This is a genomic window from Silvania confinis (genome assembly GCF_025564085.1).
In the GTDB taxonomy this organism is placed as follows: domain Bacteria; phylum Pseudomonadota; class Gammaproteobacteria; order Enterobacterales; family Enterobacteriaceae; genus Enterobacter; species Enterobacter confinis.
Window position 1 is genome coordinate 514,076 of record NZ_JAMGZJ010000078.1, and the last position, 57,209, is coordinate 571,284.

The 57,209-nt window shown below is 55.9% G+C and carries 58 protein-coding genes (2 of these 58 running past the window's edge); 40 read left to right on the forward strand and 18 right to left on the reverse strand.

Translation table 11 applies throughout. The annotated features are described in order from the left end of the window. The 7 genes from solA to mdtH form a co-directional block, all read right to left on the reverse strand. Positions 1-302, reverse strand: partial view of an N-methyl-L-tryptophan oxidase gene (gene solA / locus M8013_RS20200; protein ID WP_271269555.1) — the 5' end (the start) only. The gene continues 817 nt to the left of window position 1, outside the view; 302 of the gene's 1,119 nt are visible here — the first part of the coding sequence; its start codon is at positions 300-302; its stop codon lies beyond the left edge, outside the window. A gap of 115 nt (positions 303-417) precedes the next feature. After that, entirely contained in the window at positions 418-672 is a 255-nt protein-coding gene (gene bssS / locus M8013_RS20205) for a biofilm formation regulator BssS (RefSeq protein ID WP_271270167.1), read from the reverse strand. 267 nt (positions 673-939) lie between these two features. Next, a complete protein-coding gene (dinI, locus tag M8013_RS20210; RefSeq protein ID WP_271269556.1) occupies positions 940-1,185 on the reverse strand; it encodes a DNA damage-inducible protein I in 246 nt (81 codons plus the stop codon). A gap of 73 nt (positions 1,186-1,258) precedes the next feature. After that, a complete protein-coding gene (gene pyrC / locus M8013_RS20215; protein ID WP_271269557.1) occupies positions 1,259-2,305 on the reverse strand; it encodes a dihydroorotase in 1,047 nt (348 codons plus the stop codon). A gap of 109 nt (positions 2,306-2,414) precedes the next feature. Continuing rightward, entirely contained in the window at positions 2,415-2,975 is a 561-nt protein-coding gene (locus M8013_RS20220; protein ID WP_271269558.1) for a lipoprotein, read from the reverse strand. Between the two features lie 126 nt (positions 2,976-3,101). After that, positions 3,102-3,749, reverse strand: coding sequence for a glutaredoxin 2 (gene grxB, locus M8013_RS20225; protein WP_271269559.1), 648 nt, complete (start codon positions 3,747-3,749; stop codon positions 3,102-3,104). 62 nt (positions 3,750-3,811) lie between these two features. Further along, on the reverse strand, positions 3,812-5,020 hold the full coding sequence (gene mdtH / locus M8013_RS20230; protein WP_271269560.1) for a multidrug efflux MFS transporter MdtH: 1,209 nt from the start codon (positions 5,018-5,020) through the stop codon (positions 3,812-3,814). Between the two features lie 234 nt (positions 5,021-5,254). Between mdtH and rimJ the strand changes: the two genes are divergently transcribed. From rimJ to murJ, 4 genes are all read left to right on the forward strand, one after another. Beyond that, the gene (gene rimJ, locus M8013_RS20235; protein ID WP_271269561.1) at positions 5,255-5,839 is read left to right on the forward strand and encodes a ribosomal protein S5-alanine N-acetyltransferase; all 585 of its coding nucleotides are present in this window, start codon (positions 5,255-5,257) and stop codon (positions 5,837-5,839) included. Positions 5,840-5,848: 9 nt separating this feature from the next. After that, positions 5,849-6,499, forward strand: coding sequence for a YceH family protein (locus tag M8013_RS20240; protein ID WP_271269562.1), 651 nt, complete (start codon positions 5,849-5,851; stop codon positions 6,497-6,499). A gap of 2 nt (positions 6,500-6,501) precedes the next feature. Then, positions 6,502-7,425, forward strand: a complete 924-nt coding sequence (locus tag M8013_RS20245) for a Gfo/Idh/MocA family protein (protein ID WP_271269563.1) — start codon at positions 6,502-6,504, stop codon at positions 7,423-7,425. A gap of 147 nt (positions 7,426-7,572) precedes the next feature. After that, on the forward strand, positions 7,573-9,108 hold the full coding sequence (gene murJ, locus M8013_RS20250) for a murein biosynthesis integral membrane protein MurJ (protein WP_271269564.1): 1,536 nt from the start codon (positions 7,573-7,575) through the stop codon (positions 9,106-9,108). A 51-nt stretch (positions 9,109-9,159) separates the two neighbouring features. On the opposite strand, the gene flgN is transcribed toward murJ, so the two are convergent. From flgN to flgA, 3 genes are all read right to left on the reverse strand, one after another. Continuing rightward, complete coding sequence (gene flgN, locus M8013_RS20255) at positions 9,160-9,582, reverse strand: flagella biosynthesis chaperone FlgN (RefSeq protein ID WP_271269565.1); 423 nt, start codon at positions 9,580-9,582, stop codon at positions 9,160-9,162. Between the two features lie 7 nt (positions 9,583-9,589). Beyond that, a complete protein-coding gene (gene flgM, locus M8013_RS20260; RefSeq protein WP_271269566.1) occupies positions 9,590-9,883 on the reverse strand; it encodes a flagellar biosynthesis anti-sigma factor FlgM in 294 nt (97 codons plus the stop codon). Between the two features lie 93 nt (positions 9,884-9,976). Further along, positions 9,977-10,633 (reverse strand): flagellar basal body P-ring formation chaperone FlgA, encoded by a 657-nt coding sequence (gene flgA / locus M8013_RS20265; protein WP_271269567.1) that lies wholly within the window; start codon positions 10,631-10,633, stop codon positions 9,977-9,979. 160 nt (positions 10,634-10,793) lie between these two features. Here flgA and flgB point away from each other — a divergent pair, with 160 nt between their 5' ends. The 11 genes from flgB (at position 10,794) to flgL (ending at position 20,707) form a co-directional block, all read left to right on the forward strand. After that, positions 10,794-11,210 carry a flagellar basal body rod protein FlgB gene (gene flgB, locus M8013_RS20270; RefSeq protein ID WP_271269568.1) on the forward strand — a complete coding sequence of 139 codons (417 nt, stop codon included), beginning with the start codon at positions 10,794-10,796 and terminating at the stop codon, positions 11,208-11,210. A gap of 2 nt (positions 11,211-11,212) precedes the next feature. Next, entirely contained in the window at positions 11,213-11,617 is a 405-nt protein-coding gene (flgC, locus tag M8013_RS20275) for a flagellar basal body rod protein FlgC (protein WP_032617532.1), read from the forward strand. A gap of 11 nt (positions 11,618-11,628) precedes the next feature. After that, positions 11,629-12,339 carry a flagellar hook assembly protein FlgD gene (gene flgD, locus M8013_RS20280; RefSeq protein ID WP_271269569.1) on the forward strand — a complete coding sequence of 237 codons (711 nt, stop codon included), beginning with the start codon at positions 11,629-11,631 and terminating at the stop codon, positions 12,337-12,339. 26 nt (positions 12,340-12,365) lie between these two features. Next, positions 12,366-13,628: a flagellar hook protein FlgE gene (gene flgE / locus M8013_RS20285; protein ID WP_271269570.1), complete on the forward strand. Its 1,263-nt coding sequence runs from the start codon at positions 12,366-12,368 to the stop codon at positions 13,626-13,628. Positions 13,629-13,648: 20 nt separating this feature from the next. After that, complete coding sequence (locus tag M8013_RS20290) at positions 13,649-14,404, forward strand: flagellar basal body rod protein FlgF (protein WP_271269571.1); 756 nt, start codon at positions 13,649-13,651, stop codon at positions 14,402-14,404. Positions 14,405-14,415: 11 nt separating this feature from the next. Beyond that, a complete protein-coding gene (flgG, locus tag M8013_RS20295; protein WP_271269572.1) occupies positions 14,416-15,198 on the forward strand; it encodes a flagellar basal-body rod protein FlgG in 783 nt (260 codons plus the stop codon). A gap of 57 nt (positions 15,199-15,255) precedes the next feature. Next, positions 15,256-15,954 (forward strand): flagellar basal body L-ring protein FlgH, encoded by a 699-nt coding sequence (gene flgH, locus M8013_RS20300; protein WP_271269573.1) that lies wholly within the window; start codon positions 15,256-15,258, stop codon positions 15,952-15,954. A gap of 12 nt (positions 15,955-15,966) precedes the next feature. Continuing rightward, complete coding sequence (locus tag M8013_RS20305; protein ID WP_271269574.1) at positions 15,967-17,064, forward strand: flagellar basal body P-ring protein FlgI; 1,098 nt, start codon at positions 15,967-15,969, stop codon at positions 17,062-17,064. Then, positions 17,064-18,017, forward strand: a complete 954-nt coding sequence (gene flgJ, locus M8013_RS20310; protein WP_271269575.1) for a flagellar assembly peptidoglycan hydrolase FlgJ — start codon at positions 17,064-17,066, stop codon at positions 18,015-18,017. The genes M8013_RS20305 and flgJ overlap by 1 nt, the downstream gene beginning before the upstream one ends. Positions 18,018-18,092: 75 nt before the next feature. Continuing rightward, entirely contained in the window at positions 18,093-19,739 is a 1,647-nt protein-coding gene (gene flgK, locus M8013_RS20315) for a flagellar hook-associated protein FlgK (RefSeq protein WP_271269576.1), read from the forward strand. A gap of 14 nt (positions 19,740-19,753) precedes the next feature. Next, positions 19,754-20,707 carry a flagellar hook-associated protein FlgL gene (gene flgL, locus M8013_RS20320; RefSeq protein WP_271269577.1) on the forward strand — a complete coding sequence of 318 codons (954 nt, stop codon included), beginning with the start codon at positions 19,754-19,756 and terminating at the stop codon, positions 20,705-20,707. Positions 20,708-20,788: 81 nt separating this feature from the next. Here flgL and M8013_RS20325 read toward each other — a convergent pair whose 3' ends face one another. Beyond that, on the reverse strand, positions 20,789-22,000 hold the full coding sequence (locus M8013_RS20325) for an MFS transporter (RefSeq protein ID WP_271269578.1): 1,212 nt from the start codon (positions 21,998-22,000) through the stop codon (positions 20,789-20,791). A 109-nt stretch (positions 22,001-22,109) separates the two neighbouring features. On the opposite strand from M8013_RS20325, the gene M8013_RS20330 reads away from it, so the two are divergent. After that, positions 22,110-23,048 (forward strand): LysR family transcriptional regulator, encoded by a 939-nt coding sequence (locus tag M8013_RS20330; RefSeq protein ID WP_271269579.1) that lies wholly within the window; start codon positions 22,110-22,112, stop codon positions 23,046-23,048. A gap of 40 nt (positions 23,049-23,088) precedes the next feature. Here M8013_RS20330 and rne read toward each other — a convergent pair whose 3' ends face one another. Then, complete coding sequence (rne, locus tag M8013_RS20335; RefSeq protein ID WP_271269580.1) at positions 23,089-26,310, reverse strand: ribonuclease E; 3,222 nt, start codon at positions 26,308-26,310, stop codon at positions 23,089-23,091. Positions 26,311-26,880: 570 nt separating this feature from the next. On the opposite strand from rne, the gene rluC reads away from it, so the two are divergent. Beyond that, a complete protein-coding gene (gene rluC / locus M8013_RS20340; protein WP_271269581.1) occupies positions 26,881-27,831 on the forward strand; it encodes a 23S rRNA pseudouridine(955/2504/2580) synthase RluC in 951 nt (316 codons plus the stop codon). A 71-nt stretch (positions 27,832-27,902) separates the two neighbouring features. Here rluC and M8013_RS20345 read toward each other — a convergent pair whose 3' ends face one another. Then, the gene (locus tag M8013_RS20345) at positions 27,903-28,487 is read right to left on the reverse strand and encodes a Maf family protein (protein WP_271269582.1); all 585 of its coding nucleotides are present in this window, start codon (positions 28,485-28,487) and stop codon (positions 27,903-27,905) included. Between the two features lie 141 nt (positions 28,488-28,628). Between M8013_RS20345 and yceD the strand changes: the two genes are divergently transcribed. From yceD to ptsG, 14 genes are all read left to right on the forward strand, one after another. Beyond that, positions 28,629-29,150 carry a 23S rRNA accumulation protein YceD gene (gene yceD / locus M8013_RS20350; protein ID WP_271269583.1) on the forward strand — a complete coding sequence of 174 codons (522 nt, stop codon included), beginning with the start codon at positions 28,629-28,631 and terminating at the stop codon, positions 29,148-29,150. Between the two features lie 16 nt (positions 29,151-29,166). After that, complete coding sequence (gene rpmF, locus M8013_RS20355) at positions 29,167-29,337, forward strand: 50S ribosomal protein L32 (protein ID WP_271269584.1); 171 nt, start codon at positions 29,167-29,169, stop codon at positions 29,335-29,337. 79 nt (positions 29,338-29,416) lie between these two features. Beyond that, positions 29,417-30,451, forward strand: coding sequence for a phosphate acyltransferase PlsX (gene plsX, locus M8013_RS20360; protein ID WP_271269585.1), 1,035 nt, complete (start codon positions 29,417-29,419; stop codon positions 30,449-30,451). Between the two features lie 6 nt (positions 30,452-30,457). Beyond that, positions 30,458-31,411, forward strand: coding sequence for a beta-ketoacyl-ACP synthase III (locus tag M8013_RS20365; protein ID WP_271269586.1), 954 nt, complete (start codon positions 30,458-30,460; stop codon positions 31,409-31,411). Positions 31,412-31,426: 15 nt separating this feature from the next. Further along, positions 31,427-32,356 carry an ACP S-malonyltransferase gene (gene fabD / locus M8013_RS20370; RefSeq protein WP_271269587.1) on the forward strand — a complete coding sequence of 310 codons (930 nt, stop codon included), beginning with the start codon at positions 31,427-31,429 and terminating at the stop codon, positions 32,354-32,356. A 13-nt stretch (positions 32,357-32,369) separates the two neighbouring features. Then, positions 32,370-33,104, forward strand: coding sequence for a 3-oxoacyl-ACP reductase FabG (gene fabG / locus M8013_RS20375; protein WP_271269588.1), 735 nt, complete (start codon positions 32,370-32,372; stop codon positions 33,102-33,104). Between the two features lie 154 nt (positions 33,105-33,258). Further along, entirely contained in the window at positions 33,259-33,495 is a 237-nt protein-coding gene (acpP, locus tag M8013_RS20380; protein ID WP_003857954.1) for an acyl carrier protein, read from the forward strand. A gap of 89 nt (positions 33,496-33,584) precedes the next feature. Further along, a complete protein-coding gene (gene fabF, locus M8013_RS20385; protein WP_271269589.1) occupies positions 33,585-34,826 on the forward strand; it encodes a beta-ketoacyl-ACP synthase II in 1,242 nt (413 codons plus the stop codon). Between the two features lie 142 nt (positions 34,827-34,968). After that, positions 34,969-35,778: an aminodeoxychorismate lyase gene (gene pabC / locus M8013_RS20390; RefSeq protein WP_271269590.1), complete on the forward strand. Its 810-nt coding sequence runs from the start codon at positions 34,969-34,971 to the stop codon at positions 35,776-35,778. 2 nt (positions 35,779-35,780) lie between these two features. Then, entirely contained in the window at positions 35,781-36,803 is a 1,023-nt protein-coding gene (gene yceG, locus M8013_RS20395) for a cell division protein YceG (protein WP_271269591.1), read from the forward strand. Then, positions 36,793-37,434, forward strand: a complete 642-nt coding sequence (gene tmk / locus M8013_RS20400; protein WP_271269592.1) for a dTMP kinase — start codon at positions 36,793-36,795, stop codon at positions 37,432-37,434. The genes yceG and tmk overlap by 11 nt, the downstream gene beginning before the upstream one ends. Further along, the gene (gene holB / locus M8013_RS20405) at positions 37,431-38,435 is read left to right on the forward strand and encodes a DNA polymerase III subunit delta' (RefSeq protein ID WP_271269593.1); all 1,005 of its coding nucleotides are present in this window, start codon (positions 37,431-37,433) and stop codon (positions 38,433-38,435) included. The genes tmk and holB overlap by 4 nt, the downstream gene beginning before the upstream one ends. Positions 38,436-38,445: 10 nt before the next feature. Then, positions 38,446-39,240, forward strand: coding sequence for a metal-dependent hydrolase (locus tag M8013_RS20410; RefSeq protein ID WP_271269594.1), 795 nt, complete (start codon positions 38,446-38,448; stop codon positions 39,238-39,240). Between the two features lie 297 nt (positions 39,241-39,537). After that, positions 39,538-40,971 (forward strand): PTS glucose transporter subunit IIBC, encoded by a 1,434-nt coding sequence (ptsG, locus tag M8013_RS20415; RefSeq protein WP_271269595.1) that lies wholly within the window; start codon positions 39,538-39,540, stop codon positions 40,969-40,971. A 165-nt stretch (positions 40,972-41,136) separates the two neighbouring features. Here the strand turns inward: ptsG and fhuE are convergent, their stop codons facing one another. Beyond that, on the reverse strand, positions 41,137-43,326 hold the full coding sequence (fhuE, locus tag M8013_RS20420; RefSeq protein WP_271269596.1) for a ferric-rhodotorulic acid/ferric-coprogen receptor FhuE: 2,190 nt from the start codon (positions 43,324-43,326) through the stop codon (positions 41,137-41,139). A gap of 356 nt (positions 43,327-43,682) precedes the next feature. Here fhuE and hinT point away from each other — a divergent pair, with 356 nt between their 5' ends. From hinT to M8013_RS20460, 8 genes are all read left to right on the forward strand, one after another. Next, positions 43,683-44,042, forward strand: coding sequence for a purine nucleoside phosphoramidase (gene hinT, locus M8013_RS20425; protein ID WP_271269597.1), 360 nt, complete (start codon positions 43,683-43,685; stop codon positions 44,040-44,042). Between the two features lies 1 nt (position 44,043). Then, a complete protein-coding gene (locus M8013_RS20430; RefSeq protein ID WP_271269598.1) occupies positions 44,044-44,418 on the forward strand; it encodes a YcfL family putative periplasmic lipoprotein in 375 nt (124 codons plus the stop codon). A 10-nt stretch (positions 44,419-44,428) separates the two neighbouring features. After that, entirely contained in the window at positions 44,429-45,079 is a 651-nt protein-coding gene (gene lpoB / locus M8013_RS20435; RefSeq protein ID WP_271269599.1) for a penicillin-binding protein activator LpoB, read from the forward strand. Positions 45,080-45,098: 19 nt separating this feature from the next. Next, the gene (thiK, locus tag M8013_RS20440) at positions 45,099-45,884 is read left to right on the forward strand and encodes a thiamine kinase (RefSeq protein ID WP_272501704.1); all 786 of its coding nucleotides are present in this window, start codon (positions 45,099-45,101) and stop codon (positions 45,882-45,884) included. 11 nt (positions 45,885-45,895) lie between these two features. After that, on the forward strand, positions 45,896-46,921 hold the full coding sequence (nagZ, locus tag M8013_RS20445) for a beta-N-acetylhexosaminidase (RefSeq protein WP_271269600.1): 1,026 nt from the start codon (positions 45,896-45,898) through the stop codon (positions 46,919-46,921). 34 nt (positions 46,922-46,955) lie between these two features. Then, a complete protein-coding gene (ycfP, locus tag M8013_RS20450) occupies positions 46,956-47,498 on the forward strand; it encodes an alpha/beta hydrolase YcfP (RefSeq protein ID WP_271269601.1) in 543 nt (180 codons plus the stop codon). Positions 47,499-47,735: 237 nt separating this feature from the next. After that, positions 47,736-49,040 carry an NAD(P)/FAD-dependent oxidoreductase gene (locus M8013_RS20455; protein ID WP_271269602.1) on the forward strand — a complete coding sequence of 435 codons (1,305 nt, stop codon included), beginning with the start codon at positions 47,736-47,738 and terminating at the stop codon, positions 49,038-49,040. Positions 49,041-49,244: 204 nt separating this feature from the next. Then, positions 49,245-49,784, forward strand: coding sequence for a glycine zipper 2TM domain-containing protein (locus M8013_RS20460; RefSeq protein WP_271269603.1), 540 nt, complete (start codon positions 49,245-49,247; stop codon positions 49,782-49,784). 481 nt (positions 49,785-50,265) lie between these two features. Here the strand turns inward: M8013_RS20460 and M8013_RS20465 are convergent, their stop codons facing one another. Further along, entirely contained in the window at positions 50,266-50,901 is a 636-nt protein-coding gene (locus M8013_RS20465; RefSeq protein WP_271269604.1) for a TetR/AcrR family transcriptional regulator, read from the reverse strand. Between the two features lie 243 nt (positions 50,902-51,144). On the opposite strand from M8013_RS20465, the gene bhsA reads away from it, so the two are divergent. After that, positions 51,145-51,402 (forward strand): multiple stress resistance protein BhsA, encoded by a 258-nt coding sequence (gene bhsA, locus M8013_RS20470; RefSeq protein ID WP_271269605.1) that lies wholly within the window; start codon positions 51,145-51,147, stop codon positions 51,400-51,402. Positions 51,403-51,479: 77 nt separating this feature from the next. Here the strand turns inward: bhsA and ldtC are convergent, their stop codons facing one another. From ldtC to M8013_RS20485, 3 genes are all read right to left on the reverse strand, one after another. Then, a complete protein-coding gene (ldtC, locus tag M8013_RS20475; protein ID WP_271269606.1) occupies positions 51,480-52,433 on the reverse strand; it encodes a L,D-transpeptidase LdtC in 954 nt (317 codons plus the stop codon). Positions 52,434-52,590: 157 nt separating this feature from the next. Beyond that, a complete protein-coding gene (gene mfd / locus M8013_RS20480; RefSeq protein ID WP_271269607.1) occupies positions 52,591-56,037 on the reverse strand; it encodes a transcription-repair coupling factor in 3,447 nt (1,148 codons plus the stop codon). Positions 56,038-56,145: 108 nt separating this feature from the next. Next, a protein-coding gene (locus M8013_RS20485; RefSeq protein ID WP_271269608.1) for an acyltransferase family protein crosses the window boundary here: on the reverse strand, positions 56,146-57,209 show its 3' portion. The gene runs 13 nt beyond the window's last position; the window shows 1,064 of its 1,077 coding nt (coding positions 14-1,077); the start codon falls outside the window, past its right edge; it ends in the stop codon at positions 56,146-56,148.

Consider the following 57,209-nt stretch of genomic DNA (forward strand, 5'->3'; position numbering starts at 1 on the left):
GTTGCCAGAAAAGTCGAATCGGAGGGCCCCAGGTTAACGACGCCAGTGCGTTCAAAAACCGGCTCTTTACTGATGTCGACCAGCTCATCCCACAGCGCCTGCGCGCGTAACACCAGTGGCACATAGCGCTCGCCTTCGCCGTACGCATGGCGCATCAGACGGGTGTCGCCGTGGTGGCTGCCTTCGGTGTGCGGCGGCATATGGGCATCAATCATCAGAACGTTCAGCCCGGCCCGGGTGGCGTAATATCCGGCAGCAGCACCAACGGACCCACTGCCAATAATGATAAGGTCGTATTTCATCAGGATCTCTTAACGCGTTTCGTGGTTAGCAGAGTAATTAACATGGCGGGGTTATACAAGGGTGAAATAATTGAGGCACCGTCAGGTGCCTGTTGGGTGAAAATGTGGCATCAACTTAATGCCGCTTATACTCATTTTCCTGGTAGTCACTGGATTCTATTTTTGCAATACCGGCTTCTAAAATAGAAATAAACTGACGTGCGACATCTGTGGTAAGCCACAGTGTCTGCCCAACTTCCGCTTCTACACGGTCGGGGTGGTTCGGGGTCTGGTAGTGCAAACGCAGCATCAGTGCGTCATAGCTGTCCACGGTGCTGATATCCCAGCCAACGAGAGGATGGGTCTGGATTACTTCATTATTCTTTTCCATCATAACCCCCTGAATACGTGTTTAAAGACAACGACTGTGAGGTTCAATGCGTGTTTTTCTGAAGCAATTTCAGTATATCAAGTAATAAGGGTTCTGAAGGGAAAAATAAACAGGCAGCAACACATTTTTCTAACATTTAGGATTGTTTGAACAATAAAACACCATGGGAAGGGTGATTTTTAAGACTTTTTCGAAATATTTTGCGGGGGAATGAAGGGCGAAAAAAAGCCGGGGCGACCCGGCAAAAAACACAATGAGGGAGCAGAATTAATCGGTAATAAACCAGTCGTCAGCGCTTTCCCAGGTTTCCTGTAAAATTTCGCTGATGCGTTCTTTATCTTCTTTTGCGCCGCCAATGACGGACAGGTTGTTGGCCCCGGCATAGCGGACGGTGACTGCACCGTTGCTCTCGGGAAATGAATCGTTTATACGGCGGGATAGTTCACCGGCCAGTGCATCCAGCGCCCCGGCAGGCAAAGCAGTGGTTCTGGCAACAGTTACTTCAATACGCATAGTAGCCCCCTGTGTTTATACTGTGTATTTATACAGTCATGCGAGCAAGCTTGCAACAGGGGGCGACGATTTTTTAGCGTTTAACTGTCCACTGCACGGTTTCACCCGCGAGGAATGGGATCAGTGTGTCATCGGTCAGGGCGATCGATTCGACCACGCTGCTCTCTTCGCGCACCAGTTCAACAAAGCTCTCGTTAACCGGCAAACCGTAGAAACGCGGGCCGTTCAGGGAACAGAAGGCTTCGAAGTGCTGCAGGGCATTCATCTCGTCAAAGACCTGCGCATAGCTGGCCAGCGCAGTCGGCGCGTTAAAGCAGCCTGCACAGCCGCAGCTGGCCTCTTTGCGGTGACGGGCATGTGGGGCTGAGTCGGTTCCGAGGAATACACGATCGCAGCCGCTGGCGACCAGCTCACGCAGCGCCTGCTGGTGGATATTGCGCTTGAGAATGGGCAGGCAGTACAGGTGCGGGCGCACGCCGCCCACCAGCATGTGGTTGCGGTTAAACATCAGGTGCTGTGGGGTAATGGTGGCGGCGAGGCGATCATTGCCGTCACGCACGTAGTCGGCCGCCTCTTTGGTGGTGATGTGTTCAAACACCACTTTCAGCCCCGGCAGACGCTGGCGCAGTGGCTCCATCACGCTGTCGATAAAACGCGCCTCGCGATCGAAAATATCGATCTCCGCGTGGGTGACTTCGCCATGCACCAGCAGCGGCATCCCCAGTTTTTCCATACGCTCCAGCACCGGCATAATGGCATCGATACTGGTCACGCCGTGGCTGGAGTTGGTGGTCGCGTTGGCCGGATAAAGCTTGGCGGCAGTAAACACGCCTTCGTTAAAGCCGCGCTCAACCTCATTCGGATCGAGGGTGTCGGTCAGGTAGCAGGTCATCAGCGGGGTAAAGTCGTGACCGGCAGGCACCGCATCAAGAATGCGCTGGCGATAGGCAATGGCCGCATCGACCGTGGTGACGGGCGGTACCAGGTTTGGCATCACAATCGCGCGGCCATAAATTTCACTGGTATACGGCACGACGATGTTGAGCATATCGCCATCGCGAAGATGGATATGCCAGTCGTCTGGGCGGCGGATTTTCAAAACCTGGGAAGATGCAGTCATGGATAGGCTCCGGCTGAGTGAGATGATTTTTGCCGGACACAAAGAATAGGGGGAAACGTTTTCGTTTGCACTCTTTTCCGTAAAAAAAGGCGCCGAAGCGCCTTCAAGGTTAGTCAGTGAAGGGGATAACGATCTCGCCTGGCTTCACTTCGATCCCTTTTGCGTACTTTTTCGCCAGTGCCTCGCCCTTGCTGTTGTCTTCTCGCAGGACGTAAGCAGGCTGCTGATTAAAGTAGTTTTGCAGCGACTGGTTCAGATAGGGCATCAGTGTCTGCAGGAACGGTTTCATCTTATCCGGTGTCACCACGGCCTCGGCGATCTCCATCTGCTGCAGGTAGATAGCGCCTTTTTCTTTGTTAAACACCGGCAGGGCTTTTAACTTCAGTTTGATATTGGCTTTCTGGCTGCCGAACAGGGAGTTCATATCCAGGCTGGCATCGCCGGAAAGCACCACTTTGTTGGGTTCTTCGCGGCCAATCTGGCTGGCAAGATTGGTCAGGACGATATGCGCATCGGCAACGCCGGGCACGCCAATATCCTTCGAGAAGTTATTGCGCTTCTGCAGCGCCTGATTAATTTCCTGCTCGCTGACGGTGTACTGTGTAAGCTGATTACATCCCACCAGCAGGCCGCAAACCATTAACGCAGCGGCAATTACAATCTTTTTCATGGGTTCCCTCGACAGAATGTCAGCGCCTTAATTATGACGCGACAGTATGTCAGGGGTGACTGGCTCAAACCAGCAGAAAAAGCCGATAGGAAGTGGGCGGTCTGAATGAGACCGCCCGGAGAGGGATTACAGCGCCTGGGACGACAGCAGGTTCACCTGAGTCTGCTTGGCCATATTATCGCGGTAATCGGCGACCCGCGTCGGCCAGCTGATACCCGCGACAATCGTCAGATTGCGCAGCAGCGGGAACAGGTGGATATCGTCATCCGACAATTCGCCATTTACCGCGTTAGGCTTGACGATAAGCTTATCCAGCGCCCGGAGATCGTCGCTGATGTTCTTCACCAGCCCCGCCGAATGGGACAGATGCTCCGCGAAGCTACCGATGGCCTCCTCTTTTCTCGCCACAAAGCTGGCGCGCGCCTGCGGGGTAGAGAACTCATCAAAGGCGCCTTTTGCAAAGCGGGGGATCAGCAGGCGGTTGGCATAGCCGTTGACCTTGCGCAGCCATTCGGCAATCGCCGGATTTTGCTTGCCGGTTAGCAGCGGCTGGCCATCAAGTGCGTCTACATAGCGCACGATATCCATGCTTTCGGGCAGATAACGGCTGTCATCTTTTTGCAGGATTGGCACCATTTTTTTACCAATCATCCGCGTTGGCGTGGCGTCGTCGTCACTCAGGAGCGTTATCCTTTCGACGGGAAGATTTTTAAGGCCAAAAATCATGCGGGCTTTCACACAGAACGGGCAGTGATCGTAAATATAAAGTTTCACGTTTCTCCTCCAGTGGTTGACCATCAATATTCAGTATGGCGGAGAAAAAAGCCCGTTACAAATCAGGCACCCGGTTCAAGCATGCCTGGCGCGCTGCGCTTGTGGCTAAATTGCCAGCCCAGCGCGAAGAAGGTCATGACCCCAATCAGCGCCAGCATCACCCACGGCAGCTCCGGCTGGTTAAAGGCTTTACCGGCATCGAACAGCCAGCCGCCCCCGGCATAGCCGAGCGCGCCGCCAATCGCCAGACCAAGGCGGCTAAAGCCCATGTAGCTGCCGCGCGCCCGGGCATCGGCCAGTTTCGCGCTTAATGTTTCACGCGCCGGTTCCGCAATAATCGAGCCGATATAGAACGTGCAGATCAGCATAAACAGCTGCTGTAACGAGCTCACCATACCGATCGGCAGCATGCTCAGGGACATCAGCAGCAGTCCGGCCATCAGGCGATGCTCAAGACGAAAACGCTTTTCGCTCCAGCGGGCGATGGGGTACAGCAGGCTCAGCGACAGGCAGGCTTCGATGGCGTACATCCACTTCACTGCTGCCGGGGAACCGGCAATATCATTGACCATGATCGGCAGCATCAACATCACCTGGACGCCCAGCATGTAATAACCTGCCAGCGTCAGCACGTAGGTGATAAAGCGTTTATCGCGCCATACCCGGTTGAGTCCCTCGCGGACCGGCGCTTTAACGGTCGACAGTTTCCAGGCGGGCAGCAGCCAGGCGTTAAACCCGGCGCAGAGAATAAACAGCACCGCCCCGGTGGCGCACACCAGGCGGAAGTCGTATTGCAGTAGCCAGCTTCCTAACAGCGCGCCAACCACCGCGCCGGCGCTATCCTGCATCATCAGCAGGGAGAAAAAGCGCCCACGCTGCTGAGGGCGAATCAGCTTCACCACCAGCGCGGTACGCGGCGGGTCGAACAGCGTGCCGCCAAGGCCGGAAATAATACAGGATACCCACAAAAGCCAGGGTTCATGGGCCACCGCCATGGTGGCAAACCCCGCGGCACGCAGCAGCATCCCGGTGACGATCATCGGTTTGGCGCCAAAGCGATCGGCAATCGCACCGCCAAAGACCCCCAGTCCCTGCTGAACGAGCTGGCGAAGCCCCAGCGCGATCCCGACCATTAATGCCGCCCAGCCCATCTGATCGACAAAGCGAATCGAAATGAGGGGGAAAACGACAAAAAAGCCAAGCACAACCAGCATGTTATCGACTAACAGGAAACATTTACCCAGGTTACGGGCCTGCGAGATACGGGACATTTCCCCTCCAGGGGAATAAAGATGATAAGCGCGCTAATATTCTGCGTTGTTGCCGGGGGTTTTCCCACACAACCTGTCACAATATTTTTTTATCAAGAGGTGACTTTGATTCAGGTTTTTCATCGAAAAAGGTGAAAAGCAGTAAAAAGGGTATGTCACTGTTTTCCCAGACGGCAATGGCGCAGGTATAGTAAAGCTAACGGGTCAAGGTTGTAACGGGAAGGAGTGGTATCAATGTTTGGCTATCGCAGTAATGTGCCGAAAGTGCGCCTGACGACCGACCGGCTGGTGGTTCGCCTGGTGCACGAGCGTGATGCCTGGCGTCTGGCGGACTACTACGCTGAAAATCGTCAGTTTTTAAAACCCTGGGAACCCGTACGCGATGAAAGTCACTGTTATCCTTCCGGCTGGCAGGCGCGGCTAAGCATGATCGCGGAGTTCCACAGGCAGGGCTCGGCGTTCTATTTTGCGCTGCTCGATCCTGATGAGAAAGAGATCATCGGGATTGCCAACTTCTCTAACGTGGTGCGGGGCTCGTTCCATGCCTGCTATCTGGGCTATTCCATCGGGCAAAAATGGCAGGGGCAGGGGCTGATGTACGAGGCGCTGATCTCGGCGATCCGCTACATGCAGCGCACCCAACATATCCACCGGATTATGGCTAACTATATGCCGCACAATCAGCGCAGTGGCGGTTTACTGGCGCGCCTCGGATTCGAAAAAGAGGGCTACGCCAAAGATTACCTGCTGATAGACGGCGAATGGCGCGATCATGTTCTGACGGCGCTGACCACCCAACAATGGAGCGCCGGGCGCTAAGGAACAGAAATGAAATATCAGTTAAGCGCCACCGAAGCGCGCGTGATTGGCTGCCTGCTGGAAAAGCAGGTCACCACGCCGGAGCAGTATCCGCTCTCGGTCAATGCCGTCACCCTCGCCTGTAATCAAAAAAGCAACCGTGAACCGGTGATGAATCTCGCCGAGCATGAGGTGCAGGATCAGCTGGATGCCCTGGTGAAGCGCCATTATCTGCGGACCGTTAGCGGGTTTGGCAATCGCGTCACCAAGTACGAGCAGCGCTTTTGTAACTCTGAGTTTGGTGCCCTGAAGCTGAGTTCGGCGGAGGTCGCTATCATCGCTACCCTGCTGCTACGCGGGGCGCAAACGCCTGGCGAACTGCGTACCCGTGCAGCAAGAATGCATGAATTCGCTGATACCCAGCAGGTGGAGCAAACCCTTGAGGCGTTAGCCAGCCGGGAAGATGGCCCCTTCGTGCTGCGCCTCGGGCGCGAGCCCGGCAAGCGCGAAAGCCGCTTTATGCACCTGTTCAGCGGCGACGTTGAAACGCTGAACACTGTGCCAGAGGCCGTTGCCCCGGTGGCAGACGATGGCCTGGCGGCTCGCGTTGAGGCGCTGGAGAACGAAGTCGAAGAACTGAAACAGCGGCTTGATTCGCTGCTGGCACATCTGGGAGATTAACGGTGACAAAATTACGAGTAGGCGTAGTTGGCCTTGGCGGCATTGCGCAAAAAGCCTGGCTGCCGGTGCTGAGTACCGCCACCGACTGGACGTTACAGGGGGCGTGGTCGCCTTCACGCGATAAGGCGCTGCGGATTTGCGAGTCCGTGCGCATGCCCTACCTGGGTTCGCTGCAGGATCTGGCTCGCGAATGTGATGCGGTGTTTGTTCATACCTCGACGGCGACCCACTATCAGGTGGTCAGCGAGCTGCTGCAGGCGGGGGTTCACGTCTGCGTCGATAAACCGCTGGCGGATAATCTTGCCGACGCCGAGCGTCTGATTGAGCTCGCCGCGCAGAAAAAACTGACCCTGATGGTCGGCTTTAACCGCCGCTTTGCGCCGCTCTATCAGCAGCTCAAATCGCAGCTTAACGGCGCGGCCTCGCTGCGCATGGATAAGCACCGCAGCGACAGCATCGGGCCGAACGACCTGCGCTTTACGCTGCTGGATGATTATCTGCACGTGGTGGACACCGCCCTGTGGCTGGCGGGTGACAACGTTCGCTTAACCGGTGGCACGCTGCAGACCAACGATCAGGGGGCGATGGTCTATGCCGAGCACCATTTCAGCGCGGATAATCTACAGGTAACGACCTCTATGCACCGCCGGGCAGGCAGCCAGCGGGAGTGGGTCCAGGCGGTCACCGATGGCGGGCTGCTGGATGTCACCGATATGCGCGAGTGGCGAGAAGAGCGGGGCGCGGGCGTGGTGACGCCCGCTATTCCGGGCTGGCAAAGTACCCTTGAACAGCGCGGATTTGCCGGCTGCGCCCGTCACTTTATCGAATGCGTGCAAAATCAGACGGTTCCTGAAACTGCGGGTGAACAGGCGATCCGCGCCCAGCGTATCGTGGAGAAGCTGTGGCGCGATGCCATCAGCGAATAACCCGCTGTAACATCTGGCGATAGCAATTCCGCCGTTTCGGGGTAGACTACGCGCTATTGTTTTGTAGGCCGGGTAAGCGTCACGCCACCCGGCGAAAATTCGCCTGCTTTGCAGGCGTTTTCCGTTTGGTAGTGGAAATTCACGTTAATGAACTTATTAAAATCGCTGGCGGCCGTCAGCTCGATGACCATGTTCTCGCGCGTGCTGGGGTTTGCACGCGACGCCATTGTGGCGCGGGTCTTTGGTGCAGGGATGGCGACGGACGCCTTTTTTGTCGCCTTCAAGCTGCCAAATCTGCTGCGCCGTATTTTTGCTGAGGGGGCATTTTCCCAGGCGTTTGTGCCGATTCTGGCGGAGTACAAAAGTAAACAGGGTGAAGACGCCACACAGGTGTTTGTGTCGTATGTGTCGGGCCTGCTGACCCTCGCGCTGGCAATTGTGACGGTGGTGGGGATGCTGGCCGCCCCGTGGGTAATTATGGTGACGGCACCGGGTTTTGCCGACACCGCCGATAAGTTCGCCCTGACCACGCAGCTGCTGCGTATCACCTTCCCCTATATCCTGCTGATTTCGCTGGCCTCGCTGGCGGGGGCGATCCTTAATACCTGGAACCGCTTCTCGGTCCCGGCCTTTGCGCCGACCTTCCTTAACATCAGCATGATCGGTTTTGCGCTGTTTGCCGCACCACACTTTAACCCACCGGTGTTGGCACTCGCCTGGGCCGTTACCGTCGGAGGGGTTCTGCAGCTGGCTTATCAACTGCCGCATCTGAAGAAGATTGGCATGCTGGTCCTGCCGCGCATTAGCTTTCGCGATGCCGGGGCGATTCGGGTGGTCAAGCAGATGGGACCGGCAATTCTCGGGGTGTCTGTCAGCCAGATTTCTCTGATCATCAACACCATCTTTGCCTCGTTCCTGGTCTCCGGATCGGTGTCGTGGATGTACTACGCCGACCGTCTGATGGAGTTCCCCTCCGGGGTGCTGGGCGTGGCGCTGGGCACCATTCTGCTGCCGTCGCTGTCGCGCAGTTTTGCCAGCGGCAACCACGATGAGTATTGCCGCCTGATGGACTGGGGATTGCGCCTTTGCTTCCTGCTGGCGCTGCCGAGCGCGGTGGCGTTGGGGATCCTCGCGAAACCGCTGACCGTGTCCTTGTTCCAGTACGGTAAATTTAGCGCCTTTGATGCGCTGATGACCCAGCGCGCGCTGGTGGCTTACTCCGTTGGGCTGATGGGGTTGATTGTGGTGAAGGTACTGGCTCCGGGCTTTTACTCGCGTCAGGACATCAAAACACCGGTCAAAATTGCCATCGTGACGCTGATTATGACCCAGCTGATGAACCTGGTGTTTATCGGTCCGCTCAAGCACGCCGGTCTGTCGCTCTCTATCGGCCTCGGGGCCTGCCTGAATGCCGGATTGCTGTACTGGCAATTGAGAAAACAGAAGATTTTTACCCCGCAGCCGGGCTGGTCAAGTTTCCTGGTGCGTCTGGTGATTGCCGTGCTGGTGATGGCGGCGGCGCTGCTGGGCATGATGCACGTGATGCCGGACTGGGCGCAGGGCACCATGTTCTACCGTCTGCTGCGCCTGATGGCGGTGGTGGTGGTCGGTGTGGTGGCGTACTTCGCGACCCTTGCGGCGCTGGGCTTTAAGCTAAAAGAGTTCGCCCGCCGCACGGCGTAAACACAAAAAGGGCGTACCTGTCGGTACGCCCTGTTCTTAATTATTCAGCGCTCAAATCGTGAACTTCTTCCCACCGCTGCGTGAATTGGACGTTTGACCGTCCGCACCATACAGCCCCGTCTCCTGGTGCGGTTTAAGCACCTCCAGCGCCTGCTGATTACGGGTTATTTGACCTTCGAGTAGCCAGCCATTGTGCTGATTGAGATCGCGCAGATGCTGGGTTTTTTCAGTAATAGTTTGCCAGCGCTCGGCGACATCGTCATTGGCGCTACGGCGAGCCTGTTGCTCCGCGCGACGCTGCTGCTCCAGATAGTCGAGGGTGGCCAGCAGCGAGCTTTTATCTTCAGTAATGCGCTGCAACGCGCTGCCGTGAACATTACCGGCAGACAGCTGTTGTTGTTCGGCATCCATCACCGTTTTCAGGTCGTTTAACACAACCGTCATTTGATCCATTATTTCCGTCAGACGACTCATACGGTGGTTACTCTAAGAAACTTTGCGCTTCCTGGATCAGCGCGTCGGCGATTTTACTGGTATCCATTTTCAGCTCACCGTTGCGGATCGCAGTTTTAAGCGATTCAACGCGTTCCATGTTGATGTCGTTGCTGCCCGGCTGCATCAGCTTCGCCTGGGCATCGCTCAGCGTAACGCTGGCGCTGGTACTGTCGGCGCTGGCCGATTTTTGCAGGCGCGTTTTTGCCGTTGCAGTGTCATGCAATTCGCGAGGTTGTACAGTGCTAACCGGCTTCAGGGGCGATGTACGATCAATGCTCATTATGTTGTCCTCATCGAGGGTTGGCGGCGTGAGCGCCTGACATTTTCATTTGTTAATGATTTATCGGCAGCCGCTGCATAATCTTTAAAAAGATTATAGGTTAATCAGAATATTCCCATCAGAATCGACCGTTCCGCTCACCACCTGGCCGGAAGTCATCCTGACGCGCGCGTTCTGGGCGACGGCCGCGTTGTTCAGAGCCTTACCTTCACCGTTGACGCTAAAGCCCTCGCCGCTGGCAATCACCATCACTCGCTGCCCGGCTTTGATCCGCCAGGACTGGCGCAGCATCGACAGCTGCAGAGGCTGGCCGGGGGCCACGTCGCGCAGGCTGACGGCATTCTGTGCCTGGTTAATGTCCAGCATGGTGCGCGGAGGAAGCTGATCCAGCCTGCCACGCTTTAGCGAGACGCTCCCCGGCTGCACGATGCCACCCCGGGGGATGGCCTGGGACGCGACAACATAATCGCCCGTCGCCTGAACTGCAACTTGTATAAAGCGTTTCTCATTACCGCAGAGGGCGGTAACGCTCACGTTGCCCCACAGTTTGCTGTTGCCCAGGACGCTAAAGGCCGGCATTTCGCAGGAGGGGAGCATCGTCGGCGGCGTGCGAACCTGAACCGTCACTTCATCGCTAAACCCGGTCAGACGCTGGGTAAAAAACGCCGTCAGCTGGGCGTTAAGATCCTGCGCCAGCGAGACAGAGCTCCAGAGAAGTAAGGTTGCGGTCATGCCACGTTTTAACGCCATATCGCCAGTACCCGTCGGTTCGAGAATGAGCAGAATTCTACCTGTAGCGGATTCGCATCAACGCAATAAATAGCGACGCATTTTGCGCTTATTCCGTCGATGACGGGCATGGGTTGAGATTTAAGCTATCCACTGAAATTTTGCCCTCAGCGGAGGATATATGCTCGATAGACTCGACGCCTCGCTACGTTTTCAGCAGGAAGCGCTCAATTTACGCGCCCAGCGTCAGGAAATTCTGGCGGCCAATATCGCGAACGCCGATACCCCAGGGTTTCAGGCGCGTGATATCGATTTTTCCAGTGAACTGAAGAAAGTCATGGAGCGTGGGCGGGCTGAAAATAGCGGTGTCGCCCTTACGCTGACGTCCGCTCGCCACATTCCCGCCGCGACCGTGACGACCCCGAACACCGATTTACTTTATCGCATTCCCGACCAGCCATCCCTCGACGGCAACACCGTTGATATGGATCGGGAGCGTACGCAGTTTGCCGACAACAGCCTGCAGTACCAGATGGGGCTGACCGTTCTCGGCGGACAGATCAAAGGCATGATGAACGTCCTGCAGGGGGGTAACTAAGTTTGGCCTTACTGAATATTTTTGATATCGCCGGTTCCGCGCTCACCGCGCAGTCCCAACGCCTGAACGTGGCGGCCAGTAACATGGCTAACGCCGACAGCGTAACCGGCCCGGACGGCCAACCTTACCGCGCCAAGCAGGTCGTTTTCCAGGTCGATGCTGCACCCGGTGCTGCCACCGGCGGGGTAAAAGTGGCGAATGTGATTGAGAGCCAGGCACCGGACAAACTGGTGTACGAGCCCGGCAATCCGCTGGCGGATGCCAGTGGCTACGTCAAAATGCCCAACGTGGATGTGGTGGGCGAAATGGTGAACACCATGTCGGCTTCCCGTAGCTACCAGGCCAACGTTGAAGTGCTGAACACGGTGAAGAGCATGATGCTCAAAACGCTCACTCTGGGCCAGTAAAGGAGAGACCAATGTCCATCGCCGTCAATATGAATGACCGGACGAATACCGCCGTCAGCGGGACCAGCGGCACCACGGGCAGCACTTCGCTGACCGGGAATAGCGCCTCTGACCTGCAGGGTAGCTTCCTGACGCTGCTCGTTGCGCAGCTGAAAAACCAGGATCCTACCAACCCGATGGAGAACAACGAACTGACGACGCAGCTTGCGCAGATCAGCACCGTGAGCGGCATCGAAAAACTGAACACCACGCTGGGCTCCATTTCCGGGCAGATCGACAACAGCCAGTCGATGCAGGCCAGCACCCTGATCGGTCATGGCGTCATGATCCCAGGAACCACGGTTCTGGCGGGTACCAACGGTGCCGAAGGCTCCACAACGACCTCCACCACGCCGTTTGGCGTTGAGCTGCAGCAGAGCGCGGACAAAGTCACCGCCACCATCACCGACAAGAACGGTGCGGTGGTGCGCACGATTGATATCGGCGAGCTGAAAGCGGGCGTCCATACCTTTACCTGGGACGGGACGATGACCGATGGCGCCAGCGCGCCAAATGGCTCTTATAACGTTGCGATTTCCGCCAGCAGCGGCAGCACTCAGCTGGTGGCACAGCCACTACAGTTTGCGCTGGTGCAGGGCGTCATTCGCAACGGCAACGGTAACACGCTGGATCTGGGTACTTACGGAACCACTACGCTCGACGAAGTTCGGCAGATTATTTAAGCCCTAATACTTATCAGGAGTAAGTCATGGCCTTTTCTCAAGCGGTCAGCGGCCTGAATGCTGCGGCCACTAACCTCGATGTCATCGGTAACAACATTGCCAACTCCGCGACCTATGGTTTTAAGTCCGGTAGCGCCTCTTTCGCCGACATGTTCGCCGGCTCCAAAGTGGGTCTGGGCGTAAAAGTCGCCGGGATCACTCAGGACTTCAGCGACGGCACCACCACTAACACCGGTCGTGGCCTCGATGTTGCCATCAGCCAGAACGGTTTCTTCCGCATGCTCGACAGCAACGGTTCGGTTTACTACAGCCGTAACGGTCAGTTCAGCCTCGACGAAAACCGCAACCTGGTGAACATGCAGGGTCTGCAGCTGACCGGCTTCCCGGCAGCAGGCAGCCCACCGACGGTGCAGACTGGCGCGAACCCACAGGCGATCTCCATTCCTGTCGACCTGATGCCCGCGAAAGCAACCACCACCAGTAGCCAGCAGATCAACCTGAACTCCACCGACACCGTGCCAACGGTTGCGTTTGATGCCACCTCGGTGAACCCAAACTCGGACAGCTACAACAAAAAAGGCACCATCACCGTTTTCGACACCCAGGGTAACGCCCACAACATGTATGTCTACTACGTGAAAACGGCAGACAACAAGTGGGATCTGTATACCCAGGATGGCAGCGTAGCCAACGCGAAAATCACCAAATCAGCGCAGATGAACTTCGACAGTAACGGCAATCTGGAAGGGGTTTACAACTACAGTGCGGCGGGTGTGCTGAGCGCGACCAAGAACGCCAACCCGGCGATCAACGTGACCACCGACCCGTTAAGCGGTGCGATTCCGGTGACCTTTGCGCTGAGCTTCCTTAACTCAATGCAGCAGAACACCGGCGCAAACAACATCGTGGCTACCAACCAGGACGGCTACAAGCCGGGTGACCTGGTGAGCTATCAGATTAATGACGACGGCACGGTGGTAGGTAATTACTCCAACGAACAAAACCAGCTGCTCGGGCAGGTTGTACTGGCGAACTTCGCCAACAACGAAGGCCTGCAGTCTGAAGGTAACAACGTCTGGTCGGCAACCCAGTCCTCTGGCGTGGCCCTGCTGGGCACCGCGGGCAGCGGTAACTTCGGTACCCTGACCAACGGCGCGCTGGAAGCTTCCAACGTGGATCTGAGTAAAGAGCTGGTCAATATGATCGTCGCGCAGCGTAACTATCAGTCGAACGCGCAGACCATCAAAACCCAGGATCAGATCCTCAACACGCTGGTTAACCTCCGCTAATTGGCTGACGGGATAGCTTAATGGATCACGCAATTTATACCGCGATGGGCGCTGCCAGTCAGACGCTCAATCAGCAGGCAGTGACCGCCAGTAACCTGGCGAATGCTTCAACGCCGGGTTTTCGTGCGCAGCTCAATGCGCTGCGCGCGGTGCCGGTGGAAGGGTTGACCCTGCCAACGCGTACCCTGGTGGTCGCCTCTACGCCGGGTGCCGACATGACGCCAGGGCAGATGGACTACACCTCGCGTCCGCTCGACGTGGCCTTACAGCAGGATGGCTGGCTGGCGGTGCAAACCGCTGACGGCGGCGAAGGCTATACCCGTAACGGGAATATCCAGGTCGATGCCGTTGGACAGCTGACCATTCAGGGTCATCCGGTTATCGGTGAAGCCGGTCCGATCACCGTGCCGGAAGGCTCGGAGATTACCATCGCTGCCGACGGCACGATCTCGGCGTTAAACCCGGGCGATCCGCCGAATACCGTGGCCCCGGTGGGTCGTCTGAAGCTGGTGAAAGCCGAAGGCAACGAAGTGCAGCGCGGCGACGACGGGATGTTCCGTCTGAGCCAGGCGGCACAGGCGACCCGTGGCGCAACCCTGCAGGCCGACCCGAGTATCCGCGTGATGTCCGGGGTGCTGGAAGGCAGTAACGTCAAGCCGGTTGCCGCGATGGCCGACATGATTGCCAGCGCGCGTCGTTTTGAAATGCAGATGAAGGTGATCTCCAGCGTGAATGAAAACGCCGGACGCGCCAACCAGCTGCTGTCAATGAGTTAACAGGACTCCTTATGATCAGTTCTTTATGGATCGCGAAAACTGGCCTCGACGCGCAGCAAACCAATATGGACGTGATCGCCAACAACCTGGCGAACGTCAGCACCAATGGTTTTAAGCGTCAGCGTGCGGTTTTCGAAGATTTGCTTTATCAAACCATCCGCCAGCCGGGTGCGCAGTCGTCTGAACAGACTACGCTGCCGTCGGGTCTGCAGATTGGTACCGGGGTTCGCCCGGTGGCGACCGAACGTCTGCACAGCCAGGGCAACTTGTCCCAGACCAACAACAGCAAAGATGTGGCGGTCAAAGGCCAGGGCTTCTTCCAGGTGCAGCTGCCGGACGGAACCTCTGCCTACACTCGCGACGGTTCGTTCCAGGTGGATCAGAACGGCCAGCTGGTGACGGCGGGCGGTTTCCAGGTTCAGCCTGCGATCACCGTTCCGGCTAACTCCCTGAGCATCACTATCGGGCGTGACGGGGTGGTGAGCGTGACCCAGCAGGGTCAGGCCGCGCCGGTGCAGGTGGGGCAGTTGAACCTCACCACCTTTATGAACGATACCGGTCTGGAAAGCATCGGTGAGAACCTGTACATCGAAACCCAGTCCTCTGGTGCGCCGAACGAAAGCACACCGGGGCTGAACGGGGCAGGTCTGCTGTATCAGGGGTATGTGGAAACCTCAAACGTTAACGTCGCGGAAGAGCTGGTGAACATGATCCAGGTTCAGCGTGCGTACGAAATTAACAGTAAAGCAGTGTCGACGACCGACCAGATGCTGCAGAAACTGACGCAACTTTAAGGTGTAGTCCGGTGCGGTCAACGCCGCACCGGCTCCCTGTTTTCGAAGATGAAGGCAATGCAAAAAAACGCGGCGATTCGTTATCCGGTATTGACTCTCCTGGCGGTGACCCTCAGCGGGTGCGCGTGGGTTCCGTCTAAACCTCTGGTCCAGGGTGCGACTTCCGCCCAACCCATTCCCGGCCCAACGCCGATTGTGAATGGCTCTATTTTCCAGACCGCGCAGCCGATTAACTACGGTTATCAGCCGCTGTTTGAAGACCGTCGTCCGCGCAATATCGGCGACACGCTGACTATCCAGCTGCAGGAAAACGTCAGCGCCAGCAAAAGCTCGTCGGCGAATGCCAGCCGTGACGGGAAAACCAATTTCGGCTTCGACACCGTACCGCGCTATCTGCAGGGCCTGTTCGGCAATGCCCGCGCCGATGTCGATGCCTCTGGCGGCAACTCCTTTAACGGTAAAGGCGGCGCCAATGCCAGCAACACCTTTAGCGGCACGTTGACGGTCACCGTCGACCAGGTGCTGGCGAACGGCAACTTACACGTCGTGGGTGAAAAACAGATCGCCATCAACCAGGGCACGGAGTTTATTCGTTTCTCCGGTGTGGTTAACCCGCGCACCATCAGCGGCTCCAACACTGTACCGTCCACCCAGGTGGCCGATGCGCGCATTGAGTACGTCGGCAACGGCTACATCAATGAAGCGCAGAATATGGGCTGGATGCAGCGTTTCTTCCTTAACTTATCGCCGATGTAAGCGAGGTGACACATGTTTAAAATTCTCTTCGCAGCGACTCTGGCACTGGTGGCGACCTTCGCCCAGGCCGAACGGATCCGTGATTTGACCAGCGTGCAGGGCGTACGTGAAAACTCCCTGATCGGTTACGGTCTGGTCGTTGGGCTTGACGGAACAGGTGACCAGACCACCCAGACGCCGTTCACTACCCAGAGCCTGAACAACATGCTCTCCCAGCTTGGCATTACCGTGCCGGCTGGCACCAACATGCAGCTGAAAAACGTGGCGGCAGTGATGGTCACCGCGTCGTACCCGGCGTTTTCGCGTCAGGGACAGACCATCGATGTGGTGGTCTCCTCGATGGGTAACGCCAAAAGTCTGCGCGGCGGCACCCTGCTGATGACCCCGCTGAAAGGGGTAGACAGCCAGGTTTACGCCCTGGCGCAGGGCAACATTCTGGTCGGCGGTGCAGGTGCATCCGCAGGCGGCAGCAGCGTGCAGGTTAACCAGCTTAACGGCGGGCGCATCACCGGCGGCGCGATTATCGAACGTGAACTGCCAACCCAGTTCGGTGCCGGGAACACCATCAACCTGCAGCTGAATGACGACGACTTCACCCTCGCGCAGCAGATTGCCGACACCATCAACCGCAGCCGTGGCTTCGGTAGCGCAACCGCACTGGATGCGCGCACGGTGCAGATCCGCACCTCCAGCGGCGGCAGCAATCAGGTCCGTCTGCTGGCGGATATCCAGAATATGGAAGTCAACGTCACCCCGCAGGACGCCAGAGTGATCATCAACTCGCGCACCGGATCGGTGGTGATGAACCGCGAAGTCACGCTCGATAACTGCGCTGTGGCGCAGGGTAACCTGTCGGTGACGGTAAACCGCTCGGCCAACGTCAGCCAGCCGGATACGCCATTTGGCGGCGGCCAGACGGTGGTTACACCGCAAACCCAGATTGATATGCGCCAGAGCGGTGGCTCGTTGCAGAGCATAACCTCCAGCGCCAACCTGAATAACGTCGTGCGCGCGCTGAATGCACTGGGTGCGACGCCAATCGACCTGATGTCCATTCTGCAATCGATGCAGAGTGCCGGTTGTCTGCGTGCCAAAGTGGAAATCATCTAATGCTGACCGATAGCAAACTGCTGACCAGCGCGGCCTGGGATACCCAGTCGCTCAACGACCTGAAAGCCAAAGCAGGCAAAGATCCGGCGGGTAATATCCGCCCGGTTGCCCGCCAGGTAGAGGGCATGTTTGTGCAGATGATGCTGAAAAGCATGCGTGAGGCGCTGCCGAAAGACGGCATGTTCAGCAGCGACTCGACGCGACTGTATACCAGCATGTATGACCAGCAGATTGCGCAGCAGATGACCTCCGGTAAAGGATTAGGGCTCGCCGATGTGATTGTTAAGCAGATGGCGGCCGCCCAGGGCGTGCCGCCGGAAGAGCAGCCTCAGCAGGTACCGATGAAGTTCGATCTGGAAACGGTGACCAGCTATCAAAATCAGGCCCTGACGCAGATGGTGCGCAAGGCGCTGCCGAAAACACTCGAAAGTAACGATGAACCGCTGACCGGTGACAGTAAAGACTTCCTTGCCCAGCTCTCGCTGCCAGCGCGTCTTGCCAGTGAACAGAGCGGCGTCCCGCATCACCTGATCCTCGCCCAGGCGGCGCTGGAATCCGGCTGGGGGCAGCGGCAGATCCGCCGTGAGAATGGCGAGCCGAGCTTCAACATTTTTGGGGTGAAGGCGTCGGGAAGCTGGAAAGGGCCGACCACGGAAATCACCACCACCGAATTTGAAAATGGAGAAGCGAAAAAAGTCAAAGCGACATTCCGCGTATACAGCTCGTATCTGGAAGCGCTTTCCGATTACGTCAACCTGTTGAGCCGCAATCCGCGCTACGCCGCCGTGACCCAGGCCGCCACCGCAGAGCAAGGCGCACAGGCGCTGCAGAGCGCTGGCTACGCCACCGACCCGCAGTATGCCCGCAAACTGACCAGCATGATCCAGCAGCTCAAATCGATGGGCGAGAAAGTCAGCAAAGCCTACAGCAACGATCTCGAAAATCTGTTCTGAAAAGTGCTCAAGTCCGGGTGGAGACTGCCGATAATCTTCATCAGGACTCGTGTCTAAAGAATAAAAGGAACCCCCATGTCCAGTTTGATCAACAGCGCCATGAGTGGCCTCAGCGCGGCACAGGCAGCGCTGAATACCGCCAGTAATAACATTTCAAGCTATAACGTGACGGGTTATACCCGCCAGACGACGGTGCTGAGCGCTTCAAACAGCACCCTGACCGGCGGCGGTTGGGTTGGCAACGGCGTGTATGTCTCCGGGGTCCAGCGCGAATATGATTCATTCATTACCAACCAGCTGCGCACGGCGCAGAACCAGAGCAGCGCCCTGAATACCCGCTATCAGCAGATGTCAAAAATTGACGATGTGCTGTCCGGCACCACCAACAACCTGTCAACGACGATGCAGGGCTTCTTTACCAGCCTGCAAACCCTGGTCAGCAATGCCGAAGATCCGGCTGCGCGTCAGACGGTATTAGGCAAGGCCGATGGCCTGGTAAACCAGTTTAAAGTCAACGACCAGTACCTGCGCGACCAGGATAAGCAGATCAACATCGCCATCGGCACCAGCGTGGATCAGATCAACAACTACGCGAAGCAGATTGCGAACCTCAACGATCAGATTTCTAAACTGACCGGCGTAGGGGCAGGGGCATCGCCAAACAACCTGCTCGATCAGCGCGACCAGCTGGTGAGCGAACTGAACCAGGTTATCGGCGTTGAAGTTTCGGTCCAGGACGGCGGCACCTATAACGTGTCGTTTGGCAATGGCTACAACCTGGTGCAGGGCAGCACCGCCAGTCAGCTGGCGGCCGTGAAGTCCAGCGCCGATCCTTCCCGTACCACCGTGGCGTTTGTTGACGTGGCGGCGGGCAGCGTGGAGATCCCGGAGAAGCTGCTGACCAACGGATCGCTCGGCGGATTGTTGACCTTCCGTACCGAAGAGCTCGATACCGCGCGCAATACCCTCAATCAGCTGGCGCTCTCTTTCGCCAACGCCATGAACACCCAGCATGCCAAGGGCTTTGATGCCGAAGGCAATCCCGGTGGTAAATTATTCGACATCGGTTCGCCAGCGGTGCTGGCTAACAGCAAAAATAGCGGTTCGGCCACTGTGTCTGCCACCATCAACGTGGCGGAAAGCACCAAAGTCCAGGCCACCGATTACAAGATGGAGTTTGACGGCGGTAACTGGAAGATCACCCGTCTGTCCGATAAAACCAGCGTGACGGCTACCGATGACGGCAACGGCAATTTGTCGTTCGACGGCCTGACGGTCAACGTTTCCGGCGCTGCCGGTAATAAAGACAGCTTTATTATCAAGCCGGTCGCGAATGCCATCGTCAATATGGACCTGATGATCAGCGACGAATCGAAGCTGGCCCTTGCGTCGGACCCTGCGGACGGTGAGAGCGATAACCGCAACGGACAGGCGCTGCTGGATCTGCAAAACAGCAAAGTGGTGGGTGGCAATAAAACCTTCAACGATGCCTATGCCTCACTGGTCAGTACCGTCGGCAGCAAAACAGCGACCTTGAAAACGAGCAATACGACACAGGCGAACGTGGCGACGCAGCTGAGCAATCAGCAGCAGTCCATTTCCGGGGTTAACCTCGACGAAGAGTATGGCAACCTGCAGCGCTTCCAGCAGTACTACCTGGCGAATGCCCAGGTACTGCAAACCGCCAGCACGCTCTTCGATGCGTTAATTAATATTCGCTAAGGCCGAGGTGAACGATGCGTATTAGCACCCAGATGATGTATCAGCAGAACATGCGCGGGATCACCGATTCCCAGAGCAAGTGGATGGGCTACGGTGAGCAGATGTCCACCGGGCAGCGCGTTAACCGACCTTCGGATGACCCGATTGCCGCTTCGCAGGCGGTGGTGTTATCCCAGGCGCAGTCGCAGAACAGCCAGTTTACGCTGGCCCGCTCCTTCGCTACGCAGAAAGCGTCGCTGGAGGACAGCGTGTTAAGTCAGGTGACGACGTCGATTTCCGCAGTACAGGAAAAAATCATTTACGCAGGCAATGGCACGCTTAATGACGATGACCGAATGTCATTAGCCGCTGACCTGAAAGGTCTTCGCGACCAGCTGATGAACCTGGCTAACTCAACCGATGGTAACGGTCGTTTTATTTTTGCTGGATATAAAACTGAAACACCGGCCTTCGATAGCACGACTGGAGACTATCTTGGCGGGAATGATCCTATTTACCAGCAAGTTGATTCCGCCAGAAATATGATGATTAGTCATACCGGTAAGCAAGTTTTTGAGAGTGTTACCAGTAACGCGGATGAAATGCCGGGCGGCGGGTATGGTGAGACCAATATTTTCAAAACGCTTGATAGCGTAATCTCTGCGTTGAAATTGCCGGTTGACGGTGACGCTACTGCTGCACAAACCCAGGCGGACGCACTGAAAGCGGCTGGAGTAAGTGTTAAAAATACGCAGAACAATATCCTGACCGTGGTTGCTGATATCGGTAGCAAGCTTAATGAACTTGATAGCCTCGATTCACTGGGGAAAGACCGTTCTTTAAGCCAGACCCAGCAGATGAGTGATCTTATCGACGTGGACTGGAATGCGGCAATCTCCTCTTACACGATGCAGCAAGCCGCGCTCCAGGCATCCTACAAAGCGTTCAGCGATATGCAGGGGATGTCCCTGTTCCAGCTCAATAGATAATGTTTTGACCTTTAGAACAGGGCTTGAAACTGGTCATGTTCTCTCTGCCCAATCCGTTCGCGCGGATTGGGCTTTTTTTTATCAAGAGTTCAGCGCTGTGCGCGTAGCACCGGTATGTTCTGTCAGGCGGATGGCCAACGCCACGCCTGCCGCTACGGTCGCCAGCGCCACCACACCAGGCCAACCAGCAAGGGTGTAAAGTTGACTGCCGAGCGCGGAGCCTAATGCCATACCGATAAATACGACGGTGAAGAGCAGGGCATTCAGACGACCGCGTGCCTGTGGCTCGAGGCCATAAACCAGATTCTGATGCGCCACCAGGCTGGACTGCAGGCCGAGGTCAAAGCCCACGGCTGCGACAGCAATCAGGATCAGCTGGCCATGCAGGCCAAGCAGCGGCAGCAGGAACATCAGTGCGAAGGAGACGGTTACCAGCGCCGCGCCCAGTTGAGTCACTTTTCCGGCACCCAGCTTGTCAGCCAGTCCGCCTGCCAGCGGTGCAGCCAATGCGCCCGCGGCACCGGCAATACCGTACCCGCCTGCCACCGCACTGCCTAACTGATAATGTTCCATCAGCATCACCGCCAGCGTCGACCAGAAGGCGCTGAAGGCGATGGAAAGAAAACCCTGCGCCAGCGCCGCACGGCGCAATGTCGGATAGCGTTGCCACAGGTGCGCCATGGAGCGCATCAGTGCCGGGTAACTCAGGGTCGATGAGACCGTGAAACGAGGTAACACAATCCACATCACGGCGGCGATAAAGGCAATACTGCCTGCCGCCAGCTGGTACATCACGCGCCAGCCGAAAGTTTCACCCACCACGCCGCTCACCGTCCGGGAGAGCAGGATCCCCAGTAACAGGCCGGTCATCACCGTGCCGACCGTTTTCCCCTGTTTACCCTCAGGCGCAAGAATGGCGGTGGCGGGAACGATATCCTGGGCCATGGTGGCGGCCATCCCAATCAGCAGGCTAACCAGCAGCAGGGAGTGGATCTGAACGGTCAGACTACAGGCCAGCAGCAACAGCGCCAGCGCGACACTTTTCAGTACGATCAGTGTCCGACGATCGTGGCGGTCGCCCAGCGGGAGCAGAAACAGGATCCCCAGCGCATAGCCTGCCTGGGTAAGAGTCGGCACCATTCCCATGCCCTCGATGCTGAGATGCAGGTCGTTGCCCATCAGTGGCAGCAGCGGCTGGGCATAGTAAATGGCGGCGACGCTAAATCCTGCGCCAATGGCGAGGATAAAAATGATCCAACGACTGACGGCCTGGGTTGTGGTGTGAGTGTTCATAGTCGGTTCCTTATTTCGGGTGTGGCGCTATTCTTTCGCAGCCCGGCTTGCGGTGGTAGCAGGCGCAGTGTTAAAACACTTATACGTGTAACGTATAAGTGAATTGAAAATGAAGCGCACTGACCGTATAGACAGAGTTGAGCTGATGCGTACCTTTGTGCGTATCGTTGAGGCCGGGTCGCTCTCCGCCGCTGCCGTGCAGATGAGTACCACCCAGGCGACGATAAGTCGTCGATTACAGTCGCTGGAAACGCTGCTAGGGGTTCGCTTGATCCTGCGCACGACCCACGCCATGAAGTTAACGGACGACGGTGAGCGCTGCTATCAACATGCCCGACGCGTGATTGATAGTTGGCTGGCACTGGAAGATGACGTGGGGCATGCGGAAGATGAACCTGTCGGCGTGCTGCGGGTTCGTGCGCCGCATGCCTTTGGTCAGGAGCAACTGCTGGAGCCGTTAACCCGGTTTCTGCTGCGCTACCCCAGACTCAACGTTGAGTGGATGCTGAACGACCGCTCGGCTGATTTTCTCAGTGACAATATCGATTGCGCCATCCGCGTGGGAACGGAGATTGACCCGGCGACGGTGTCGGTGCTGCTGGCTGAAGTGCCGCGTTGCATTGTCGCCTCGCCTGAATTGCTTGCCCGCCATGCCCCGGTCCATCACGCGGAAGATCTCTCGGCGCTGCCGTGGGTGGCGCTGAATACCTTTTACCGCGAGCATATTGAGCTGTTTAACGACGTGACGTTACCTCCGCAGCGCATCGCTATAGCCCCGAGGCTGAGCACCGATAGCCTGTACGTGGCGCGCAAAAGTGCTCTGACCGGGCTGGGCGTGGCGGTGATATCAAGCTGGACGGTTGAAGAGGATATCCGCGAGGGCAGGCTGGTGCATCTGCTGCCTGACTGGCAACCTGCCGCGTTACCCGTTCATCTGGTCTATCCGTGGTCGCGGTATTACCCGGCGCGATTACGCCGATTTCTGGAGATGATGCGTGACGTCATGCCGGAAATTGCCGGGATGCGCAGGCCAGAACAACAGAAATAAAAAAGCCGACCCGGAGGTCGGCTTTTAACGTGCTGGAGGCTTACTCAGCAGACTGTGGACGCGTTGCAGGCGCAGTGGCCTGGTGCGAAGCACTGTGGCCGCCAGCAGAACCTTTACCTTCAAAATCGAAGGCTGGGCGTACCCAGTCGCTCTGACGTGGTGCGTCAGGAACATAGTCCGGTGCCGGCGCACGGGTCATTGGTGCAGTAGCAAAATGACCCTCTGCATTCACCTGAGCGGCGGGTGCAGGCTTAACGTCCACTTCCGCTGCTTTCACTTCAGCAACTTCAGGTTTCACTTCAGCGACAGGTGTCGGTGCAACGGCAACAGCGATTTCCGGCTGAACGTCAGTTTCAACGGCTACATCCGCGATGTCCTGCTGTGGTTCGACAGCAACTTCAGCAACCTCAACCGGTTCGACAGGCTGGACTTCTTCCACGACCTGCTCAGCAACCACCACATCTTCAGCAGCGATGATCTGCGGCTGGGCGGTAACAGGAGCAGCAATCACTTCAGGATGCGCGGTCTCAACAGCGGCGACCTGCGGCTCCGGGATGGAGACGGCAGCTGCTTCAGTAACGACCGCATCGGCGACCGGCATCACAGGAGTAACCGTTTCTGGCGCGATGTTCTGCCCGTCGAACTGCTGTTCCTGAGGACGGGCAACCGGGTAGCGGATCCAGGCTTTACCTGATGCCATTTCTGGTGATGCACAGGCAATCGCCAGCGGCATTGGAGACTGGAGCGGGTAACGCTCGTCACGATAACGACGACGACGCTGACCGCTGACGCGCAGGTGACGCGGAGAACGACGTGAACGACGCGGCATACCGGTGTTATCGCGATTTTCAGCGTTATCTTCCTGCTCTGGCGCACTTTCGATTACTGCAGGCAGGTCAATTTTAGCGAGTTCAGTGCTCTGCGCAGGCTCAGCGTGTGGTGCAACGGCTTCAACAGCCATCTCTTCTGCCTGAGACTGGAAACGTACTTTCTGGCTAAGCTGGCGCGGTTTACGGCGCGGCATAACCTGAACGTTTTCTTCCTGCTCGGCATCCTGCACTGGCTGCTCTTCTCGACTCAGCTCTTTCGTTTCTGGCTGTGCCTGGCGTTTGTCATCACTGCGACGACGGTTGCGCTCGCGGCGCGGTTGCTGCTCATCACGCTGTCTGGATTTTTCAGCCTCGTCACCTACCGGCTGGCGAACTTCGCGCTCTTCCACGTTCTGCTGTGGTTTTTCGCGGCGATTGCGGCGGTTATCATCACGACCTTCACGGCTTTCACGACCTTCGCGGCTCTCACGATTGTCACGGTTATCACGGTTGTCACGATTATCACGATTGTCGCGACCTTCACGGCTTTCGCGGTTCTCACGGCCTTCGTTATTATCGGAACGGCCATCGCGGCGCTCATTGCGGTCACGGCGGTTGTTCTGACGCTTACGACGATCCTGTGAGCGCTCTGGCTTGACTTCTTTTTGCTCTACAGGCTCAGTGACAGGGGCAGCTTGTGGCTCTTCACCGGCAAACATTTTCTTCAGCGCACCAAAGAAACGGCTCAGCAGGCCCGGTTCAGCAGACGCGGTGCGGGATTCTGCAGCCGGTTTCTGTACCACAGGTTGAGTCTCAACGCTTTCCTGGGCAGGGGCTGGAGGCGCCTCTGGCATCACAAAAGCGGCCAGCGCAGGTTGCTCAGGCAGTTTGCGCTCGTTGTACTCTTCCTCGGATGGCAGTGCCATTTCTTCTTCATGCAGCTTTGGCAGCATGTAGCTCAGAGTGGATGTCTCTTCGCCTTTGCGCACGCGCAGCACGGAATAATGTGGCGTTTGCATCTGGTCGTTAGGAACGATCACGCAACGTACGCCACCCAGGCGGGTTTCGATTGCGCTCACCGCTGCACGTTTTTCGTTCAGCAGGTAGGAAGCGACCGGCACAGGCACAATGGCGTGAACTTCTTTGGTGTTCTCTTTCAGCGCTTCTTCTTCAATCAGACGCAGAATAGAGAGTGCCAGCGACTCGTTGTCACGCACGGTACCGGTGCCGCTACAGCGCGGGCAGACGTGGTGGCTGGATTCACCCAGTGACGGGCTCAGACGCTGACGGGACATCTCCAGCAGGCCAAATCGGGAGATATGGCTGATCTGGATACGCGCACGGTCTTGACGAACGGCTTCACGCAGACGGTTTTCTACCGCGCGCTGGTGGCGCACTGGCGTCATATCGATGAAGTCGATAACGATCAGGCCGCCCAGGTCACGCAGACGCAGCTGGCGAGCAATCTCGTCTGCTGCTTCAAGGTTGGTGTTGAACGCCGTTTCTTCGATATCGCCGCCGCGGGTTGCACGCGCGGAGTTAATATCGATGGCGGTCAGCGCTTCGGTACTGTCAATAACAATCGAACCACCGGACGGCAAACGGACTTCGCGCTGGAAAGCGGATTCGATTTGCGACTCGATCTGGTAGTGGCTGAACAGCGGGATTTCACCGGTGTACAGTTTGATTTTGCTGGTGAAATCAGGACGACCCAGCGCCGCGATGTGCTGGCGAGCCAGCTCAAGCACTTTCGGGTTATCAATCAGGATTTCGCCGATGTCCTGACGAAGGTAGTCACGGAAAGCACGCACAATAACGTTACTTTCCTGGTGGATCAGGAACGGAGCAGGGCGGCTTTCTGCCGCTTTCTGAATGGCTTCCCAGTGCTTCATACGGAAGCCCAGATCCCACTGCAGCGCCTCGGCAGATTTGCCAACGCCTGCGGTACGGACAATCAGGCCCATGCCTTCGGGTAGTTCAAGACTGCCCAGCGCTTCTTTCAACTCGGTACGGTCATCGCCTTCGATACGGCGGGAGATACCACCCGCACGCGGGTTGTTAGGCATCAGGACCAGATAGCTGCCGGCCAGACTGATAAAGGTTGTGAGTGCAGCGCCTTTGTTGCCGCGCTCTTCTTTATCGATCTGCACAATAACTTCCTGACCTTCACGCAGAACATCTTTGATGTTCGGCCGGCCATGGGCGTTATAGTTGGAAGGGAAATACTCGCGAGCGATCTCTTTCAGTGGGAGGAAACCATGACGCTCAGCACCGTAATCAACGAATGCGGCCTCAAGGCTTGGTTCAATGCGGGTGATTTTACCTTTGTAAATGTTCGCTTTTTTCTGTTCGTGTCCAGGACTTTCGATATCCAGATCGTACAGACGCTGCCCATCCACAAGGGCGACACGCAACTCTTCTTGCTGAGTTGCGTTGATTAACATTCTTTTCATCGTAACTTACTCATTATTCTTACATTGACGACTAAGCTGCGGGCAAGGTGACGCTTTCCGGGGTATGAACCGATGGCCTCGTGTCTATTGACGTCGCCAACCTCACGGTTGTCGTACGCTTAAGAGGCGCAAAGTGTCGGTTGCCTGTATTTCATACGGAAATACAGCGCAATTATCAGGGGAACAGCCTGGGTAAAACTCTCCAGAGAAGATTCCATTTACCGGTAAGTACTGCAACCCGCAGCCCGCTAACTGTCTGAAAGATCAATACGTCTTACGCCATTGCTGCGTGGATGATCGGTCAGACAAAATTGGTCATTCCGCCTTATCCTGACAAAACCCGGATTTAACGCGGAAAACTGAATCATTATTCCATTGCTAACCGGGTTATAGCAAGATGACTTTTACCAATTATCACCCGGTTACTCACAGTTTCTTCACTTCATTGAGGTGATTGGTTTAATAACCATCAAATCGATTGCGTGCGATAAACCGTTACCGGGTAGAAGTAAATATAAGCATAGAAAAATGAGTGGCGCTAATGGCTGGCGATAATTAGAATCGCCCACCATGAAAACAGAGACTCCAACCGTAAAAATGGTTGCCATTACCGAAGATGAAGCGGGGCAACGAATCGACAACTTTTTGCGCACCCAACTGAAAGGCGTGCCAAAGAGTATGATTTATCGCATCTTGCGTAAGGGCGAAGTGCGGGTCAATAAGAAGCGCATTAAACCTGAATACAAACTTGAAGCGGGAGATGAAATTCGCATCCCGCCCGTTCGCGTCGCTGAACGTGAAGAAGAGGCGGTATCGCCGCATCTCAATAAAGTGGCGGCCCTGGCGAATGTGATTTTATATGAAGACGATCATATTCTGGTGCTGAACAAACCGTCAGGCACTGCAGTTCATGGCGGTAGCGGATTGAGCTTCGGCGTGATCGAAGGTCTGCGCGCCCTGCGCCCTGAGGCACGTTTCCTTGAGCTGGTTCATCGTCTTGATCGCGATACTTCCGGCATATTGTTGGTTGCCAAGAAACGTTCAGCCCTGCGTTCGCTCCATGAGCAGCTGCGTGAAAAAGGGATGCAGAAAGACTATCTGGCGCTGGTGCGCGGGCAGTGGCAATCCCATGTCAAAGTGGTGCAGGCGCCGCTGCTGAAGAATATTTTGCAAAGTGGTGAGCGCATCGTTCGCGTCAATCAGGAAGGCAAACCGTCTGAAACGCGCTTCAAAGTTGAAGAGCGTTATGAATTTGCGACTCTGGTACGCTGCAGTCCGGTGACCGGACGTACTCACCAGATCCGCGTTCATACCCAACATGCAGGCCATCCAATTGCCTTCGACGACCGCTACGGCGACCGTGAATTCGATAAACAACTGGCAGGCACAGGTTTGTCACGACTGTTCCTGCATGCCGCTGCGTTGAAGTTCACCCATCCGGGGACGGGCGAAGTGATGCGTGTTGAAGCACCGCTGGATGAGCAACTGAAGCGTTGTCTTAAAGTTCTGCGCGGAAATTAATGCCGGGTGGCGCTGCGCTTACCAGGCCTACATTTCCTCGTAGACCCTTGCAAGCGTAGCGCCGCCGAGCGTTAGGCCATTAACGGATTCATGTGCTCGCGGCGCAGCATCTGGCACAGCGCAATTAACGGCAATCCGACCAGTGCATTAGGATCCCGCCCGTCCAGTTTGTCGAATAATGCAATCCCCAATCCTTCACTCTTAAAGCTGCCTGCACAGTTTAATGGACGCTCTTTTCGCACGTAATCTTCAATCTCTTGCTCGCTGAGATGGCGGAAGTGAACATCAAAAGGTTCGCATTCGGTCTGTAAATGGCCGGTAGATGCGATATACAGGGCCAGGCCAGTGTAGAAGGTCACAATACTGCCACGCGCCTTCAGCAACTGCTGGCGGGCATTCTCTTCGGTATGCGGTTTGCCGGTAATCTCGCCGTCCAGGACGCAAACCTGATCGGAACCTATAATCAGATGGTCAGGATAGCGCCCAGCGAGGCTCTGCGCTTTTTCCTGGGCCAGACGGACCACCAGATGGCGCGGCGATTCACCGGGACGTGGGCTTTCATCGACGTTCGGCGCGGCACATTCAAACGGCAGTCCGAGTTTTTCCAGCAGCACACGGCGGTAGGGTGATGTGGAGGCAAGAAGAAGATTTGGCATATTTTTTTCACCAGATATAGCGTATCGATGCCAGCCATTTTAAACTACGTGCCGCAATGTGTGCGAATAATTGGCGAAAGGCAGCCCGAGGTTGCCTTTTTCTTTGACTCTATGACGTTACAAAGTTAATATGCGCGCCCTATGCAAAAGGTAAAATTACCCCTGACTCTTGATCCGGTTCGTACGGCTCAAAAACGCCTTGATTACCACGGTATCTATACCCGCGATCAGGTTGAGCGTATCGCCGAATCCGTAGTCAGTGTGGACAGTGATGTGGAATGCTCCATTTCGTTCGCTATCGATAACCAGCGCCTTGCCGTTTTAACCGGTGATGCAAAGGTATCGGTAACGCTCGAGTGTCAGCGTTGCGGGAAATCGTTCCCACTTCATGTTCACACAACATATTGTTTTAGTCCTGTTCGTTCCGTCGAGCAGGCTGAAGCACTGCCGGAAGCGTATGAGCCGATTGAGGTTAACGAATTCGGTGAAATCGATCTGCAGGCATTAGTTGAAGATGAAGTCATCCTCACTTTGCCGGTGGTTCCGGTGCATGATTCTGAACACTGTGAAGTGTCCGAGGCGGACATGGTCTTTGGGGAATTGCCTGTTGAAGTGCAAAAACCAAACCCATTTGCCGTATTAGCCAGTTTAAAGCGTAAGTAATTAAGGAGTAAGGTCCATGGCCGTACAACAGAATAAACCAACCCGTTCCAAACGTGGCATGCGTCGTTCCCATGACGCGCTGACCGCAGTTAACCTGTCAGTAGACAAAACTTCTGGCGAGAAACACCTGCGTCACCACATCACTGCCGACGGTTTCTACCGTGGCCGCAAGGTTATCACTAAGTAATCACGCGTTTGCGTGATTAGGCTTAGTGAGGGTTTCCCCGTGCAAGCGGGGATATACCTAACCAGGCTGTGACGATACCTTGACACGTCTAACCCTGGCGTTAGATGTCATGGGGGGCGATTTTGGCCCTTCTGTGACAGTGCCTGCAGCATTGCAGGCACTGAACTCTAATTCGCAACTCACTCTTCTTTTAGTCGGCAATCCCGACACAATCACGCCATTACTCGCAAAAGCTGACTTCGAACAACGTTCGCGGCTGCAGATAATTCCTGCCCAGTCAGTTATTGCCAGTGATGTCCGGCCTTCGCAGGCCATCCGCAACAGTCGCGGCAGTTCAATGCGTATTGCGCTTGAACTGGTAAAAGAAGGACGCGCGCAGGCCTGCGTGAGCGCTGGTAATACCGGCGCGCTGATGGGGCTGGCAAAATTACTGCTCAAGCCTATTGATGGTATTGAGCGCCCGGCGCTAGTGACGGTATTGCCTCACCAGCAAAAGGGCAAGACGGTGGTACTCGATTTGGGGGCCAACGTCGATTGCGATAGCGTAATGCTGGCACAATTTGCGGTGATGGGCTCGGTGCTGGCCGAAGAGGTTCTGGGGATTTCCCGTCCTCGTGTGGCCTTGTTGAATATCGGTGAAGAAGAGACCAAAGGTCTCGACAGTATTCGCGAGGCGGGCGAGCGGCTAAAAAATGAGCCGTCCATCAACTATATTGGTTATCTTGAAGCCAACGAATTATTGACCGGGAAAACGGATGTACTGGTGTGTGACGGGTTTACAGGAAACGTCACACTGAAAACCATGGAAGGGGTGGTGAGAATGTTTCTTTCTCTGCTTAAATCGCAGGGAGAGGGGAAAAAACGGTCATGGTGGCTGATTTTATTAAAGCGTTGGCTACAAAAAAGCCTGACGCGGCGATTCAGTCACCTCAACCCCGACCAGTATAATGGCGCCTGTCTGTTAGGATTGCGCGGCATCGTGATTAAGAGTCATGGTGCCGCCAATCAGCGAGCATTTACCGTCGCGATTGAACAGGCAGTGCAGGCGGTGCAGCGACAAGTCCCACAGCGGATTGCCGCTCGCCTGGGATCTGTATTAGCAAAAAGTGACTGAGCGTACATGTATACGAAGATTTTAGGTACCGGCAGCTATCTGCCAAAGCAAGTGCGAACCAACGCCGATCTGGAAAAAATGGTAGAGACGTCTGACGAGTGGATCGTCACGCGTACAGGTATCCGTGAACGTCGTATCGCCGCGCCAGATGAAACGGTTGCCACCATGGGCTTTGAAGCCGCCCAGCGCGCGCTGGAGATGGCGGGAATCGACAAAGAAGACATTGGTCTGATTATTGTGGCGACAACGTCATCGACCCATGCTTTCCCAAGCGCGGCGTGCCAGGTGCAAAATATGCTGGGCATCAAAGGTTGCCCGGCGTTTGACGTGGCTGCTGCCTGTGCAGGATTTACCTATGCGCTGAGCATTGCCGATCAGTACGTGAAATCCGGTTCGGTTAAACATGCGCTGGTAATCGGTGCTGATGTTCTGGCACGCACCTGTAATCCAGAAGATCGCGGGACTATCATCATCTTTGGTGATGGTGCGGGTGCGGTTCTGCTGGGTCAATCTGAAGAGCCGGGCATCATCTCGACGCATCTGCATGCCGACGGCCGCTACGGCGAGCTGTTAACGCTGCCAAACGCGGATCGTGTCAATCCAGACAGCTCTATCTATCTGACCATGGCCGGTAACGAAGTGTTCAAAGTGGCCGTTACCGAGCTGGCACATATCGTTGATGAGACGCTGGCAGCCAACAATCTCGAGCGTTCCGCCCTCGACTGGCTGGTGCCGCATCAGGCAAACCTGCGTATTATTAGCGCCACCGCGAAGAAGCTCGGTATGTCTATGGATAACGTTGTGGTGACGTTGGATCGTCACGGCAATACGTCCGCAGCATCGGTACCCTGTGCGTTTGACGAAGCGGTGCGCGATGGACGAATTCAACGCGGCCAACTGGTCTTGCTCGAAGCCTTCGGTGGCGGTTTCACCTGGGGTTCTGCGCTGGTTCGTTTCTAGTATAAGGATTAAAAAATGACGCAATTTGCTTTTGTGTTTCCAGGCCAGGGTTCTCAGGCCGTCGGGATGTTGTCTGGATTAGCGGCAGAATATCCGGTAATTGAAGAGACCTTCCGTGAAGCTTCTGATGTGCTGGGCTATGATCTTTGGGCGCTGACTCAGCAGGGTCCGGCCGAAGAGCTGAACAAAACCTGGCAGACGCAGCCAGCACTGTTGACCGCATCGGTCGCACTGTGGCGCGTATGGCAACAGCAGGGCGGTAAAGCACCTGCGTTGCTGGCAGGCCATAGCCTCGGCGAATATTCTGCGCTGGTCTGTGCGGGTGTGATTGCGTTTGCTGACGCAGTGCGTCTGGTTGAACTGCGCGGCAAGTTTATGCAAGAAGCGGTTCCGGAAGGGACCGGCGGCATGTCGGCCATTATTGGTCTGGATGATGCGTCTATTGCTAAAGCCTGTGAAGCGTCAGCTGAAGGCCAGGTGGTTTCACCGGTTAACTTCAACTCCCCAGGCCAGGTGGTTATCGCCGGTCACAAAGAAGCCGTTGAACGTGCAGGTGCAGCCTGTAAAGCAGCCGGTGCTAAACGTGCACTGCCGCTGCCGGTGAGTGTTCCGTCTCACTGCGCGCTGATGAAACCTGCAGCAGAGAAGCTGGCAATTGAACTGGAAAAAATCACCTTCAACGCACCAACCATTTCTGTGGTCAATAACGTTGATGTGCAATGTGAAACCGCGCCAGAGGCTATCCGCCATGCGCTGGTTCGCCAGTTGTACAGCCCGGTGCAATGGACCAAAACCGTTGAGTTTATGGCATCGCAGGGCGTTGAGCACCTGTATGAAGCAGGCCCGGGTAAAGTCCTCACTGGTCTGACTAAACGTATTGTTGATACCCTGACCGCGTCGGCCATTAATGAGCCGGAAGCACTGTCAGCGGCACTCGCGCAGTAAGAAGAGGAATACTATGAGTTTTGAAGGAAAAATCGCACTGGTCACCGGCGCAAGCCGCGGTATTGGGCGTGCCATTGCTGAAACGCTCGTCGCGCGTGGCGCGACTGTGATCGGGACTGCAACCAGCGAAAGCGGTGCGCAGGCGATCAGCGAGTATCTGGGTGCAAACGGTAAAGGTCTGATGCTGAATGTGACCGATCCTGCATCTATCGAAACTGTTCTGGGAAACATTCGCGCAGAATTTGGTGAAGTCGATATTCTGGTCAATAATGCCGGGATAACTCGCGACAACCTGCTGATGCGAATGAAAGATGATGAGTGGAACGATATTATCGAAACCAATCTTTCATCTGTATTCCGTCTGTCAAAAGCGGTAATGCGAGCTATGATGAAAAAGCGTCATGGTCGTATTATCACTGTCGGTTCTGTGGTTGGTACCATGGGAAATGCTGGTCAGGCTAACTACGCTGCGGCGAAAGCGGGTCTGATCGGTTTCAGTAAGTCGTTGGCGCGCGAAGTTGCGTCCCGCGGTATTACGGTAAACGTTGTTGCTCCGGGCTTTATTGAAACGGACATGACGCGTGCGCTGACTGAAGATCAGCGTGCGGGTACGCTGGCGGCAGTTCCTGCGGGTCGTCTTGGCGACCCTAAAGAAATCGCCAGCGCGGTAGCATTTTTAGCCTCTGACGAAGCGAGTTACATCACTGGTGAGACTCTCCACGTTAACGGCGGAATGTACATGGTTTAACCACGATTAAAAAGATTTGCGTTATTAGGGTGAATGGCCTCAGAATAACGCAAAATCGTGGTACGACCTGCCGGGATTTAGTTGCAAATTTTTCAACATTTTATACACTACGAAAACCATCGCGAAAGCGAGTTTTGATAGGAAATTTAAGAGTATGAGCACTATCGAAGAACGCGTTAAGAAAATTATTGGCGAACAGCTGGGCGTTAAGCAGGAAGAAGTTGTGAACTCCGCTTCCTTCGTTGAAGACCTGGGCGCAGATTCTCTTGACACCGTTGAGCTGGTAATGGCTCTGGAAGAAGAGTTTGATACTGAGATTCCGGACGAAGAAGCTGAGAAAATCACCACCGTTCAGGCTGCCATTGATTACATCAACGGTCACCAGGCGTAAGTGAGCATCTCCAGGCGGTCATTCGACCGCCTGTGTTTTTTCTTGTGTAGTCCCCCCATTTATTTTTTATCCCTCCCTGGAGGACAAGCGTGTCTAAGCGTCGTGTAGTTGTGACCGGACTTGGCATGTTATCTCCTGTCGGCAATACCGTAGAGTCCACCTGGAAAGCTCTCCTTGCCGGTCAGAGTGGCATTAGCCTAATCGACCATTTCGATACTAGCGCCTATGCAACGAAATTTGCTGGCTTAGTAAAGGATTTTAATTGTGAAGAAATTATCTCGCGCAAAGAACAGCGCAAGATGGATGCCTTCATTCAATATGGAATTGTCGCTGGCGTTCAGGCCATGCAGGATTCTGGCCTTGAAATTACGGAAGAGAATGCAGACCGTATCGGCGCCGCTATCGGCTCCGGAATTGGCGGTCTTGGCTTGATCGAGGAAAACCATACCTCTCTGGTAAACGGTGGCCCACGTAAGATTAGCCCGTTCTTTGTTCCGTCAACGATTGTTAACATGGTGGCCGGTCATCTGACCATCATGTTCGGCCTGCGTGGCCCTAGCATCTCTATCGCGACAGCCTGTACTTCCGGTGTGCATAACATTGGCCAGGCGGCGCGTATCATCGCCTATGGTGATGCAGATGCCATGGTTGCCGGTGGTGCAGAAAAAGCCAGTACCCCTCTGGGTGTTGGCGGTTTTGGTGCTGCGCGTGCGCTGTCTACCCGCAACGATAACCCGCAGGCGGCAAGCCGTCCGTGGGATAAAGACCGTGACGGTTTTGTGCTGGGCGATGGTGCTGGCATGGTCGTACTGGAAGAGTACGAACACGCGAAGAAACGTGGTGCCAAAATTTATGCAGAAATCATTGGTTTCGGCATGAGCAGCGATGCTTATCACATGACCTCGCCTCCAGAAGACGGTGCAGGTGCTGCGCTGGCAATGGTTAACGCTATCCGCGATGCGGGTATCGAACCAGGCCAGATTGGCTATGTGAATGCGCACGGTACCTCAACGCCTGCGGGCGACAAAGCTGAAACTCAGGCTGTTAAGTCTGTGTTTGGCTCTGCGGCCAGCCGTATTATGGTCAGTTCCACCAAATCCATGACCGGACACCTGTTAGGTGCGGCGGGTGCAGTAGAGTCTATCTACTCCATTCTTGCGCTGCGCGATCAGGCTGTTCCGCCAACCATCAACCTGGATAACCCGGATGAAGGTTGCGATCTGGACTTCGTTCCACACGAAGCACGCCAGGTCAGCGGTCTTGAGTACACTCTGTGTAACTCCTTCGGCTTTGGTGGCACCAACGGCTCTCTGATCTTTAAAAAGGTCTGACGCGGTTAGCCGGGTTAGCCACTGAGCTGCCCGGCAAATTGATAAAAAAGGTCCGCTTGTCGGGCCTTTTTTATTCGGTTTTCTTCCCTTGTCCCAGGCATTTCATCCTGCCAAACTACCCGACCACCTTTAAGGAGCCACCATGTTCGTGATCAATGGCATGAAGCAGGCACATCTTCCGGCGAGTGACAGGGCTATCCAGTTTGGCGACGGCTGTTTTACCACCGCGCGCATTATGGCGGGCCAAGTCTGTTTGCTCGATGCGCACCTGCAACGCCTGCAGGCGGCCTGCGAAAAACTGTTCATCGCTTTTACGCAGTGGCAAGAACTGCAGCGCGAAATGGTTGAGCAGGCGCAGGGCGTTGAGCGCGGTGTGCTTAAAGTCATCATTAGCCGTGGTAGTGGCGGCAGAGGATACAGCGCCGCCGACTGTCTGCATCCGGTGCGCATCCTCTCTGTTTCCGCTTATCCTGCACATTACGATCGCTGGCGCACCGAAGGGATTAGCCTCGAATTAAGTCCGATCCGGCTGGGTCGCAACCCACAGCTCGCCGGAATCAAACATCTTAACCGCCTTGAGCAGGTGCTGATCCGTACCCATCTTGAACAGACAACGGCCGATGAAGCGCTGGTTCTTGACAGCGACGGCTTCATTACGGAATGCTGTGCGGCGAATTTATTCTGGCGACGGGGGAGTGATGTGTTTACGCCCCGAATGGATCAGGCGGGCGTGAACGGTCTGATGCGACAGTTTTGTCTGCAACAACTGGCACACTCCGGATTCCACGTTGTCGAAGTGAATGCGCGCGAGGCCGCGCTGACCGGCGTGGACGAGTTAGTCGTCTGCAATGCACTGATGCCGGTCGTCCCGGTCCGCCAGTATGGTTCTCAACGCTTATTATCGCGTGAGTTGTACTCATTTTTAGCCCCACTGTGTGAGCAAACCAGATAGTCATGAAGAAAATGCTACGTTTTATTCTCCTCGTTATTGTCGTGCTGGGCATCGCTGCTGGCGTGGGGATGTGGAAAGTTCGCCAACTGGCGGGAAGCCCAATTCTTATCGCCGAAGAGACCATCTTCACTCTGAAAGCAGGCACCGGGCGCCTGGCGCTGGGCGATCAGCTGTATGCCGATAAGGTCATTAACCGTCCGCGCGTGTTTCAGTGGTTACTGCGCGTGCAGCCGGAGCTGTCGCATTTCAAGGCGGGCACGTACCGCCTGACGCCGGGAATGACCGTCAAAGAGATGCTGCAGTTGCTCGAAAGCGGTAAAGAGGCCCAGTTCCCGCTGCGTCTGGTAGAAGGGATGCGGCTGAGCGATTACCTCCAGCAACTGCGTAATGCGCCTTATATCAAACACACCCTGCCGGACGACAGCTATGCAACCGTGGCCGAGGTGCTGAAGTTTGAGCATCCCGAGTGGGTGGAAGGCTGGTTCTGGCCTGATACCTGGATGTATACCGCAGGAACAACCGATGTTGCCATGTTGCAACGCGCGCACAAGAAAATGGTCGAGGCGGTCGACAAAACCTGGGAAGGGCGGATGGACGGCCTGCCGTACAAAGATAAAAATCAGTTTGTGACCATGGCATCGATCGTCGAGAAAGAGACCGCCGTTGCCCATGAGCGTGACCAGGTGGCCTCGGTCTTTATTAATCGCCTGCGTATTGGTATGCGTCTGCAGACCGACCCGACCGTCATTTACGGAATGGGGGAGAACTACAAAGGCAAGATCTCGCGTGCAGACCTGGAAACCCCAACGGCATATAATACCTACGTCATTAGCGGCATGCCGCCGGGGCCTATCGCCACGCCGGGCCAGGCGTCGTTGAGCGCCGCCGCGCATCCTGCTAAAACGCCGTATCTCTATTTCGTTGCTGACGGAAAGGGCGGACATACATTCAATACCAATCTTGCCAGTCATAATCGTTCGGTTCAGGACTATCTGAAGGCACTTAAGGAAAAAAATGCGCAGTAATTACATCGTCATTGAGGGGCTGGAAGGTGCCGGAAAAACAACCGCCCGTAATACCGTGGTTGAAACGCTTAAACAGCATGGCATCGAAGAGATGGTTTTCACTCGCGAACCGGGCGGCACGCAGCTGGCAGAAAAACTGCGCAGCCTGGTGCTGGATATAAAATCGGTCGGCGACGAGGTGATCACTGACAAAGCCGAAGTCATGATGTTCTACGCGGCGCGCGTGCAGCTGGTTGAGACGGTGATTAAGCCTGCCCTGGAAAGCGGCAGTTGGGTGATTGGCGATCGCCACGATCTCTCCACCCAGGCCTATCAGGGCGGTGGACGCGGCATTGACCAGCAGATGCTCGCGACGCTTCGCGATGCAGTGTTGGGTGATTTTCGTCCAAACCTGACGCTGTACCTTGATGTGACGCCAGAAGTGGGCCTGAAGCGTGCGCGTGCGCGTGGCGAACTGGATCGTATTGAGCAAGAGTCGCTGGACTTTTTCAACCGTACCCGCGCCCGCTACCGCGAGCTGGCCGCAGCGGACAGCAGCATTCGCACTGTCGACGCCACGCAGCCGTTGGACGACGTTTTGCGTGATATTCGGCAAACCGTCACTGACTGGCTGAAGGAACAACAGGCATGAAATGGTATCCATGGTTGCGCCCGCACCTTGAGCAGCTGGTCAACAGCTATCAGTCCGGACGGGGGCATCATGCGTTACTGATCCAGTCGCTGCCGGGCATGGGCGACGATGCGCTGATTTACGCTATCAGCCGTTTTCTGATGTGCCAGCAGCCGCAGGGCCACAAAAGCTGTGGCCAGTGCCGCAGCTGCCAGCTAATGCAGGCCCAGACGCATCCGGACTATTACACGCTTGAGCCAGAGAAGGGGAAAACCTCTCTGGGTATCGATGCGGTACGCGCGGTTAACGAAAAGCTGTACGAACGCGCGCGTCTTGGTGGGGCCAAAGTCGTCTGGTTGAAGGATGCCGCCCAGCTCACCGAGGCAGCGGCGAACGCATTGCTTAAAACGCTGGAAGAGCCACCGGAAAATACCTGGTTCCTGCTGGCCTGCCGCGAACCGGGCCGTCTGCTGGCGACGCTACGCAGCCGCTGTCGTCTGCATCATCTCAGCGTGCCACAGGAAGCCTGGGCAATAGGCTGGCTTGCGCGTGAAGTGACGGTGTCACAAGACGCGGCCCTGAGCGCGCTGCGTTTGTGCGGCGGCGCGCCTGCTGCCGCGCTGGATTTATTGCAGCAAAAGGTCTGGGCGCAGCGGGAACAGCTTTGCCAGACGCTGGGTGCGGTAGCAGACAGCGGCGACTGGCTGAGTTTACTGTCAGTATTAAATCATGAACAGGCGAGCGAGCGTCTGCACTGGCTCGCGGCTTTGCTGCTGGACGCCCTTAAAATTCAGCAGGCCGCGACCCTGCTCAGCAATGCTGATGCCTGGCCACTGGTTAGCGGCCTCGCGCAACGCCTGCCGGGCGTGGCACTGCGCGCTATGCTTAATGACGTGTGCCAGTGTCGTGAACAACTGCTTAGCGTAACGGGGCTGAACCGGGAGCTGGTTCTGACCAACCTGTTACTCAATTTTGAGCATTACCTGCAACCGGGCACGCCATTGCCCGTTTCCCATCTCTGAGAGAGACACCATGTTTTTAGTCGACTCACACTGCCATCTTGATGGCCTGGATTATCAATCCCTGCATAAAAACGTCGATGACGTGCTGGCGAAAGCCGCCGCCCGAGATGTGAAATTTTGTCTGGCTGTAGCCACCACCTTACCCGGCTATCGCAGCATGCGCGAACTGGTCGGCGTGCGCGACAACGTGGTGTTCTCCTGCGGCGTCCATCCGCTGAACCAGGATGAAGAGTACGTCGTGGAGGACTTACGGCGCATGGCGGCGGAAGAGGGCGTAGTGGCGATGGGGGAGACCGGGCTGGATTATTTTTACACGCCGGAAACAAAACCCCGCCAGCAGGAATCCTTCCGCGACCATATCCGCATAGGCCGGGAGCTGAATAAGCCGGTTATCGTGCATACGCGCGATGCGCGCGCCGATACACTGGCGATCCTGAAAGAAGAAAACGTGACGGATTGTGGTGGCGTACTACACTGTTTCACTGAAGACAGAGAAACAGCGGGCAAACTGCTGGATATGGGTTTTTATATCTCGTTTTCCGGGATCGTGACGTTCCGTAATGCGGAGCAGCTTCGTGAGGCCGCGCGCTACGTACCGCTCGATCGCCTGCTGGTGGAAACAGATTCCCCTTATCTGGCTCCGGTACCGCATCGCGGTAAAGAAAATCAACCCGCAATGGTACGGGATGTGGCCGAGTACATGGCCGTTTTGAAAGGCGTCGAAGTTGAAGAACTGGCACGCATTACCACAGCTAACTTTGCCAACCTCTTCCACATCGATCCCTCCCGCCTGCAATCTGCCTGATTAGACTCTTTTTTTAAGGCTCGTAATAAATCAGTAAAGCGAGTACAGTTCACCGCCCTTTTTGGGGCGGTGAAGGCTTTTCTTGAGACATCCAGAAACAACTTTTGTAAAATTCTGAAAGTTTTTCCGATGCCATAGGCTGAAACGTGATAGCCGTCAAACAAAGATACGCGGATTTATTTTACTCTGTGTAATAAATAAAGGGCGCTTAGATGTCCTGTCCACGGCACGGTTCTCCCCCCGGGCCAATGCGTGAAAACGTAAAAAAAGCACAAATACTCAGGAGCACTCTCAATTATGTTTAAGAATGCATTTGCTAACCTGCAGAAGGTCGGTAAATCGCTGATGCTGCCAGTATCCGTACTGCCTATCGCAGGTATCCTGCTGGGCGTCGGTTCTGCAAACTTCAGCTGGCTGCCAGCCGTAGTTTCTCATGTGATGGCCGAAGCAGGCGGTTCTGTTTTTGCTAACATGCCACTGATCTTCGCTATCGGCGTTGCGCTTGGCTTCACCAATAACGACGGCGTATCTGCACTGGCCGCTGTCGTTGCATACGGCATCATGGTTAAGACCATGGCGGTGGTTGCACCTCTGGTTCTGCACTTGCCACCTGAAGAGATCGCGTCAAAACACCTGGCTGATACCGGTGTTCTGGGCGGGATTATCTCGGGTGCGATTGCGGCCTATATGTTTAACCGCTTCTATCGTATCAAGCTGCCTGAGTATCTGGGCTTCTTTGCTGGTAAGCGTTTTGTTCCAATCATCTCTGGTCTGGCGGCGATTTTCACTGGCGTGATCCTCTCCTTCATCTGGCCTCCGATTGGTTCCGCTATCCAGACGTTCTCCCAGTGGGCGGCGTACCAGAACCCGGTAGTGGCGTTCGGTATTTACGGCTTCATTGAGCGTTGCCTGGTGCCGTTTGGTCTGCACCACATCTGGAACGTTCCTTTCCAGATGCAGATCGGCGAATACACCAACGCAGCAGGTCAGGTCTTCCATGGCGATATCCCTCGCTACATGGCAGGCGACCCAACTGCAGGCAAACTGTCTGGCGGCTTCCTGTTCAAAATGTACGGCCTGCCGGCTGCTGCGATTGCAATCTGGCACTCTGCTAAACCAGAGAACCGTGCAAAAGTGGGCGGCATCATGATCTCCGCAGCGCTGACCTCGTTCCTGACCGGTATCACCGAGCCGATCGAGTTCTCCTTCATGTTCGTTGCGCCGATCCTGTACATCATTCACGCGGTTCTGGCTGGTCTGGCATTCCCAATCTGTATTCTGCTGGGTATGCGTGACGGTACATCGTTCTCGCACGGTCTGATCGACTTCATCGTCCTGTCTGGTAACAGCAGCAAACTGTGGCTGTTCCCAATCGTCGGGGCGTGCTACGCAGTGCTGTACTACACCATCTTCCGCGTGCTGATCAAAGCACTGGACCTGAAAACACCAGGTCGTGAAGATTCGTCTGAAGATGTGAAAACAACATCGACCAGCGAAATGGCTCCAGCTCTGATTGCAGCGTTCGGCGGCCGTGACAACATCACTAACCTGGACGCGTGTATCACTCGTCTGCGTGTGAGCGTTGCTGATGTGGCTAAAGTTGACCAACCAGGCCTGAAAAAATTAGGCGCAGCGGGCGTTGTTGTAGCAGGTTCGGGTGTTCAGGCAATTTTCGGTACTAAATCCGATAACCTGAAAACCGAAATGGATGAGTACATCCGCAACAACTAAGTTGTGACCTGGGGAGACTAAGGCAGCCGAATGGCTGCCTTTTTTATTGCCTGTGGTTTGGGAAATGCCCGGTGGCGCTACGCTTACCGTGCCTACAAAACCGGGACCGAACCGCGCGCATAAAAAAAGGGAGCCAACTGGCTCCCTTAAATATCAGATGATGGATTAGAACTGATAGCTGGCGGTCACGCTTACGTTACGCGGTTCGCCATACACGATTTCGCCGTCGACGTTAGTGTCGTAGGTCTTATCGAAGAGGTTGTTCAGGTTACCCTGCAGAGAGAAGTTCTTGGTGACCTGATAACGCGTGAAGAGATCAACCAGCGCGTAGCTGCCCTGTGACGCACGCCAGGTCCCGTACGGGGTATCCTGGTAAGTGTACACGCCGTTTTGCCAGTTAACGCCACCACCCACGGTCAGCTCAGGCATGACCGGCAGACGATAGCTGGTAAACAGTTTCACGGTGGTACGCGGCAGGTTCGGGTTAACCGCCTTGCCTTCGTTATCTTCCGCGACGTAACGCGTTGCACCGAAGGTCATCTGCCAGTTATCCGTCAGCGCGCCGTTGATTTCAAACTCAACGCCTTTGCTCACGGTACCGTCTACGCTCTTGTAAGCCGTATCCGTAGAGCCCTGAATCATCTGGCCAGTGCTCTGTCCCAGGTTATCCTGCTCGATGCGGAATATGGACAGCGTGGTGGTCAGACGGCTGTTCATCCAGTCGGATTTCAGGCCAGCTTCGTAGTTATTACCGGTGATCGGAGAAAGATATTTGCCCGAGCTATCACGGTAGTTCTGCGGCTGGAAGATAGAGGTATAGCTGGCGTAGGTCGACCAGTTGTCATTGATGTCAAACACCAGACCCGCATAAGGCGTGGTGTGGTTCTGCTCCATGCCGTAAGTCATGGTGTCGACGCGCCAGTTGGTGTAGCGCGCGCCGAGGATCAGGTGCAGCGGATCGGCCAGCGAAATACGGGTTGCCGCATACACTGATTTCATGTCGGTGGTATCGTCCTGCGCCAGCGACTGCGCTCCCCAGTTGGTTTCCGGGAAATTACCGTTGTAATCGTAGAAATTGCCCAGCTCATCCGGGTAGACGTTCGCCCAGGAGTTGGTATAGCGGTTTGTCTGACGGCTGAAGCTGCCGCCAATCATCACGGTGTGCTGGCGACCCAACAGCTCATAGCCACCGTCGGCAAACAGATCCACCGCATCCACTTTACGAACGCCGCTGTTCCAGCCGGTGCCGCCAACGTAATCATAGCCCGGACCGTAGCTCGCATAAGGGCCGACCAGCGTGCCGGTGCTCTTATCGACAAAGGCGTCGATATACATCGCTTTACTGTCGAATTTGGCCTCGGTATGGGTCGCATTCAGCGTTGCCTGCCAGTCATCAGCAAAGCGCTGCTTCAGGGTAAAGAAGACTTTATTGAATTCTTTGTCGTTGTACGCCCAGTCTGGTGAGGTGCTGTGGGCGCGATCGTAATGCAGGACGCTGCCGTCGGTGTTCCAGCGTGGCAAGCCACCCCAGGTCTGGTTGTTGGTGTCGTTACGCTGATATTCGTAGCCGACGGACAACGCGGTGCTAGTGCCCAGATCGGCGTCCAGGATACCGGAGAAGAAGGTGCGCTTCTGGTTGTTACGATCGAGCCAGGAGTTGCTGTCCTGGTATCCCGCCACGATGCGGCCGCGAAGGTTGCCGTCTTCCGTCAGCGGGCTTTGCATGTCCATCACGTAGCGCTGTTTGTTCCAGCTACCGTATTCTGCCGACAGATTGCCTTTGAATTCGCGGCTGGTGGCATGCTTACGCACCATGTTGATCGCCGCCGACGGGTTGCCGGTGCCGGTCATCAGGCCGTTGGCGCCACGGACGATCTCAATGCGCTCATACAGGGCCGTGTCTGACTGAGAATCACCCAGGTTCCAGCGCGATTCGAAATAGGTTGGGATGCCATCGAGCATATAGTTGTCGATGGCGAAACCGCGGGAGTAAAAGTTGCTGCGGTCGGAGTCAGTGGAGACTTTGCTGATCCCCATCGTGCTGTCCATCACGTCGCCCAGGGTCTGCAGCTGCTGGTCTTCCATGCGCTGTTCGCTGACGATGGTCACCGACTGCGGAATATCACGCTGGACCATTTGCATTTTGGTGCCCACGGTCGTGGTTTTGACGCTGTAGTCCTGGCTGTCGTCAGAAGATGAGCCCGACTGGGCGGAACCATCAACAATAACGGTGTCTTCGGTCGGTGCGGCAAAGCTGGTAGCGGGGATCAACGCAAAGGCAATACAGGCTGCCAGCAGCGATGGTTTTGCGACAGGCTGGCGTTGCCCGTCCCTGGTGTGTTTCATGAAAGACATCAACAAACCCTTTATGAGTGAAGTGTGAATGTAATGCCCCCGTTCCGTAAGCACAGTCGGAGGTCGTTTTCTATGTTAAAAATGCGCATGAAAATGCAAATGCGAAATATACGCATTGTGATTAAACCTGTAAACAGACGTTTCAGGCGTAAATGAAATTAGGTTTCAGGATTTCAGGGGAGCGCGCGGTGAATACCGGGGGATAAATTGCACGATAAAGAAAGAAATCGAGGGATAAGGTTGAAAGGTCAGGAGAAAGTCGCTCATACTCATGCGTTGCATCACACATCAATGCGCCTGCACCGCGTGGAGTGTTACCGGGCACGCCGCCAGATTAAATGAATAAGGAAAACCTCATGGCTGAAGAAACCATTTTCAGTAAAATTATCCGCCGCGAGATCCCGGCTGATATCGTCTATCAGGATGAACTGGTCACGGCTTTTCGCGATATTTCACCGCAGGCCCCGACCCATATCCTCATCATTCCTAATATTCTGATTCCGACGGTAAATGATGTGAAAACTGAGCATGAACTGGCTTTAGGCCGTATGCTGACAGTAGCAGCCAAAATTGCTGAGCAGGAAGGGGTTGCCGAAGACGGTTATCGTTTGATCATGAACTGTAACCACCACGGTGGTCAGGAAGTTTATCACATTCATATGCATCTGCTGGGTGGGCGACCGCTGGGGCCGATGCTGGCGCATAAAGGTCTTTAAGATGCTAAGAGGATGGACGGCGGCGTGGGTTGTTTTGATGCTACTGGCGGGATGCAGCAGCAAACCGTCAATACCGGTCAATGACGATCAGACGCTGGTGATGGAATCATCCGTGCTGGCGGCCGGAATCACGGCCGACAAGCCTTCGCTGACGGTGAGCGAAACCAATCCGTCGGCCTCCTCTTCGCTGTTTAATGAAAGAGATGAGCCGGTTACCGTCCATTACCGTTTTTTCTGGTATGACGCCAGAGGCCTGGAAATGCACCCGCTTGAGGCACCGCGCAGCGTGACCATCCCGGCTAAATCGGGTATCACCCTGTACGGCAGCGCGAATTATCTGGGTGCGCATAAGGTCAGACTTTATCTATATCTTTGAGGGGTGAACCTTGATTAAAAACATCAGTCGTTACGCGCTCGTTACGGCTTTTGCACTATTCCTGTCGGGCTGTATTAACCGCACTGAGCAGCCACCGGCACCGGTCGAAGAAGTCAAACCGGGTACCGAGCAGCCGGTTCAGCCTACACAGCCGGTTCCTGTTGTGCCGGCCGTACCAACGGTGCCGTCGCAGCCTGGCCCGATTGAACATCCGGACGCCACCGCTCAGCCTGTGCCGCGCGAACGTCATTACGACTGGAATGGCGCGATGCAGCCGATGGTCGGTAAAATGCTGCAGGCTCAGGGCGTGACCGCAGGCAGTGTCCTGCTGGTGGACAGCGTCAATAACCGCACCAACGGGAGCCTGAATGCCGGTGAAGCAACAGAAACCCTGCGCAATGCGCTGGCGAACAACGGCAAATTTACGCTGGTGTCGGCCCAGCAGTTGGGTGTAGCCAAGCAGCAGTTGGGTCTTTCACCGCAGGACAGCCTCGGATCGCGCAGTAAAGCCATCGGCATTGCCCGTAACGTGGGCGCGCAGTACGTGCTTTACTCCAGTGCGACCGGCAACGTCAACACGCCAGCCCTGCAAATGCAGCTGATGCTGGTTCAGACAGGTGAAATTATCTGGTCAGGTAAAGGTGCAGTTCAGCAACAGTAATCTGACGCGCGACGCGCTCATGTCGCGCTTTTTCCCGCAGTATCATCTTCTCGCGCCGCAGGCCCATCCCGGGCTGAGCGGCGCGAGTTGCATTATTGAACACGATGCGCACCGTCTGGTGCTGCGCCAGTATCATGCCGGGCTTGCCACGCGCGCCCATTTTCGTCGCCAGTATCACGCGTTACGCCACCTTCCCGCCGACCTTGCGCCTCAGCCACACTTTGTTAGCCCCGACTGGCTGGCGGTTGATTATCTGCCCGGTGAGGTCGCTACCACGCTGCCGTCCGTCTCTGAGCTTGCCACGATGCTGACGCAACTGCACCGTCAGCCGCCGTTTGGCTGGCGCATCACTCTGATGCCGCTGCTGGAGCAATACTGGCTGCAGGCCGCCCCCTCCCGGCGCACGCCGCAGTGGCTAAAGTGGCATAAACGGCTGCAAAAGAGGGGCGAGCCGCGACCTTTGAGACTGTCGCCACTGCATATGGACGTGCATGCAGGTAATATCGTTATCACCCGGACAGGGCCCCGGCTGCTGGACTGGGAATATGCTGGCGACGGTGACATTGCGCTGGAGCTTGCCAGCGTCTGGACCGACAATAGGGCACAGCGTCAGCACCTGCTGGCCGCCTATGCGCAGGCCGCGTCGCTGGATCTTGCCCGGCTGCAACGTCAGGTGGCGCGCTGGCGCCCCTGGGTGCTGATGCTGATGGCGGGCTGGTTTGAGCTGCGCTGGCAGCAAACGCAAGACCAACAATTTATAGCGCTGGCCGATGAAATTTGGCGCCAGTTATCAAAAATGGAATAAGAGAGGTGTGTGTGGGTCCGGTCATGTTGGATGTCGAAGGTTATGAGCTGGATGCGGAAGAGCGTGAAATTCTGGCGCATCCGCAGGTAGGGGGCTTGATCCTGTTTACCCGCAATTATCACGATCCGGCGCAGCTGCGCGAGCTGGTTCGCCAGATCCGTGCCGCCTCGCATCACCGTCTTGTGGTGGCCGTCGATCAGGAAGGCGGTCGCGTGCAGCGTTTTCGCGACGGATTTACCCGTCTGCCGGCGGCCCAGTCGTTTGCCGCGCTGCTCGGGATGGAAGAGGGCGGTAAACTGGCGCAGGACGCGGGCTGGCTGATGGCCAGCGAAATGATCGCCATGGATATTGATATCAGCTTTGCGCCGGTACTCGATGTCGGGCATATCAGCGCCGCCATCGGGGAGCGCGCATATCATGACGAGCCGCAGAAAGCGCTGCAGATGGCGACCCGCTTTATCGACGGCATGCACGATGCAGGTATGAAAACCACCGGTAAACACTTCCCGGGCCACGGTGCCGTGACGGCGGACTCGCATAAAGAGACCCCGCGCGATCCGCGCGCAGAGGCACAAATCCGCGCCAGAGATATGTCAGTCTTCAAATCACTTATCAGCGATAACAAGCTTGATGCCATTATGCCCGCGCATGTGATCTACACCGATGTCGATCCGCGTCCGGCCAGCGGCTCAGCGCACTGGTTAAAAACCGTGCTGCGCCAGGAGCTGGGCTTTAACGGCGTGATTTTCTCTGACGATCTGTCGATGGAAGGGGCGGCGATCATGGGAAGCTATGCCGAGCGCGGTCAGGCATCGCTGGATGCGGGTTGCGATATGATCCTGGTCTGCAATAATCGTAAGGGTGCCGTCAGCGTGTTGGATAACCTGTCGCCGATCAATGCTGAACGTGTTACGCAATTGTATCATAAAGGTTCTTTTAGCCGTCAGGAGCTGCGGGATTCCGCACGCTGGAAAACCGTGAGTGCGCAACTTGAGGCGCTTAACGAGCAATGGCAGGCGCATAAAGCGGAGCAGTAACCCTTCCTGGTAAGCGTAGTGTGGCGAGGATACGATGATCATCTATTTGCACGGTTTTGATTCGAACAGTCCCGGTAATCACGAGAAAGTCCTGCAGTTGCAGTTTATTGATCCGGATGTCCGGCTGATTAGCTACAGCACCCGTCATCCAAAACACGATATGCAGCATCTGCTGAAAGAAGTGGACAAGATGTTGCAGCTGAACGTTGACGAGCGTCCGCTGATTTGCGGCGTCGGCCTGGGAGGATACTGGGCGGAGCGTATTGGCTTCTTATGTGATATCCGTCAGGTGGTGTTCAACCCGAATCTGTTCCCGAATGAGAACATGGAGGGCAAAATCGACCGGCCGGAAGAGTATATGGATATCGGCACTAAATGCGTGAGCAACTTCCGTGAGAAGAACCGCGATCGCTGCCTGGTGATCCTCTCCCGCAGTGACGAAGCCCTCAACAGTTCGCGCTCGGCGGAGTTACTGCACCACTACTATGAAATTGTCTGGGATGAACAGCAGACACATAAGTTTAAGAATATCGCCCCGCATTTACAGCGCATCAAAGCCTTTAAAACCTTAGGTTAATCCCTGCTTTTTTCAGCATAAACCCGGCAACGAAACGTTAGCCGGGTTTTCTTTTTGCTAAGCTTGTTTAATTTTCAACCGGCAAAACTTGACGCACATCAATTTTGGTATGACCAATGCACCGATCATGTTATTCTCATGGCTGTTGAATGGTTTCAGTGTTGTAACCTGTTGTTAACTAAAGGTTATTTTTATAACTTTTAGTTAACAATTGGTTAATAATTTGAGGGGGTCACGTTGACTACGCCATTGAAAAAGATAGTGATTGTGGGCGGCGGTGCTGGCGGCTTAGAACTGGCTACGCAGTTGGGTAAGAAGCTTGGGCGCGGTAAAAAAGCCAAAGTTACGCTCGTCGATCGCAACCATAGCCATCTGTGGAAGCCGCTGTTGCACGAAGTGGCGACCGGCTCTCTGGATGAAGGCGTGGATGCGCTGAGCTATCTGGCGCATGCACGCAACCACAATTTCCAGTTCCAGCTGGGTTCGGTAATGGACATCAATCGTGAAAGCAAAACCATTACTCTGGCCGAACTGCGCGATGAGAAGGGCGAGCTGCTGGTGCCTGAGCGCAAGCTGGCGTACGACACGCTGGTCATGGCGCTGGGCAGTACCTCCAACGACTTCAATACCCCGGGCGTGAAAGATCACTGCATCTTCCTCGATAACCCGCACCAGGCGCGTCGTTTCCACCAGGAGATGTTGAACCTGTTCCTGAAATACTCCAATAACCTCGGGGCGAGCGGCAAGGTCAATATTGCCATCGTCGGCGGCGGTGCGACGGGCGTTGAGCTCTCTGCCGAACTGCATAACGCGGTGAAACAGCTGCACAGCTACGGTTACAAAGGGTTGACCAACGACGCGCTGAACGTAACGCTGGTGGAAGCGGGCGAACGCATTCTGCCTGCGCTGCCGCCGCGTATCTCCGGTGCGGCACACAGCGAACTGACTAAGATGGGCGTGCGTGTTCTGACCCAGACAATGGTCACCAGCGCCGACGAGCACGGCCTGAACACCAAAGATGGCGAGCACATTAAAGCCGATCTGATGGTCTGGGCGGCCGGCATTAAAGCGCCTGATTTCATGAAAGAAATTGGCGGCCTGGAAACCAACCGCATTAACCAACTGGTGGTTGAGCCGACGCTGCAAACCACCCGCGACCCGAATATCTATGCCATCGGCGACTGCGCCTCTTGTGCCCGTCCGGAAGGTGGATTTGTGCCGCCGCGCGCGCAGGCCGCGCATCAGATGGCCAGCCTGGCGCTGCATAACATTCTCGCCCAGGAAAAAGGCAAAACCCTGAAGACCTACGTCTACAAAGACCACGGCTCGCTGGTGTCGCTCTCCAACTTCTCTACCGTCGGCAGCCTGATGGGTAATCTGATGCGTGGTTCGATGATGGTGGAAGGGCGTATTGCGCGCTTCGTCTACATCTCGCTGTACCGCATGCACCAGGTTGCGCTGCACGGCTACTTCAAGACCGGGCTGATGATGCTGGTGGGCAGTATCAACCGGGTGATCCGTCCGCGTCTGAAGCTGCACTGATTTCTGCTTTCTGTGCCCCTCCGCACGCGTCGGAGGGGCTTTTTTTAGCATATCGCTCTGTACAATCGCTTTTATCTCCTAAGAGTTCTCTGAATCACGCCGTTTTCCCGCTTGCCCCCCCATTTTTGCGTCCTTTTCTGATTGGCGAATACCCCCCTTTGGTTGCAGAATTGTTACCAATAGCAATAAAAAGGAGGTTGTCCCGTGAATAAATCCATGGTGGCAGGTATAGGGATTGGCGTGGTTGCCGCGTTAGGCGTGGCGGCAGTAGCCAGTCTGAATGTGTTTGAGCGTGGCCCGCAGTATGCACAGGTCGTTTCGGCGACCCCGATTAAAGAAACCGTCAAATCACCCCGTCAGGAGTGCCGAAATGTCACCGTGACGCATCGTCGTCCAGTGCAGGATGAAAATCGGATTGCCGGTTCGGTGCTGGGTGCGGTCGCGGGTGGCGTGATTGGTCATCAATTTGGCGGTGGCCGCGGGAAAGATATCGCTACGGTTGCGGGGGCGTTGGGTGGCGGCTATGCCGGTCATCAGGTCCAGGGCGCCATGCAGGATCGTGATACCTACAGCACCACCCAGCAGCGCTGTAAAACCGTGTATGACAAATCAGAAAAAATGCTCGGTTACGATGTGACGTACAAAATTGGCGATCAGCAGGGCAAGATCCGCATGGATAAAGATCCCGGCACGCAAATCCCGCTGAACAATGACGGTCAGCTGGTCCTGAATAACAAAGCATAAAAAAATCTGTTCTCTGCATTTAGCTCCCCATTCGCTCAGGCTGGGGAGCTTTTTTTGCGCATAAAAAAGACCTTCTCATGCCTACGCTGAGCGCGGCAAAGACAAGGTCTTTCTTAAGACAGGCCAGGGTTACAGTGGTTACAGGTCAAAATCGTTATACTGTCGCAGTAGCAAAAATCCCGTAATCAGTACGGAGACAAAAGCAAATAAAACTGAACCACCACATATAACCCAGAGGCCGAATAACAACGTGATTACTATCAGCACCTTAATCAATGGTAATAGTAAAATCATGTCTATTCTCCTTCTGAATGTGATTAGCCAGAAAAGCAAATTTCGTGGTTGATTTCCGCTAATCATTAGCAGAACAATTATCACTCATTAAGAATAGCAGGTGGTGACGAGAGGGGATCGGTTTTCGCGAGTTTTCGACAAGGATAGCGGAAAGGATAAAATCAGGGCGGCGTACCACCCTGAATCTTCAGGCTTTGAGCAGTTCAGGCCACAGGCGCAGAGTCATGCGCGTAATCTTTTGCAAACTCTCCAGACTTGCCCCTTCGCGGGCGCTGATCGACATGCCCTGTAAAATGCAGCTCAGATACTGTGCCAGCCCTCTCGGGTCGCAATCGGCAGGGATCTCACCGCGCTGCTGGCGCTGGAACAAAAACTGGCCCAGCGTCTCTTCCTGCATCGCATGTCGGGATTTCACCGTCTGAGCAATCTCTTTTGACGCTGCGGCAAGCGTTGCGGAGGTGTTGATCATAAAGCAGCCTGCAGGCGTCTCTTTGCTGGTGAAGCAGGTCGCGACGGCCGTGAAATAATCTTCCAGCGCTTGTTCTACGCGCTTCTCTTCGCAAAACAGCTGGGCTTCATGTCGGGCGGCGAAGCAGGTGATATAGCGATCCAGCACCGCACGGAACAGCCCCTCTTTATTGGTAAATTCAGCATACAGCGTCGGTGCTTTCGCCCCGGTCGCTTCTACCAGGTCGGCAAGCGAGGTGGCTTCGTACCCGTGCTGCCAGAACAGCGTCATGGCCTTATCGAGCGCCGCGTCCCTGTCGAACACTTTTGGTCGGCCACGGCTTTTTTTTACGCAACGCGTGTCGTCGGTTGTCATTAGCCGTTGTACCTCTGTTGGTTTGTTGAACGACCATTATAAAAATAATCCAGGTTAACAACCAGCGCTGATTGCATAAAAAGTGTTTGTTTCTATCGATATGAATTTTAACGCTTTTGAATTTATTTTAACGGTCGTTATAAAAATAATTTGACGTGTGACCCGGATCACACTTATCATTTAGTTATCGATCGTTAAGTTAATTCTTACGACCTCCCGTTCATCTGCAATAAGGTTCTGAATATGAAAAACGTAAAAATGCTAATCGCCGCTACCGTACTGAGCTCACTGTCATTTGCCAGCTTCGCTGCCGTCCAGGTTCAGGCAACGCCTGCCGATCAGCAAAAAGTTGGCACCATCTCGGCAAACGCCGGGACCAACCTGAGTTCACTGGAAAGCCAGCTAGCGCAAAAAGCCGATGAAATGGGCGCAAAATCGTTCCGTATCACCTCTGTTACCGGTCCGAATACCCTGCACGGTACGGCTGTTATCTACAAATAAGTCGCGCATAACCCTCTTATGCCACTGCAATAAAAAAACGCTCTGCACAGGCAGAGCGTTTTTTTGTACGCCAAATCTTACAGCGACTGGGTATCTGAATGACGGGTGACGTCAATCGGCATCCCGGAACGCGCCTCCATAGCACGCTCCATCACCACCTCATCGGCACTGGTTTTAAAGCTTTGCATCGCGGCATTCAGCACAATCGGCAGGGTTTGCGGGTCGTCGTTAATCTGTTTCGATAACGGCTGGTGCACCTCGACAAGACGAACGCCACCTGGCTCCTGAGAGGCCTTGATCGGTGTATTAATGATATTCACCTTGGTGCCGGGCTTGATCACGCTGAACAGCGCCTCGATGTCACCATCACGCAGGCGGATACAGCCGGAACTGACGCGCATGCCAATCCCAAAATCGGCATTGGTCCCGTGCAGCAGATACACCCCACCGTAGGCCGCAAGGCGGATGGCGTGATGGCCCATCGGGTTTTCCGGTCCGGCAGGTACTACGGCAGGCAAGTCGATACCCTGGGCTTTATAGCGGGCTCGGATATTGGCCGTCGGGGTCCAGGTTGGGTTGGCGCGTTTGTCCGACACGGTGGTCACCATCGTTGGCGTCAGGGTGTCACCGTCGAGTTGACCGATGCCGATAGGGTAGATCGTGACCTCATTTTTACCCGGTGGGTAATAGTAGAGGCGCAGTTCGGCAAGGTTAATCACAATGCCTTCGCGAGGGGCATCGGGCAGCAAGGTTTGCAAAGGAATGGTCAGCACTGCGCCCGCACGGGGTACGTAGGGGTCAACGCCCGGGTTGGCCTGCAGCAGCGCCAGGAAACCCACATCGTATTTTTTGGCAATCGCTTCCAGCGAGCCGCCGTCATTCTCCACCACGTGAACGCGGTTCTCGCCCACTAACCGGCTACCGGCAGGGGGAAGTGGAAAGGTATTGGCGCGCGCGGGCAGGGCCAACGCCACCGTTGCCAGCAGTGCAGCCAGCATCATCCAAGGGGTAAAACGCGAAGAGGTCATCATCACCAGCATCCACAGCAATAAAGATTATTGTTATCTGAACGTTAATCGATAATTATGACGAATGAGTGTGTCGGGAAATCCAGGCGAAGTGCAAAGAGTTTGTAAATTGTGCGCAAGAATAAGGCCGGGTGAGCGTAAGCACGCACCCGGCCAGCCGTCAGGCGACGGTGTTCTCTTCGAGCTGACGGACAAAGGTGCGTACCCAGTCCATGCGCATTTTACGTTCAGCCAGATCGTGGGTGAATTTCAGCCGCGTCGGGCCATCCAGCCGGTAGTGTTGGGGCTGTTTTTGCAGCAGGCCAATCAGCCACATCGGATTGACGTGATTCTTCTCGGCAAACTCAATCACTCCGCCTTTATCGTGCCCCTCCAGCTTACGGATCCCCAGCTTCTGCGCCTGCTGGCGTAAGCGGGCGATATCCAGCAGGTTGCGCGCCGCATCCGGCAGCAGGCCAAAGCGGTCGATCAGCTCCACTTTAATCTCGTCGAGGCTGGCTTCGTCTTTGGCGCTGGCGATGCGTTTGTAGAACGACAGGCGAGTATTCACATCCGGGATAAAATCATCCGGCAGCAGGGCAGGCATCCGCAGCTCCACTTCGGTTTGCTGGCTGGTAAGATCTTCCAGCGACGGCTCGCGCCCGGCCTTCAGGGCATCGACGGCGTTTTCCAGCATCTCCATATACAGCGAGAAACCGATGGTTTCCATTGAGCCGCTCTGATCTTCCCCAAGCAGTTCGCCCGCGCCGCGGATCTCGAGGTCGTGCGTCGCCAGGGCAAAGCCGGCACCCAAATCCTCCAGTGAGGCGATGGCTTCGAGGCGCTTTTGCGCATCGGTGGTCATCGCTTTCGGGTGCGGCGTCATCAGCCACGCATAGGCCTGATGGTGCGAGCGCCCGACACGACCGCGCAGCTGGTGCAGCTGCGCCAGCCCGAAATGATCCGCACGTTCAATAATGATGGTGTTGGCGGTAGGAATATCGATCCCGGTTTCGATAATGGTGGTACAGACCAGCACGTTAAAACGCTGGTGATGGAAATCGTTCATCACCCGTTCCAGCTCGCGCTCGCGCATCTGGCCGTGGCCGATGGCGATCCGCGCCTCCGGTACCAGCTCCGCCAGCTTGTCAGCCGTTTTCTGGATATTTTCCACGTCGTTGAAAAGATAGTAGACCTGGCCGCCACGCAGCACTTCACGCAGGATCGCCTCGCGTACCACCAGGCTGTCGTACTCACGGACAAAGGTTTTCACCGCCAGACGTCGGGCAGGCGGGGTGGCGATAATCGACAGATCGCGCATACCGCTCATCGCCATATTCAGCGTACGTGGGATCGGCGTGGCAGTAAGGGTCAGAATGTCCACGTCGGCGCGCATCGCTTTGATGCGCTCTTTGTGGCGCACGCCAAAGCGGTGCTCTTCATCGACAATCAGCAGGCCCAGATCTTTCCATTTAACGTCGCTTTGCAGCAGCTTATGGGTGCCGATCAGAATATCGATTTTGCCCTCGCTGGCCTGCTCCAGAATGAGTGCCTGCTCTTTGGCGCTGCGAAAACGCGACAGCATCTCAATGCGCACCGGCCAGTTGGCGAAGCGGTCGCGGAAGTTATCATAGTGCTGCTGCGCCAGCAGGGTAGTCGGCACCAGTACCGCCACCTGCTTGTTGTTCTCCACGGCCAGGAAGGTGGCGCGCATCGCGACTTCGGTTTTACCAAAGCCCACGTCGCCGCACACCAGCCTGTCCATCGCCAGCGGCCGGCACATATCGCTGAGTACCGCGTTAATGGCCTGGGCCTGATCCGGGGTGGTTTCAAACGGGAAGCTGTCGCAGAACAGCTGATACTGCTCTTTATCATGTTTAAAGGCGTAGCCGGTTTTTGCAGCCCGCTGGGCGTAGATGTCCAGCAGCTCGGCCGCCACATCACGCACTTTTTCCGCCGCTTTTTGCCGCGCCCGCGTCCAGGCATCGCTGCCCAGTTTGTGCAGCGGGGCATTCTCTTCGGCTCCACCCGCGTAGCGGCTGATCAAATGCAGTGACGACACCGGCACGTACAGTTTGGCGTCGTTGGCATACAGCAGCATCAGGTATTCCGCCTTGATGCCGCCGGCCTCCAGGGTGGTCATCCCCGCATAGCGGCCCACGCCGTGCTCCAGATGCACAATCGGCTGGCCCGGATGCAGCTCCGCCAGGTTACGGATCAAGGTATCCGGGTTGATGGTGCGGCGGCTGTCCTGACGGCGGCGCGCCACGCGCTCGCCCAGCAGGTCGCTTTCGCAGATCAGCGCCAGGTTATTCAGTGTATCGATGAACCCGTGTTCGGCCGCGCCGATCATCAGATACCGGCCGTTGCCGCTGGCCTCGTTCAGGCGCAGGATCCGCTTCGGCGCCAGCTTGATGCGGCTTAACAGCTCGCCCAACGCCTCGCGACGCCCCTCGCTCTCCACCGAGAAGATCACCGGTCCGGTAAAGGCTTCGAGGAATTTACGCAGGTTATCCAGCGGGGATTTGTTTTGTGCCTGTACCGCCAGGTCCGGCAGCGTTTGATATGCCAGGTTGGTATTGGCGGCTTTGTCCGGCAGTTTTCCGGTTTTAAGCTGCACGCGCGGCCAGCGCTTAAGCTCGCTGAACAGCTCATCGGTGCGCAGCCACAGCAGTTCGGGCTCCAGCAGCGGACGCATCGGATCCACGCCGCGATTTTCAAAACGCGCGCGGGTTTCACTCTCATAACGGGTGGCGCTGGCCTCCAGATCACCGGTGTTGACCACCAGCGTATTGGCCGGGAAGTAGCTGAACAGGGGCGGCAGCGGCTCGCTAAAGAACAGCGGCTGCCAGTATTCGATCCCCGCGGGCAGCGTGCCTTTGCTCACCTGCTGATAGATATGTTCGGCATCGCGTTTGACCTCAAACTTATCGCGCCACTGGCTGCGGAACAGCTCGATGGCGGTTTTATCGGTCGGGAACTCGTGGGCCGGCAGCAGGTTGATGGCCTCAACTTCTTCCAGCGTGCGCTGGGTATCGGCATCAAACAGGCGCAGGCTGTCGATTTCGTCATCGAAGAAATCCAGGCGATACGGCTGGGCGCTGCCCATCGGGAACAGGTCGAGCAGTGCGCCGCGCGTGGCATATTCACCGTGCTCCATCACCTGATCCACATGGCGATAACCGGCGCTGTCGAGCTGGACGCGCAGGGCATCCCGCGACAGGCGCTGGCCTTTTTTCATCACCAGCGCATGCCCGTGCAGATAGCTGTGCGGACAGACGCGCTGCATCAGGGTATTGACCGGCACAATCAGCACCCCGCGCTGCATGGTCGGCAGCTGATACAGCGTGGAGAGCCGCGAGGAGATAATTTCCTGGTGCGGGGAGAAACTGTCGTAGGGCAGCGTCTCCCAGTCGGCCAGGCTGGTGACCAGGTGATCGGTAAACTGGCGGATTTCATCATGCAGGCGCAGGGCGTTTTGCATGTCCGGCGCAACCAGCACCACCGGCCCCGGATGACGCTCGGCAATCTCGGCAACCAGCGTAGCGCAGGCCGCACCCGTGAGTTCACCCAACTGGCGTTGGTCGCCCGCTTTGCCGGGCAAGGTATAACGATATTGTTCAGGCATGGCTTTGTCAGGATCTCTTATGGGCATATCACTGATACACAATGTCTTTATTATCCTTGATCGTTTTGCATTAGCAAACCGGAACCGCACGCAGCGTGAAGTTGGGCGTCAGCGCACGCTCTGAGCCGGTGCCGGGCGCGCGGGCGGGGTAAAGAAAACATCCCCCAACAACGCGCTGGACAGCTTGCGCACCCCCAGTCCGACCAGCGTGCAGGTCAGCAGGCTGACAAACGGATAGACCAGGATCAGCGTCAGCTCGGCCCACACCGGCCAGCGACCCGCGTTCAGTTCGCCGATCAGCACCAGGCTGGCCCCTTCAATCAGAATGCGGTGAGTGGTGTAAATCGCAATGGTATTCGAGCCCACCACGTTCAGCAGATTGTCAGGCCGCACGGCGTAACGCTGCTCAAAACGGTAAAACAGGGTCATGATCAGCAGAATCGACAGCAGCGACAGCGGCAGGGGAACGTTCGTGAACCACAGCGCAACAGCAACCAGTGCGAAGGCGGCGACCGCCAGCCCGTCGCGGCGCCAGACGCGGGTTTGCATCCACGTCATCAGCTGCACACCATACCAGGCACCGAGGCTGTAATAGACCATGTTACGCACCACGCTGTTCATTCCCCACCACGGCAGCGGCAGGAAGTTAATCGCGATGCTGACCAGTGCCAGCAGGCCGATCAGCGGCAGCTTCCAGCGGTGCAGCAGTTTACACAGCGTAAAATAGACCACCAGCGCGTACAGATACCACAGGCTGGTGCTGGCGGTGAGCATCCCGGTGATAAAGCCCACCAGCGAGTCGGCGTAGGCGGCGTTTGACGCGGTGCTAAGATCGCGCTCCGGTGCCAGCCAGGCATTGAGATGGGTCAGCGCCTGCCACTGCAGAGCGCCCCATAGCGCCAGCACCCAGATAATGCTCCACAGGCGTTTATTCACGCAGGTTTTCCAGTCGACGCCGTCAATGTAGCGGCGGATCAGATACCCGGAGATAAAGAAGAACACCGGCATACGAAACGGTGCCAGATACAGATTAAAGTAGACCCAGCATTTGGCGAGCAGCGTCGACAGCGGGGATTGCAGCCCATCCAGATGCGGATAAAAGGTGATCACCGAGTGATAGATCACCACCAGGCAGATGCAGAGCCCTTTGATCTGATTAATCCATAATGCTT

Coding starts and splice junctions, on each gene's coding strand:
- bssS (WP_271270167.1), bottom strand. CDS start 672: ATGGAAAAGAATAATGAAGTAATCCAGACCCATCCTCTCGTTGGCTGG.
- dinI (WP_271269556.1), bottom strand. CDS start 1,185: ATGCGTATTGAAGTAACTGTTGCCAGAACCACTGCTTTGCCTGCCGGG.
- pyrC (WP_271269557.1), bottom strand. CDS start 2,305: ATGACTGCATCTTCCCAGGTTTTGAAAATCCGCCGCCCAGACGACTGG.
- M8013_RS20220 (WP_271269558.1), bottom strand. CDS start 2,975: ATGAAAAAGATTGTAATTGCCGCTGCGTTAATGGTTTGCGGCCTGCTG.
- mdtH (WP_271269560.1), bottom strand. CDS start 5,020: ATGTCCCGTATCTCGCAGGCCCGTAACCTGGGTAAATGTTTCCTGTTA.
- rimJ (WP_271269561.1), top strand. CDS start 5,255: ATGTTTGGCTATCGCAGTAATGTGCCGAAAGTGCGCCTGACGACCGAC.
- M8013_RS20240 (WP_271269562.1), top strand. CDS start 5,849: ATGAAATATCAGTTAAGCGCCACCGAAGCGCGCGTGATTGGCTGCCTG.
- murJ (WP_271269564.1), top strand. CDS start 7,573: ATGAACTTATTAAAATCGCTGGCGGCCGTCAGCTCGATGACCATGTTC.
- flgN (WP_271269565.1), bottom strand. CDS start 9,582: ATGAGTCGTCTGACGGAAATAATGGATCAAATGACGGTTGTGTTAAAC.
- flgM (WP_271269566.1), bottom strand. CDS start 9,883: ATGAGCATTGATCGTACATCGCCCCTGAAGCCGGTTAGCACTGTACAA.
- flgA (WP_271269567.1), bottom strand. CDS start 10,633: ATGGCGTTAAAACGTGGCATGACCGCAACCTTACTTCTCTGGAGCTCT.
- flgB (WP_271269568.1), top strand. CDS start 10,794: ATGCTCGATAGACTCGACGCCTCGCTACGTTTTCAGCAGGAAGCGCTC.
- flgD (WP_271269569.1), top strand. CDS start 11,629: ATGTCCATCGCCGTCAATATGAATGACCGGACGAATACCGCCGTCAGC.
- flgE (WP_271269570.1), top strand. CDS start 12,366: ATGGCCTTTTCTCAAGCGGTCAGCGGCCTGAATGCTGCGGCCACTAAC.
- M8013_RS20290 (WP_271269571.1), top strand. CDS start 13,649: ATGGATCACGCAATTTATACCGCGATGGGCGCTGCCAGTCAGACGCTC.
- flgG (WP_271269572.1), top strand. CDS start 14,416: ATGATCAGTTCTTTATGGATCGCGAAAACTGGCCTCGACGCGCAGCAA.
- flgH (WP_271269573.1), top strand. CDS start 15,256: ATGCAAAAAAACGCGGCGATTCGTTATCCGGTATTGACTCTCCTGGCG.
- M8013_RS20305 (WP_271269574.1), top strand. CDS start 15,967: ATGTTTAAAATTCTCTTCGCAGCGACTCTGGCACTGGTGGCGACCTTC.
- flgJ (WP_271269575.1), top strand. CDS start 17,064: ATGCTGACCGATAGCAAACTGCTGACCAGCGCGGCCTGGGATACCCAG.
- flgK (WP_271269576.1), top strand. CDS start 18,093: ATGTCCAGTTTGATCAACAGCGCCATGAGTGGCCTCAGCGCGGCACAG.
- flgL (WP_271269577.1), top strand. CDS start 19,754: ATGCGTATTAGCACCCAGATGATGTATCAGCAGAACATGCGCGGGATC.
- M8013_RS20325 (WP_271269578.1), bottom strand. CDS start 22,000: ATGAACACTCACACCACAACCCAGGCCGTCAGTCGTTGGATCATTTTT.
- M8013_RS20330 (WP_271269579.1), top strand. CDS start 22,110: ATGAAGCGCACTGACCGTATAGACAGAGTTGAGCTGATGCGTACCTTT.
- rne (WP_271269580.1), bottom strand. CDS start 26,310: ATGAAAAGAATGTTAATCAACGCAACTCAGCAAGAAGAGTTGCGTGTC.
- rluC (WP_271269581.1), top strand. CDS start 26,881: ATGAAAACAGAGACTCCAACCGTAAAAATGGTTGCCATTACCGAAGAT.
- M8013_RS20345 (WP_271269582.1), bottom strand. CDS start 28,487: ATGCCAAATCTTCTTCTTGCCTCCACATCACCCTACCGCCGTGTGCTG.
- yceD (WP_271269583.1), top strand. CDS start 28,629: ATGCAAAAGGTAAAATTACCCCTGACTCTTGATCCGGTTCGTACGGCT.
- rpmF (WP_271269584.1), top strand. CDS start 29,167: ATGGCCGTACAACAGAATAAACCAACCCGTTCCAAACGTGGCATGCGT.
- M8013_RS20365 (WP_271269586.1), top strand. CDS start 30,458: ATGTATACGAAGATTTTAGGTACCGGCAGCTATCTGCCAAAGCAAGTG.
- fabD (WP_271269587.1), top strand. CDS start 31,427: ATGACGCAATTTGCTTTTGTGTTTCCAGGCCAGGGTTCTCAGGCCGTC.
- fabG (WP_271269588.1), top strand. CDS start 32,370: ATGAGTTTTGAAGGAAAAATCGCACTGGTCACCGGCGCAAGCCGCGGT.
- acpP (WP_003857954.1), top strand. CDS start 33,259: ATGAGCACTATCGAAGAACGCGTTAAGAAAATTATTGGCGAACAGCTG.
- pabC (WP_271269590.1), top strand. CDS start 34,969: ATGTTCGTGATCAATGGCATGAAGCAGGCACATCTTCCGGCGAGTGAC.
- yceG (WP_271269591.1), top strand. CDS start 35,781: ATGAAGAAAATGCTACGTTTTATTCTCCTCGTTATTGTCGTGCTGGGC.
- tmk (WP_271269592.1), top strand. CDS start 36,793: ATGCGCAGTAATTACATCGTCATTGAGGGGCTGGAAGGTGCCGGAAAA.
- holB (WP_271269593.1), top strand. CDS start 37,431: ATGAAATGGTATCCATGGTTGCGCCCGCACCTTGAGCAGCTGGTCAAC.
- M8013_RS20410 (WP_271269594.1), top strand. CDS start 38,446: ATGTTTTTAGTCGACTCACACTGCCATCTTGATGGCCTGGATTATCAA.
- ptsG (WP_271269595.1), top strand. CDS start 39,538: ATGTTTAAGAATGCATTTGCTAACCTGCAGAAGGTCGGTAAATCGCTG.
- fhuE (WP_271269596.1), bottom strand. CDS start 43,326: ATGTCTTTCATGAAACACACCAGGGACGGGCAACGCCAGCCTGTCGCA.
- hinT (WP_271269597.1), top strand. CDS start 43,683: ATGGCTGAAGAAACCATTTTCAGTAAAATTATCCGCCGCGAGATCCCG.
- M8013_RS20430 (WP_271269598.1), top strand. CDS start 44,044: ATGCTAAGAGGATGGACGGCGGCGTGGGTTGTTTTGATGCTACTGGCG.
- thiK (WP_272501704.1), top strand. CDS start 45,099: ATGTCGCGCTTTTTCCCGCAGTATCATCTTCTCGCGCCGCAGGCCCAT.
- ycfP (WP_271269601.1), top strand. CDS start 46,956: ATGATCATCTATTTGCACGGTTTTGATTCGAACAGTCCCGGTAATCAC.
- M8013_RS20465 (WP_271269604.1), bottom strand. CDS start 50,901: ATGACAACCGACGACACGCGTTGCGTAAAAAAAAGCCGTGGCCGACCA.
- bhsA (WP_271269605.1), top strand. CDS start 51,145: ATGAAAAACGTAAAAATGCTAATCGCCGCTACCGTACTGAGCTCACTG.
- ldtC (WP_271269606.1), bottom strand. CDS start 52,433: ATGATGACCTCTTCGCGTTTTACCCCTTGGATGATGCTGGCTGCACTG.
- mfd (WP_271269607.1), bottom strand. CDS start 56,037: ATGCCTGAACAATATCGTTATACCTTGCCCGGCAAAGCGGGCGACCAA.